The sequence below is a fragment of the Paraburkholderia sp. IW21 genome (assembly GCF_041321145.1).
Taxonomy (GTDB): Bacteria; Pseudomonadota; Gammaproteobacteria; order Burkholderiales; family Burkholderiaceae; genus Paraburkholderia.
On sequence record NZ_JBGGWA010000001.1, the window covers coordinates 746,541 to 804,211 of the forward strand.

Sequence of the window (57,671 nt, forward strand, 5' to 3'; positions counted from 1 at the left end):
GGAGTGCCTGCTGCCACACCCGCCGCAACCCGTGCCGCCGATCTATCAGCCAGAAGTCGCTGCACGTGCGGTCGTATGGGCCGCGACTCACCGGCGCCGCGAACTCTATGTCGGTTCGTCCACGATCAAGGCGATCTGGGCCAACAAATTCATCGCGGGGCTGCTTGACCGTTACCTTGCGCATGCCGGTTATAGCGCGCAAATGCAGGACCGCACCGTGGCCAGCGATCGGGCTTCGAATCTCTGGCATCCGGTGCCCGGCTTGCACGCGACCCACGGACCGTTCAGCGACCGCGCAAGCGCATCGAGTACCGCGTTGTGGCTCGACCAGAATCGCAACTGGTTGCTGGCCGGCGCGGCGACCGGTCTTATCGCGACGCTGCTGGCGATTCGCCGCAGATAGGCTGGCGTGTCTTCCTTATGCCGCCGGACCTGGTGGGCGCGCCGCAGCGCGCGCGACCGTGCTCCGCCGTTCACACACCATCAAGCGGGTCACATCTATGGCATCGAACATCGAGGACTATGCACTGCTCGGCGACGGTCACGCCGCAGCACTGGTAGCGCGCAACGGCTCTATCGACTGGATGTGCTGGCCGCGTTTTGATTCGGACACCTGCTTTGCCGCGCTGCTGGGCCATGCTGACAATGGCCGCTGGCAGATCGCGCCCGTGCAGGAGCCCACGGACGTCACGCGCCGCTATCGCGGTTCCACGCTGATTCTCGAAACCCGTTTCAGCACGGCCACCGGCATCGCCACCCTGGTCGACTTCATGCCAATGCGCGCTGAATGCCCGCAACTGATTCGCATGGTCTTCGGGGAATCCGGAAGCGTCGAGTTCGACATGCAGTTGGCGGCGCGCTTCGATTATGGGCGCGCGATTCCCGCGATCCGCCGGCTCGACGACGGAACCGGCCTCTCGATCATGTGCGGATCGAACACGCTGACGCTGCACACTTCCGCAGCGTTGCGCGACGAAGCCGGCAGCGTCATGGGTCGCTTTGGGGTGGCCGCGGGCGAGTGCGTGTCGTTCGTTCTGAACTACAGCGATACCCGCGACACGGCGCCCGTATGCAACGACGCACAGCGTCAGTTGTCGATCACGACAGCATTCTGGGAAACATGGTCAGCCCAGGCGGACACCCAAGGCCCCTACGAAGACGCGCTCAACCGCTCGCTCATCACCCTCAAGGCGCTGATCTATGAACCGGGCGGCGGGATTGTCGCGGCGCCGACCGCCTCGTTGCCGGAACATCTGGGTGGTTCGCGCAACTGGGATTACCGTTTTTGCTGGCTGCGCGACGCGAGCCTGACATTGCTTGCGCTGCTGCGAGGCGGCTATCCCGATGAGGCGCGGCGCTGGCGCGACTGGCTGGTGCGGTCGGTCGCCGGCGCGCCGTCGCAATTGCAGATTCTTTACACCATCGACGGAGCAAGGCATGTGAACGAGTGGGAGTGTCCGTGGCTCGATGGTTACCAAGGGGCGAAACCTGTCCGGTTCGGCAATGGCGCTGTCGGCCAGTTGCAGCTCGATGTCTTCGGTGAAGTGATGAATGCGCTGTACCTGTCGCGTCAAGCCGGTCTCGGCCCCGACGGCGCCGCCTGGACGCTCGAGGGCGAACTCGTGGAGCACCTCGCGGAGGTTTGGCAGCAACCCGATCAGGGCATCTGGGAGAGCCGCGGCAAACCGCAGCACTATACGGTTTCGAAAGTGATGGCGTGGGTCGCGGTGGACCGCGCCATCAAGTCGGCGGCGCAATTTCGTCAGGATGCGCCGGTACGCGAGTGGGAACAGTTGCGCGACCGGATTCACGCCGACATTTGCCGCCACGCCTTCAAGACCGATCTCAACTCGTTTACGCAGATGTATGGCGGCAGCGAACTCGATGCGAGTTTGTTGCTGCTGCCGCTCGTGGGCTTCATATCGCCGCACGATCCCCGCATGCAGGGCACAGTGGCCGCGATTGAACAGCATCTGATGACCGACGGCCTTGTTTTCCGCTATCGTACGGAGCACGCCGACGACGGACTCGGCGAAGGCGAGGGCGCCTTTCTCGCCTGCAGCTTCTGGCTCGCCGACAATCTGTTCCTGCAAGGCAGGCGGGACGAGGCCCGAGCGCTCTTTGAACGCTTGCTCAGCCTGAGGAACGACGTCGGTTTGCTATCCGAAGAATATGATGTCCGTTCGCGTCGACTCGTCGGCAACTTTCCGCAAGCGTTTTCCCATATTGCATTGGTGAACACAGGCCTGACGCTCACACGCGGTCACGCTCGAGCAGGCGCGAGCGGCAATATCACTAACGCAAATGGAGATGATTAGGTCTGGAAGATGGGGCCGCAAACCCCACTCCCCTGCGGCGGCAGAAGCAGATCGCCCCGCATTGCAAGCAGGACGCCGTCCTCCACGCCACCGCAGTCTTCGGACCTCAGGACATTACAAGAAAAAGATATCGCCGCCGGCACGGCCAGCGTCGACGTTCATGCCGCAGGCGCCACCGACGCGCCCAGGATGCCGTGCCGGGTCAGGGACTCGGCCACGAACCCGGAGGCCTTCATTTCCTCCACGAAGCCGCGCAGGTAGTTCCCTGCCGTCTCGCCACGGCTCCTCGGCATTCCCATGGCTTGCTGGATCACCATGAAGCATTCATCCAGCAAGCGAAGGCCCGGCGTCACCAGGCAGTCCGCTTCCAGTTGCTGTTTGACGCCTGCGGCGATTTCCAGTCCCTGCTCCATGAATGTCCGAACCACCGTCGGCGAGGTCGGGGCGCGAACGATCCGCGCGTGCTTGAGTTCGCGTGTGAGAAACAGGTCGTAGGCGCTCCCTTTGCCGACGGCTACGCGATTGATCTCATGATCGACGTCCGCGTTATTCCGAACCTGGGATTCGTTTCGCACCAGATAGAAACCCTCGATCAGGACATAAGGCGCGGTGAACGTGATGCCGGCACCCCGAAGCCGATCGACGGCAAAAAAGCCGATGTCGGCGCGCTCTTCGGTAACGGCCTCGACGGACTTCCCGGCGGCGTCGAACACGACCAATTCGATATCCACGCCCAGTCGCTTGGCGAATTCGCGCGCCAGATCGACTGAAACGCCGAAGGGTTGACCGGTTTGCGCATCCTTGTTGGCGAGGATCGGATTGCCCAGGTTGATCGACGCGCGCAGCGTGCCCGTGGGGGTGAAGGCCGTGACGACGGAAGGATCGAGGCTCATGTCGGTAGGTGCGGTAAGAGTTCGGAAGGAGGGACTTTAAGGATGCTGGCCGGGCGCCACGGCGCGCGGCATCGGGAAGGACTTCGTCCGAAGCTTACCGTGGGCACGGCGCGAAGGCCAGCAGGCGGACCGGGAGCGCACGGCGAGGGAAAGGCTAGCGCTCCGCGCCGGCGCGCACCCCGTTCCAGCGCGCTACCGTGCGCGCGTCGATATCGAACAGATCCAGCACGCGTCCGAGCGTATGGTCGATCATCGCTTCAAGACTTTCGGGCCGCGCGTAAAACGCGGGTACGGGCGGGTAAATGATCGCGCCGGTCTCCGTGACGGCCGTCATGCTGCGCAGGTGTCCGAGGTGGAGCGGCGTTTCACGCACCATCAGCACGAGCCGCCTGCGTTCCTTGAGCATCACGTCGGCCGCGCGCGAGAGCAGCGAACCCGTGCACCCGGTTGCGATCTCCGAAAGCGTCTTCATTGAGCAGGGCGCGACGATCATCCCATCGACCCGAAACGACCCGCTTGAAATCGCCGCGCCGATATCGGCATTCGGATACACCACGTCGGCCAACGCCTGCACGTCGCCGATGCGCAGATCGGTTTCGTGGGCCAATGTGACCTGTGCCGACCGGCTCATCACGAGATGGCTTTCGATCTTCAGCTCGCGCAGCAGTTCGAGGAGCCTCACGCCATACACCACGCCCGATGCGCCACTGATACCCACTACGAGCCGGCGCGGCCTGTTTTCATTTGTCATCGCATGTCCGGAAAAAAGCACCTTCCCCTCCTTTTAGCGGGGATGTGAGCGCAAGGGTGCAACGGTCCCGGTTCGGGCTACAAACGATATTTGCTCATGCCGTGCATGAACCGATTTCATCGGCGTCGGGTAAAGCTGCGCCGTTCCCTCGCGCGGCGTGCCTGATGAAATTCGTTCATGGCGCGTATGAAAAAACACCGTTTGCGATGCATTGCTTCCTCCGTCAGTCTCCGGTGAAAAGCACGCTAGCTGATGCAGGCGTCATCGAAATCCATAGGACGGAGACTGTGAAAACTCCCACCGGCGTTCCGTTTGTGGCGCCCGCGCCTCGCATTCCCTTGTTGCAATCGTGATTCTCAATCCCTGGTTCGCGCGAACGCACCGTTGGCGGCGTGCGGACCCCGGGCAGGCGGCACCCGCGGCGCTCAACGCGCGGGTCTCGTGGCTCACCGCGCGGGCGCTGGCAACGGCCGCCGAACACCCATGCCGACGGCGAAGCTGATCGGCTCGTCAGGCAATACGTCGATTCTTAAACCGGGCAACCATGAAAACCAATCCTTCTTTCCAGACGCACCTTCAGGCCTTGGACGAAAAAGGCTATGTCGTACACGTTCATCGCGAGATCAACAAGGACACGGAACTGCACCCGCTGGTGCGTTGGCAATTGCGCGGCGGTATTCCCGAGTCCGATCGCAAGGCGTTCGTGTTCCATAACGTGGTCGACAGCAAGGGACGCAAGTACGAGCTGCCCGTGGTGGTGGGCGCGTTGTCGATCAATCGCGAGGTCTACTCGATCGGCATGGGGGTGGCGGTCGACGAGATCGGCAAGAAGTGGCAGAAGGCGCGGCTGAACCCGATCGCGCCGGTGGTGGTCGAGGACGCGGCCTGCCAGGAAGTCACGTTCATTGGCGATGAACTGGACGTGGACGGCCAGGGCCTCGAGCACTTGCCGATCCCGATCTCTACGCCCGGCTTCGACAACGCGCCGTACACCACCTGCTCGCAGTACATTTCGGTCGACCCGGAAAGCGGCGTGCAGAACATGGGCACCTATCGCGGGCAGATCAAGGGATCGCGCCGCGTGGGGTGCAATCCGTCGATCGAAATGGGCCAGGGTATCTACCAACATTGGCTCAAGTACAAGGCCATGGGCAAGCCGATGCCGGCGGCGCTGGTGATCGGCGGCCATCCCGCCGTGTCGTTCTGCTCGGTGCAGAAGCTGCCGATCGACGTCGACGAACTCGGCGTGGCGGGTGCGATCCTGGGCGAACCGCTGCGTGTCGTGAAGTGCAAGACGGTCGATCTGATGGTGCCCGCCGACGCGGAAATCGTGATCGAAGGTTTCGTGCCGACCGATTCGCTGGAGCCGGAAGGCCCGTTTGGCGAATCCCACGGCCACGTCAACCTGCAGGAATTCAACCCGTACATGAACGTGACGGCCATCACGCGCCGCAAGAACGCGCATCTGGTGTCGATCATCAGCCAGGTCACGCCGAGCGAAAGCAGTCTGGTCAAGAAGGTCGCGTTCGAACCGCTGTTCCTCGACCATCTCAGGAACACGCTGCGTATTTCAAGCGTCGAGAAGGTGGTGATGCATGAGCCGCTGACGAATCTGCGCAAGCTCGTGATCGTCGTCTTCAACGAAAAGGCGACCGAAACCGAAATCTGGCGTGCGCTGATGGGTGCGGCTTCGCTGCAGCCGGCGGTCGGCAAGCTGGTGGTGGCCGTAAGCAATGACATCAATCCGGAAAACAGCGACGCGATCTTCTGGTCCATGAGCTACCGGATGAACGCGATCAAGGACGTGCAGATCCTGCACGGACGCGATACCGGCCACGGCCCGCGCACTTCCGGCGCCGAGCGTGGCGACGACGCCGTCGACGGCGTGATTCTGATGAACGCGACGCGCAAGGAAAAGCTGCCGCCGCTGTCGCTGCCGACCCGGGAGTACATGGAGAACGCGAAGGCGATCTGGGAGGAACTTGGTCTGCCGACGCTGCGCCCCGAGTGGCCGTGGTTCGGTGTTTCGATGGGCGACTGGGATGAGCGCAACGAGGCGATGGCGCAACGTGCGGTCAGGAGCGAGTACTTCATCACGGGTGACGAACAGCTTGAGCAGCGCGTAGGTCCGGAGTGGATCAACAAGGATTCGGACTGGTTCTTCAAGGACAAGTAACACTCGATCAGGGATTACCCGGCTTCGGCCGGGTAAGCCTATTCAAGGATGCGATGTTCGCAGTGCAGGAGGTGATCTACGGAAATCAGTTCAAACCCGGGCTTGACAGTTTTTTTGTTGTCGATTTGAAGATTAGTAATCCGTACAAAAAATCGATTCCGATTGAAAAAATGAAGTAAAACGGAGGAGACGTGAAGAAGAAGGTTAATGGAGATTTTCCGGCAACGGTCCGCAAGTTCCCGATAGGCAAGGTGTCCGTGCTGGCGGCGCTCGGTTTTTGCGCAGGTGTGGCGCATGCGCAAAGTGCCGTGACGCTGTACGGTTCACTGGACGGCGGCTTGCGGAATGTGGTGAACGGCACCAAGGAAGGCGGTGCCGCGCTGACGATGGCGTCGAACGGGGTGTACAACTCGAATCGATGGGGTTTGGAAGGCGTTGAAGACCTGGGTGGCGGCCTGAAGGTGGTCTTCAACCTGGAAGCCGGTTTCGTGCTTTCCACGGGGGCCAACAACAACGCCAACGGCATCGAATTCCAGCGGCGCTCCACGGTCGGCCTGAAAGGCGCATTTGGCCGGATCGACGTGGGTCATCAATTCACGCTGCAGCATTACGTGATCAAGGACTTTGAACCGTTCGATTTCAAATATCTGAGCATCACGGAAGCGACGGCGGTGACGGACGGGTACACCGGCCGGGACGACAACGATATCTATTACACGGGCGCTTTCGGTCCGATGATTTTCCGCGCGGAGTATGCGCTAGGCGGCGTTGCCGGCAGCGTCAACAGCGGGTCGACCCGTGCCGTCGGTTTCAACTATCACACGTCGACATTGAAATTCGGTTTCGGTTACACGCACAAGGCCAATCAGCTGATTGCGGGCACCGGCCCTTACTACGGTGACGACCAATACACCGCTGGCGGGGCTTATACGCTGGGGCCGGTGACCGGGCTTGCAGGTTGGGCGACCAACATGCAGAACACGACGACGGCCGCCGGCGGTTCGATCAAAAATCAATACCTGTGGGGCGGTTTGCGTTATCAGGTCGATCCGTTCGTCCAGGTCACCGCTGCCTATTACGACAATAAAAACAGTACGGCGGGGATCAGCGGCAGGAAGGACGTCGCCATTCTCGGTGTGACTTACGACCTCTCGAAGCGAACCAATCTGTACGCGGATGTCGACTATACGAAGTTCAAGGGCGGTCTGGTCACCAACAAGGTGCTGAACCCGTCCACCCATGCCAGCCAGACTGGCGTATCCGTCGGTATCAACCACTGGTTCTAGACCTCAAGACCCGGCGCCGCCTATCCGCGGCGCTGGCCTGATCCGATTCGCTTTGATACAAAAGGTGAAAGCAGTGGAGATAAAAAAAAAGCAAACTGGCGGCACCGGCCGGCGCGGTTTCCTCAAAGGCGCATTGGTCGCGGGTGCGGCCGGCGTAGCGGGCGTCGCTAACGCCGCTACCGTCAGCGGCGCGCCGGGCGAGGGCAAACCCACGGCCGCCGCGCCGATGGAACCGTCGTCGAGAACGATTGCCGCTGAAACCATGAGTACGCCTGCCGATGAAGTTCCGAAAGGGCACGTACGGAATCCCGGTTCGGACTTCATCGTCGATGTGATGCGCAGCGCGGGCATCGAGTATGTATCGATGATGACCTCGTCCGCACTGCGCGGCCTGCAGGAATCGATCGTCAACTATGGCGGTAACAAGGCGCCGGAAATAATCGTCTGCTGCCATGAGGAAGCGGCGGTAGGGATGGCGCACGGCTACGCCAAGATGACGGGCAAGCCAATGGCCAGCATGGTGCATGGCGTGGTCGGGCTGCAGCACGCGTCGATGGCGATCTACAACGCCTGGTGCGACCGCGTGCCGGTGATCGTGATGGCGGGCAACACGGCGGATGCGGCGAGGCGCTTGCCGGGCGTCGACTGGATCCACACCGCTGTCGATGAAGGCTCGATCGTGCGCGACTTCGTCAAATGGGACGATGCGCCCGCCTCGCTGCAGCACTATGCGGAAAGCTTCATGCGCGCCCGGATGGTGGCGACGACGGCGCCACGCGAGCCGGTGCTGATCGTCACCGATGGCGAATTGCAGGAGAACCCGATCGAAACGGCGCAACCGCTGCGCATCCCCAAACTGGTCGATGTAGCACCCCCGGTTGGGGATGCGGCCGCGCTGGCGCAGGCGGCCAAATGGCTGGTGGCCGCGCAGAATCCCGTCATCGTGGTCGACCGTGCCGTGCATTCGCAGGAAGGCGTGATACAGCTCACGCAGCTCGCCGAGTCGTTGAACGCACCGGTCATCGATCTCTACGGCCGGATGAATTTCCCGACCGCGCATTACCTGAATCACACGGCGCGGCGCAGGACCCTGATCGACGAGGCGGACGTCATCCTCGCGCTCGAAGTGGGCGACCTGTGGGGCCTCACGAACACGGTGTCCGATACGCCCGGGCGCCCGGCGAAACGGCTGATCAAGCCGGACGCCAAGGTGATCAGCATCAGCGACGCCTACATGTATTCCAAGTCGAGCTATGGCGACGTGCAGCGCTATCTCGCCGCTGACCTGCCGATCGGCGGTGACGCGCAGGCCACGGTGCCCCCCTTGATCGAAGCGATTCGCCGCGTGGGGCAGCCAAGCGGCTTCGACGCGCGCAAGCACGCCATGCAGGCGGCGCACCTGCGGATGCGCGAGACGGCGCGGAACGCCGCCGCCGTGGGCTGGGACGCTGCTCCCATCAGCACCGCGCGGCTGTGCCAGGAGATCTGGGCACGGATCCGCAACGAGAAGTGGTCGCTGGTTTCCCAGCCGCAATTTGAAAGCTATTGGCCGCAACGGCTCTGGGATTTCACCGAGTACGAGCAGTTCATGGGCGGCTCGGGAGGCTACGGCATCGGGTATGGCCTTCCGGCCGCGGCTGGTGCGGCGCTCGCGTGTAAAAGTACCGGCCGTCTCGCCGTCAACATTCAGCCGGACGGCGATCTGCTGATGGTGCCTTCGGTGTTATGGACCTTGGCGCATCACCAGATTCCGCTCTTGACGATCATGCATAACAACCGCGCATGGCATCAGGAAACCATGCACATCCAGCGGATGGCGACACGGCGCGATCGCAACCCGGAGACGTGGCGCTTGGGCACGCTGATCGAGAAGCCATACGTCGATTTCGCTACCGTCGCGAAGGGCATGGGCGTGTGGGCGGAAGGGCCGGTCACGGACCCCGCCGCGCTAGGTCCGGCAATCGACCGCGCGCTGGCGGTCGTCAAGAGCGGTCATCCGGCGCTGGTCGATGTCGTCACGCAACCGCGTTAGGGGAACCCGCCATGAACGTTTTGAAGAGAACTGTTTCGCTGGCGCTCACGCTTGCCGCCTCGTGCGCCCTGCTGACGCCGGCGCTTGCGCAAACGTCCGACGCCATTCAGCGCGGCCACGAGCATTTTCTGAAAGATGGCTGCTACCTGTGCCACGGTACGGTTGGACAGGGCGGAGTGGGGCCGGCGATCGCGGTCGACCTGCTGCCCTATCCGGCGCTCGCCAATTATGTGCGGGCGCCCTCCGGCGCCATGCCGCCGTTCTCGGAAAAGATCCTGAGCGACGCGGACCTGAGCGACATCCATGCTTATCTGGCGTCGCTGCCGAAGCCGCCGGCGGCAGATAGCATCAAGCTGTTGCCGAAGACGGGAAAGTAAAGCCGGAACCCGGCGGCCGGTTATCCGGCCGCCGGGCTTTGAGGAAATATCGGAACGCGCGCCGCTGCTTAAGCAGCCGCGCAAGCAGGCGTTCGAGGCACTCGCGGCCCCGATCCGCGGACTCAATGCGCGTCGAGTGAGCCCTGCGCATTGAAGTGGGCGCGTATCGTCTTCGTGTAGTGCAGGAAATCGGGCGTTGCCATCACTTCCAGAGGGCGTGGCCGCGGCAGGTCGATGTCGTAGATGGCGGCAATCGAACCGGGCCGCTCCGACATCACGATCACCCGGTCGGACAGGAACACCGCTTCTGAAATGCTGTGCGTGATCAGCAGGACGGTCTTCTTCGACTCCAGCCAGATCCGCTGCAATTCGAGGTTCATGCTTTCGCGGGTCATCGCGTCCAGCGCGCCAAACGGTTCGTCCATCAGCAGCACAGCCGGTTCATGCAACAGCGCGCGGCAGATCGATACGCGTTGCTGCATGCCGCCCGACAACTGCCACGGAAACTTCTTTTCGAAGCCTTTCAGCCCCGCCATTTCGATCAGATGCAGCGCATGCTTGCGCGCGGTCGCCATCGGCATGCCGCGCATTTCGGCTTGCAGCAGGATGTTGTCGAGCACGTTGCGCCATGCCAGCAGCACGGCGCTCTGGAACACGATGCCCACGTTCTTCTGCGGGCCGGCAATGCGGCTGCCTGAAAGCGTCATGGTGCCGGACGAGATCGGTTCGAGGCCGGCCACCAGTTTGAGCAGCGTGCTCTTGCCGCAACCCGACGGCCCGACGATCGAGACGAATTCTTCTTCGCGGATATTGAAGCTGAGCGGCTGCAGCGCCTGCATCTTGCCTTCGCGGCTCGAGTAGTGCTTGGTGACCTCGCGTAGCTCGATCAGCGCCGGCGCCTGGGCGCGCGAGGCCGAATGAGTCGCGGCTTGGGGGAATTTAAGAGCGGTTGTCATGTCGGAGGTCGGACTCGATGTCGGAATCAGAGGAATAGTCTTTAGAGATCGACGGGGCGTTCGCGCCGCTCAAGGTACGAATGCGCCCGTGTAGTACAGCGCCGGATTGTTGGCCGACTTGTCCAGGTCGCTGTATTGCACGATCGCGCTGACCGAGTCGGCCATGTTTTTTGCGCTGACATGGAAAATGGGATCCTTCTCCGTTTCCGGCGTGCGGTAGAACGGGATCGTCGCCTTCAGCACGCGGATCATGGTGTCGCGCGAGCCGGCGCCCGGCACGATCTTCAGCAGTGCATCGACCGCGGCGGCGGGATCCTTCTCGCTCTCCGTGATCGACTTCGCGGTCGCGCGCATGAAGCGCTTGAGCAGATCGGGGTTGTTCTTGATCGTGTCGTTCCGGGCAATGATGCTGAGCGTCGCCACGTTGACCTTGTAGTCGGCGAACAGGATTGCGCGAGCCGGCTTCTTCGTCGCGATTTCAACGGAGATCAGCGGAAGCGTCGCGAAGCCCACCAGCAGGTCGGCTTGCCCGGTGATGACCGCATTGATCGTGGTCCGCGGGTTACCGGTAATCGTCTTGAAGTCCGAATTCTTCAAGCCGACCTTGTTCATGAACATGGTCCACAACTGCGACGATGCATCGCCAGGCGCCACCGCGACGGTTTTGCCCTTGATGTCCTGCGGCGTTTTGATGTTCTTTTCCGCGAGGCCGACCACCGAGGTCGGATTTTCCTGCAGCACAACACCGATCGCCTTGACCGGCGCGCCCATGGCCGCGACCTTCACCATCGTACTGAAGTCGGCATAGCCGATGTCGGCGTTATGGGTCGCGACGGCCTGCACGGTCGGCCCGGAGCCGTGGCCTTCCACCAGTTTCAGGTCGATGCCTTCGGCATCGTAATAGCCTCGCGCCTTACCGAGGTAAAACGGCGCTACCGCACCGTTGACGGTGTAGTTCAGCAACATGGACATCGAGTCTTTCGCCATGGCCTGGCTGCCGCAACACAGTGCGGTCAATGCAAGCGCGGTGCCGAGAATCCGGGGGAGCAATCGCTGCGTCATGCTGTCTCCTGCGTAATTTTTGCGTGATGAGAATGAAAAAGCCGGAAGTGAAAGACCGGCAGTGGCCCCGGGCCGTTCAGGCGCGCGCCTGATGACGGGAGCGTTGCGAGGAGTGCCAGGGAATCGCGAAGCGTTCGAGCATGTCGATGACGACGAACAGCAGTGCCCCGATCACCGACAGCACCACGAGTGCCGAGAAGATCAGCGGCTGGTCGAAGTTGCCGTTGGCCCGCTGCAGTACATAGCCCAGTCCTGAACCGGCGCCGACGAATTCGCCGACCACCGCACCGACCACGGCCAGCGTGATCGAGACCTTCATGGCCGAAAAGATCGACGGCAGCGCATGCGGCAAGCTGATCTTGAAGAACAGCTTCAAGGGCGAACTGCCCATCGAGCGCGCCAGGTCGATCAGATCTTTTTCGACCGACTTGAAGCCCAGGACCGTCGAGACGACCACCGGAAAGAAGCCGAGCAGGAACGCCACCAGGATCCGCGGAAACAGGCCGAACCCGAACCACACCACGAACAGCGGCGCGATCGCCACCTTCGGGATACTCTGCGAGAACACCACCAGCGGATACAGATAGCTTTCGATCAGCGGCGAGTAGGCGACCAGCATCGCGATCGGCACGCCGATCAGTACCGACAGCGCGAAGCCGCCGAGCGTGGCGTAGAGGGTGGGTGCCGATTCCTGCAGCAGCATCGGCCATTGCCTGCCGATCTCCTCGAAGATCGCCACCGGCGTCGGGACCAGATAGGGCGGGATTTTGAAAATGCGGATGACCAGGTCCCACGCCACCAGCAGGATCACGATCAGCAGGACGGGCCGTAGCCACTGTGAGTTGAGGGTTTTCTTGAGGGTGCTCACGATATTCGATCTTCCAGGGAGTGCTGTTGAAAGAGGCTGCGCGCGAGGCGTCCGGTCGCGCCATGCGCGACTCGTGCCGCTCGCCGGCAAAGGGCGTTGGCACGCTTTGGTCGGAGACGGGCCAACAACGAAGCTGACAACGGGCTAACGCGTGGCGACGGCACGCCCCGGGTCGCGGGGCGCGCGGCCATGACGGCGCGTCGTGGCGCGGCGGCACGTGCTCACCTGCTCCCGACCTGCGTGTGGGTCAGGCGTGAGGCGGCACAACGCCTGGAAGTGCATCGGCAAGGTTGTCTCCTTCAGCAAGTGCGCATGCACGAGCCAGCAGGTGCTTCTCGTTTCGTTTGCCGCAGCCTCCGGGTTCGCCGCGCATCGATGCCTGCTTCCGATGCGCGGCGAACCCGGGGTGCGGTACACCTTTGCCGGCAAGATTGCAGCGGGACCGGGCAGGCCGCAAACGGCATTTCTTCATGCGCGTCATGAGAGAAATTCATTCGCGGGAACGCGGCCCGTATGGGCACCGGCCGATGAAAGTTTTTCATTCGATGCATGAACGATCGTCGTTTGCCGGGTTTCGGACAGCCTTGCAATATCACCCTGGGCGAGCAAGGGCTCGCGTTTTTAGGGATTTTGGCGGAACGCGATGAAAAACGAATCTGGCAGCGATATCGTCTCGACACATGTGGTAGTGCGCGACGGCACACGCATCGGCTATAGCCTCCATGGCGCTCAGGACAGCGCCGCGCGCGTCGTGCTGCTCCACTCGCTCGCCATGGACCGGGGCTTCTGGCAGCCGGTCATCGAGCAACTGGCGCCGCACGCGGCGGTCCTTGCAATCGATTGCCGCGGACACGGCGCGTCGGACAAACCGGCGGGGCCGTATACGGTCGCGCAATTCGCGCAGGACGTGCGTGACGTCACGGCCTCGCTGGCTTTCGACCACGTGCTGGTTGCTGGCGCGTCGATGGGCGGATGCGTCGCGCTGCAGTTCGCGGCGAGCTATCCGGAAACCACGCGCGCGCTCGGGTTGATCGACACGACTGCATGGTATGGCGAAACCGCGCCGCACGACTGGAACGTACGCGTGGAGAAGGCCGAGAAGGAAGGGCTGGCGCCGCTGGTCGGATTCCAGTCGACGCGCTGGTTCAGCGACGCCTTCCGCGCGGCGCGGACCGACGTCCTGCAGCGCTGCGTCGATACGTTCCTGCGCAACGAAGTGCCCGCGTTCGCCGCTACCGGGCGGATGCTCGGCGCCTTCGACGGACGCGCATTGCTTGCCGGCGTGCGCGTGCCGACCTGCGTGATCGTCGGCGAGGAGGACTATGCGGCACCGCCCGCCATGGCCCAGGCGCTGCACGACGGTATCGCCGGATCGACGCTGACGGTGATCCCCGCAGCGCGTCACCTGACGCCGCTCGAAACGCCCGATGTGGTCGCGGGCGAACTGCTCGACCTGCTGGACCGATCGGCGCGCGCCTGACGCCTGACGCCGGCGAAACCCTGCGCCGCCGCTTGTCGCGCGGCGCTCAAGCCAACAAGGAGTGCACTCGATGGCACCGTTTGAACTTGCCACGCCCCGTTCGCTGCATCAGGCGATCGGGCTGCTCGATGCCGAGGATCCGGATATCCGGCCGGTAGGCGGCGGCACGGCGGTGATGCTGATGATGAAGGCAGGCGTGCTGCGGCCGACACGGCTCGTCAGCCTGCGTGCGATCGAGCCTGCGTATTCGCAGGTGAGTATCGGCGCCAATGGCGAGTTGCACATCGGCGGAATGACGCGGCTCGCCACGCTCGAGCATTCGCCGCTGGTGCGCGAGGGCTGGCCGGTTCTGGCCCGGACGCTGCGCACGCTGTCGAATGTGCGGGTACGCAATGTGGCTACCATCGGCGGCAATCTCGGCCACGCGGATCCGCACATGGATCTGCCGCCGGTACTCACGGCGCTGGGCGCGCGCGTCACGGTGAGCGGTCCCGACGGCGAGCGCACGTTCCCGGTCGAGGACCTGTGCATCGGCTATTACGCGACCGTGCTCGCGCGCAACGAACTGATCTCCCGCGTGATCGTGCCGCCGCAGGCAGGGCGCCCCGCAGCCTACATGAAAGTGACCACGCGCGCGGCGCACGACTGGCCCGCGCTTGGCGTGGCGGTGATGCTCGACATGCAGCGCGGGAGCGGCCTGATCCAGTCGGCCAGCGTGATCGTCGGCGCGGCGACGGACAAGCCCACCCGCCTCACCGGCGCCGAGGCGATCCTGCGCGGCGCGTCCGCCGACGACGCGACGCTGCGTCGGGCGGGCGAAGCGGGCGCGGCGGAACTCGACATCGTCGGCGATCCGCATGGCTCGGCCAGCTACAAGAAGCAACTACTCAGGGTTTATCTCGGACGCGCGGTGCGTATCGCGCTCGACGCGTCCGCTAGAAGGGATCATCACGCATGACGACAACCGAAACTTCGGCTGGGGCGCCGGCCGGGCAAGTTGGCCGGTCGCTGAATCGGCTTGAGGCGCGCGCGAAAGTGACGGGCCGCGCCGAATACATCCACAACCTGGTCCTGCCGCGCATGCTGCATGGCAAGATCCTGCGCAGCCCCGTGGCGCACGGGCGCATTGTCAGCATCGACGTGAGCGCCGCGCGCGAGCTGCCCGGCGTTCACGCCGTCTACACCGCGCAGGATATTCTCCGCGTGATTCCCGAACCCTACTACGGGCCGGCGTTCCATGATCAGCCCATCCTGGCGATCGACAAGGTGCGTCACGTCGGCGAACCGGTTGCGGTCGTGCTGGCGGATGATCCGGACGTTGCGGAGGAAGCCACGCACCTGATCATGGTGGAGTACGAAGAATTGCCCGCCGTGTTCAATGAAGTCGAGGCAGCCAGCTCCAAGGTGCTGGTCCACGACGCGCTGAAGCCGGCCGGGACCTTCCCCGACCTCAAGCATCTCGCCGGCAGGAAGGGCACCAACGTGGCGCTCGATTTCCAGTTGCGGCGCGGCGACGTGGAGAGCGCGTTCGCGTCGGCCGCGCATGTGTTCGAGCATACGTTCAGGACACAGCAGGTGATGCATACGCCGCTCGAGCCGATGGTGTCGCTCGCCGAACCGGGCGATGAAGCGATCACGATCCATACGGCGTCGCAGAGCCCGTCGTTCGTGCGCATCGAGATCGCGCGCCTGCTCGGCTGGGCGGAGAACCGCGTGCGGGTGAGGACGTCGCTGCTCGGCGGCGGTTTCGGCGCGAAGCTGTATATCAAGCTCGAAGCGCTGGTGGCGGCGCTTGCGCTGCTCGCGCGCCGTCCGGTGAAGATCTCGCTGACGATGGAGGAGCAGTTCTTCACCATCACCAAGCATGCCACCACGTTCCGCATGAAGACGGCAGTGTCGGCCGACGGCCGGATCACCGCGCGCAAGTGCGACGTATGGTGGAACGGCGGCGCCTATGCCGACATCGGCCCGCGCGTGACCCAGAAGTCCGGCTTCACGGCCTCGGGCCCGTACGACATCGAGAACGTGTCGATCGATTCCTATGCGGTGTACACGAACCTGCCGCCGGCGGGCGCGTTTCGCGGCTTCGGCATTCCGCAGATGGTGTGGGCGTACGAGAGTCACGCCGACATGATCGCGCGGGCGCTGAAGCTCGATCCGGTCGAATTCCGCCGCAAGAACATCCTGCGCGAAGGGCGCCCGCACGCCACCGGCACGCCGATGCGCGATGCGGCCATCGACCTCGTGCTCGAGCGCGTGGCCGAGCGCATGAACTGGAGCGCGCCGTTCGAGCGCGGCGCAGGCACGCTGCGCCGTGGCCGCGGCATCGGCATCGGCTTCAAGGCGCTGGTCGCGCCCACCACCTCGGTCGCCATGGTGAGCCTTGCCGGCGACGGCAGTTGCACGATCTATTCGAGCACCGTCGACATGGGGCAGGCATCCGATACGGCGATGGCGCTGGTGGCCGGCGAAGTGCTGGGCATCGCGGCCGAAAAGATCAAGGTGATTCGTCCCGACACCGACGTGACGCCCTACGACATGGCGACGCTCGGCTCGCGCTCGACGTTTCACATGGGCCATGCGGTGCGTCTTGCCGCCGAGGACGCGCGCACGAAACTGCGCGAGCTGGCCACGGAGCTCGGCCTCGGCGCCGACGCGCCGCTGGCCGCCGGCGACTTGCTGCGCCGCAAGTACGGGATGTCGGCGGGCAATATCGTCGGCGTCGGCAGCTTTATTCCGAGCTACAAGTCGCCGGATCACGAGACCGGGCAGTCGGACAATATCACGCCGAACTGGATGGTGGGCGGTTGCGGCGTCGAGGTCGAGGTCGACACCGAAACCGGGCATTTCACGCTGATGCGCTTTGAGAACGTCGTCGATTGCGGCACGCCGCTCAACCCGAAAGTGGTCGCGACGCAGATAACGGGTGCGGCGATCATGCAGCTCGGCATCACGATGTTCGAGCGTATGGAGTTCGACGAAGTCGGGCAATTGCGCAATGCCTCGTTTGCCGAATACAAGATTCCGGGCATCCACGACATTCCGCACGAAATCGGCCATGAAACCGTCGATTCATATCAGAACAATGGCCCGTTCGGCGCGAAGGGCGTGGGCGAGAGCGCCACGTTCGGCGTGGCCTCGGCGATCGCCGAGGCGATCGAGGACGCCGTCGGCGTGCGGCTGACGTCGTTGCCATTGACCCCCGAAGCTGTTTACCGCGCGCTGTGCGCGGCAAGAAACGAGCCGATGCCCGAGGAATGAGACATGAGTGACACCTCCATGAAGATCAGCTTCGTGCTGAATGGCGAGCCGGTCGAGGCGGAAATCGAACCGCATCAGACCATCCTCGAGGTGCTGCGCCGGCGCTTTGCGCTGTACGGCGCGCGCGAGAGTTGCGGCCAGGGGCTGTGCGGTTGCTGCACGGTGCTGGTGAACGGCGAAAGCGTATCCGGCTGCCTGTACCTCGCCGGGATGGCGGACGGCGGCAACGTCGTCACGATCGAGCATCTCGATGCCGACGGCAAGCTCGACCCGGTGCAGCAGGCGTTCATCGAATGCGGCGCGTTCCAGTGCGGTTTCTGCACGTCCGGATTCATCCTGATGAGCCGTCAGCTGCTGGACAGCAATCCGGATCCGACCGACGCCGAGATCCGCCATTACCTCTCCGGCAACCTGTGCCGTTGCGCGGCGTATCCGGAGATCATCAAGGCGGTCAAGCTGGCCGCCCGCATGCGCCGGGAGGCTGTGGCGTAAGCTGCCGCAGCCGCCTGGCGGCGCTTCGCGGCGGTCCCGGCCGCCGGAAAAATATAACGACGGAGACAGTCGATGCAATCACCCCTGGACGGCCGTGTGGAGGCGGCCTCGACGCCGCGTGAGGCGGGCCCGCCCGTGGTCTGGTACCGCTCCATCAACCGGCAGCAGTGGAGCGCGCTGCTCGCTTCCAATCTCGGCTGGTTCTTCGACGGCTACGAAACCTATGCGCTAATCCTGACCATCGGCGTGGCGCTCGGGCAGTTGCTCGCGCCCGCGATGCATGCGCAGATCCCGTTCTACGCCGGACTGGTGATCGCGCTGACGCTGCTCGGCTGGGGCGTGGGCGGCCTGATCGGCGGTGTGCTTGCCGACTACATCGGCCGCAAACGGATGATGATGCTCGCGGTCCTCGCTTATTCGCTGACCACGGGCCTGAGCGCGTTCTCGTGGAACTGGGCTTCGTTCGCCGTGCTGCGTTTCGTGGTCGGGCTGGCAATGGGCTCGGAATGGGCGACAGGCACGGCGATGACGGCGGAGATATGGCCCGACCGGCATCGGGGCAAAGGCGCGGGGCTGATGCAGTGCGGGCTCGGCATGGGCTTCTTCGTGGCTTCGCTGACGTGGCTCTTCATGAGTCATGCGGGCGCGCACGCGTGGCGCTACATGTACCTGGTCGGCGTGCTGCCCGGGCTCGCCACGCTGTGGATGCGAAGGGGGATTCCCGAATCGGAGCAATGGGAACAGGTGGACCGGAATCGCCGCAAGCTGCAAGCCGCGAAGCGCGCGGGCGTCGAATTGCAGGCTCATGAACAGGCGCTCACGCGCTTTACGCTGGTGGATCTGTTCGCGGCGCCCGAGCTGCGCCGGCGTACGATCGTTGCCGTGCTGATGTCCTTGAGCACGACATTGGGATGGTGGGGCATCTCGACCTGGGTGCCGCCCTACATCGGCTCGGTGGCCGCCCACTCGGGCCTGAGCGCGCCGACGTGGGCGAGCCTCGCGGGCCTTGCCTACAACATCGGCGCGATCGCCGGCTATATTGGCCTGGGTTTTCTCGCCGACGCCTTTGGGCGCAAGCGCGTCACCATGCTGTTCTTCGCAATGGCCTTCGTGCTTACGCCGGTGCTGTTTCTCTGGACGCACAACGCGGTACTGCTGCTGGCCGTGGCGTGCGTGACAGGCTTCTTCAGCCTCGGGCAGTACACGTGGATGCCTACGTGGCTGCCTGAGCTTTATCCCACCCGCATCCGCGGCACGGCGATCGCCTTCTGTTTCAACGTGCCGCGCCTGCTTGCCTGGAGCGGCCCGCTCCTCGCCGGTACCTTGATCACGCGCTTTGGCGGCTATGGCGACGCCGCGGTGACCGTTGGTTTCATCTATCTCGTCGGCCTCGTGCTGGCGCCATTCCTGCCTGAAACGCAGGGCAAACCCTTGCCGGAGAGTACTTAAGCCATGAACTTCATTTTCACCCCGCACGTGCCGGCACCCGGTGGCCATTATTCACAGGCGGTGCAGGCGGGCGGCTTCACGTTCGTGTCCGGCATGCTGCCGGGCCCGGGCGTCGCGACCGACGGCGCGGACAACTTCGAGCGCCAGGTGCTTGCCACGCTGCAGCATTGCGAGCGCGTGCTGGCCGAGGCGGGCTGCAAGGCAACCGACGTCGTGCAATGTGTTGCGTATATCGTCGGCATCGACAACTGGGTGCCGTTCAATCGGATCTATGCGGCGCACTTCGGCGAGCATCGGCCGGCTCGCGCTGTCGTGCCGGTGCCCGAACTGCATCATGGGTTTCTGGTCGAGTTGCAGATGGTCGCTTACACGGAGCGCTAGTCTCTTCTGACCTTGCAAGCGGACCGGGGGCACGAACTTCCGGAACCGTCACTTCTCCGGCCTATGCGCCGCGATCCACCAGTCGCGGCGCAGCACGTCGCGCAGGAACTTGCCGCGTGCGCTTCTGGGCAGGGTGTCGACAATAAAAAACTGTTTGGGCAGTTTTTCGCGCGCCAGGTGCTGCCGGCAATGCGCGAGGAGTTGTCGAGCATCGAGCTTGCTGCCCGGGCGCGGCACGACGAAACACACCGGCTCCTGACCATAGATCGGGTCGGGCACGCCTACCGCCGCTGCATCCTGCACCTGCGGATGCACGAGCAGGACGTCCTCGATCTCCTGCGGCACGATCTTCACGCCGCCACGGATGATGAGGTCGTCCATGCGGCCGGAGATTCGCACGAATCCCTCCGTGTCCCGCGCGGCGATGTCGCGTGAATAGAACGGCGCGCCGCGAATAGGATCGATGCCGCCATCGCGGCGCATGAGCCCGAGCGCAAGCTTCGGACCGCTCACGACCACCTGGCCCGCTTCGTCCGGCCCGCAACTTTCGCCGTCCGCATCGACGATATCGAAACCGATATGCGCGGCGGGATAACCGATCGTGCCGAACTTGCGGCGATACACGCGGTTGCCGCACATCCAGCCCGCCTCGGACGACCCGTAGAGGTTGATCACATGAACGCCGTAACGCGCTTCGAAGCGGGCCCATTGCGGCGTCGAGAGCGGCGCGGTGCTGCATGTCATGGCGCGCAACGAGGCGAGGGCTGCCGTGTCCACGTCGAGCGGCCCTTCCAGCAGCATGTTCAGCACGGTAGGAACACCCGCGCAGACAGTGATGCGATGCCGCGCGACCCATTCGGCGAAGCGGCTGCGCGAGAAGCGCCGGGCAATGCACAGCGTGGAGCCTGTTTGCAGGAAAGGCGCGAGGCTCAGGATCTGCGCGGAGTACCAGTCGAACGAACGGTATTCGAGCATCCGGTCGTCGGGGCCGAAGCCCAGCAGGTCGATGCTGTCGAGTCCGTTGAGCCAGTAGCATGCGTGGTCGTAGACCACGACCTTCGGCATGCCGGTGGTGCCGGACGTGCAGCACATCGACGCCACGTCGCTGCTCGAACCGGTGTCCGGAAGCGGTGTCCGGTCGGCATCGGCTGCGAAGCGGATCGCGTCGTTCAGCGGTTCTGCGCCGCTCGCGGGCCACGCGCCGACGCGCACGAGCGGCGCGTTCGTGGCGGGAACAAGGTTTGCGTCGGCTTGCGTGGACAACAGGATCAGCGACGGATCGATCGCCTCGAAGATGTGGCTTGCCGCGACCGCCCCGACAAACGCGATATCGAGCGGACACACCACGGCGCCAATGCGCCAGACCGCCAGCCAGAGCAACAGCTTTTCCGGCCCTTCGCTGCCCACCAGCATGATGCGCGAGCCGGCGCGAGCGCCGTGTCGCAGCAGTTGCCTGGCGACGGAATCGACCACCGCGGCAAGTTCGCCAAAGCTGATCGTGGCATCGCGGTCGACATCGATGATGGCGGCTTTGTGCGGCGCGGCGCGACGATAGCCGTCGAGCAACGCACCAATGGTTCGGTAAGCCGGATCGGCTATCGCTCGACGGGTGTCAGGCATGTACTGGCGTGGGGGTCGGCGGCCGGCAGGGGCGGCATGTGAGGCGCGGCGACGCTGCCGAGGCCCGCGCTGTCGCTCAGGTTGGCGAGCGCCCATTCGCGGAAGGCTTCCACTTTCTTGAGCTTTGCCTTGTCGTTCGGCGAGGTCACGTAGTAGGCGGAATTCGACGGGACCCGCAGCGTGAACGGCTGGACCAGACGTCCGCTCGCGAGATCGGCGTCGATGAGCGGCGTGCGGCCGATCGCGAGACCCACGCCGTCGACCGCCGCGGCAAGCGAGGTCAGTTGCAGATGAAAGACGGCTTCACCGGCGAACTGCACCGGCTCCAGACCGGCCGCTTCGAGCCACGCGGGCCAGTCGTCCTGGAACATCGAATAGAAGTACGTACGGATTTGCCGGAAGCGCGCGAGCCCCTCGGCCGCCGAGCTGAACTCGCCGGCCTCGCGCAGCACCGAAGGCGCGCATACGGGGAAAAATTCCTCGCCGTGCAGGCGATCTGTCCGCACGGACGCCCAGCGCCCGGAGCCGTAGCGAATGGAGACGTCGGAGCTATTGCGTTCGAACTCGTCGAAGGTCGAACTCGTGGCGAGATGCACGGTGATCTCGGGGTGCGCGCGCTGGAAGGCAGGAAGCTGCGGAATGAGGCACTTCACCGCGTAGGTCGGCAGGCACGTCACCGTTAATACCGTGCTCGGCTTTTTCTTGCGCGCGTGGGCCGTGGCGATCGACAGCAGATTGATCGCTTCGTGGACCGAATTCAGGTATTCGCGGGCCGCGGGCGTGAGGGCCAACGCATTGCGCCGACGCACGAACAGCTTGATTTCGAGCCGTTCCTCGAGCGTCTTGATCTGGTGGCTGATAGCAGTTTGAGTCAGTTCGAGCTCTTGTGCCGCGCGCGTGAAGCTGAGGTGTCGCGACGCAGCCTCGAAAGCGAGCAGGCTCTGCAAGGAGGGAATGTACGGTCTCATGCGGCGTCCGGGCGAGGCAGGGCAGGGGCATCAAAAAATCGATTGTAGTCGCTTTTTTTGTGCTCCCTGCGTGGTTGGACCGGCTTCATGCAAACGAACAGTGACAGCCGGCGCGAAGGCGCAGCCGTATGATCGGGTGTAAAAGGCCGCCAAGAAAATGAAACTTTCTCATACAGGACATGAAAAAACGTAGTTTGCGCGCGCGTATGGCGCTCGGGCATGCTTCGCACCTCTTGCTCTTCCCGGCCGACGCGGCGGCTCGCGGCCCGAGAGCGCGGGTCGAGATGCGCGGTCGCCGTATGCCGGCGCGGAAAGAATGATACGACGTGTGGCGGCGGAGGGGCAGGCAGGCTGGTATGAGGCGCCGATTCCGGCACGAGCCGGCCCGGCCGCCATGGCCCCGGCGCGACATGGCCACTGCTCCCGTGGAGAATGAACTTGGATAGCGACGTGTCGGACAACCCCTTTCTTAAGACCCTCGGGATCACGCGCACCGCGTGGCGCGAAGGCTATGCGGAATTCCAGGTGCCGGTGCAGCCCGCCTTGCTCAACCGCCAGCAGATGCTGCAGGGCGGCGTGATCGCAACCCTGCTCGATGCCGCCTGCGGTTATTGCGGCCTGTATAGCTCCGATCCGGAGCGCCCCGTTCACGGGCTCACGTTATCCCTGACGCTCAATTTTCTCGACAAGGGTTTGGGCGATCGCGTGATCGCCAAGGGCTTTCTGGAGCGCAAGGGAAAGACCGTTTTCTTTGCGCGCGGCGAGGCGTGGCTCGACGACAGAGTCCTGATCGCGACCGCGCAAGGCACCTTCAGGTACACACGCCCGAAAACCTGAAACGGCGCCCGAAAGGCGAGCGCCGGCATGAAAGAAACTCATTCCACGCATGCAAGACGGTCGTTTGCGAACGGCTGGACGCTGCGTCAATGTTGGATATTCGATGCATGGCCACGGGCGGACGGCGTATCCGAACCGGTTCCCGCGTGAAGCCAATGCCAACCAGGAGACTGCAACGTGACAAATACTTTGCCTGCCCACTCACTCGATTTGCGCGCATGGCTCGAGGAAGTACGCGCTTTCGGTGAACTGAAGGAGGTGCCGGGCGCGCACTGGAATCTCGAACTCGGCGCGATCAGCGAGCTGAACGTCAAGAGAGCAAATGCGCCCGCATTGCTATTCGACGAGATCCCCGATTATCCCAAGGGTTTTCGTGTCTTGACGTGCAGCACCGCGAGTCCCGCGCGCTTGTCGTCGATCCTGCGCCTCGGTGCGCAGGAAAGTCATCGGGAGCTGGTGCAGACGCTGCGCGGCAAGCCTAAACAATGGCAGTCGCAGGCCGCGGAGTACGATCCCGTGACGGTCGAGACCGGGCCGGTGCTGGAGAACATCCAGTCGGGCAGCGACGTCGACCTGTTCTCGTTCCCCTCGCCGCTCTGGCATGAAAAGGACGGCGGCCGCTATATCGGCACCGGCTGCATGGTCGTCACGAAGGATCTCGATTCCGACTGGGTCAACGTCGGCACCTATCGCATGATGATCCACGACAAGACGCACGTCGGACTCGACATGATTCCGGGCAAGCATGGTGCGATTCAGTACGACAAGCACATGAAGGCGGGCAAGCCGTTTCCGGTGGCGATCGTGATCGGCTGCGATCCGCTCGGCTATCTCATCTCCGGCATCGAAGTGCCGTTCGGCATGTGCGAGCTGAATTACATCGGCGCGATCCTGAAGCAGCCGGTCTCGGTGGTGCGCGGGCAGTTGACCGGCCTGCCGTTTCCGAGTGCCTCGGAGATCGTGCTGGAAGGCTGGGCGCATCCGGGCGACGAGCGCATCGAAGGCCCGTTCGGCGAGTTCCACGGCTACTACCCGGGCAAGGCCGAAACGGCGCCTGTGGTGACGATCGAGCGCATCTACTACCGCAATCAGCCGATCATCATGGGCAGCCCGCCTGCCAAGCCGCCTAACGACTATTCGTATTCGAAGGCCGTGATGCGCTCCGCGTTGCTGGTGGACGCGTTGCAGGCCGCGGGCGTGCCCGACGTGGAAGGCGTGTGGGCGCACGAGATCGGCGGCGCGCGGATGTTCAACGTCGTGTCGATCAGGCAGCGTTACGCAGGACACGCGCGCCAGGCGGGACACATTCTCAGTCAATGCGGCGTGGGCGCTTACATGTCGCGCTATTCGGTCGTGGTGGACGAGGACATCGATCCGTCGAACCTGCAGGAAGTGATGTGGGCCGTCGCCACGCGCACCGACCCCGATCTCGACATCGACATCATCAAGCGCGGGATGGGGTCGAAGAACGATCCCATGTCGATTGCGAATCCGTACAAGGCGCCGTTCGCTTCGAAGGCGATCATCGATGCCTGCCGGCCCTACGATTTCATCCGCGAGTTTCCCGAGGTGGCGGAAGCCAGCAAGGAATTGCAGGAGAAGGTACGCGGCAAATGGCGCCACGTCCTGGGGTAGTGCGACGAAGAAACGCCCGATATGAAACCGGGCCTGCGCGGCATGCGCGAGCCATTGCGCCGCCACGCCTGCATCAAGAAAAGAAGGGGAAAACCGTATGGAACTGATTGGAGAACAAATCCTGGCGTTGCCGCGTGAGCGTGTCTGGGCGGCGTTGAACGATCCCGACGTGCTGCGCGCTTCGGTACCCGGATGCGAATCGTTCGAACGGGTCGAAGACAATCATTACAAAGTGGTGATGGCCGCATCGGTCGGGCCGATCAAGGCGCGCTTCAACGGCAAGATGACGCTCACGGACCTTCAGGCACCCGAATCATATTCGCTGACCTTCGAAGGCTCGGGCGGCGCGGCCGGCTTCGGCAAGGGCGGAGCGCATGTGGACCTGACGACCGAAGGCGAGGGCACGCGGCTTTCATACCGTGCGCACGCGCAGGTCGGCGGCCGCCTCGCGCAGGTGGGGGCCCGCCTTATCGACGGGGTGGCGAAGAAGATGGCTGAAGATTTCTTCGGTCGTTTCACCGCGGCCGTGACCGGTCCGCAGACGGCGGAAGCCATGCAGACGCCTGCGGCCCAGCAGGCGCCGCACACGCCGCCAGCGCCCCAGCCGCAGGCCGGCGGGCAAAACCCCAAGCGCTCATGGTGGTGGACGGCGGGGCTTGTCGTGGTGATCGTAGCCATCGTGACAGTGTTTCGTATGCATTCCTGATCGAGCGGCCGCGTTGCGCCGTGGATAAGTTGCGGGGGAGAAAACAGATGCAGGAAAGCAATGCGTGGCCGGTGCAGACCGGCCAGAACACAGCCGCGCCGGGCGACGGCACAGTCGAGCATGCAACACATGCCAACGCTATCGCCGCGGCCGCGTTGATTCGCAGGATCGAGAGCGTGCCGTTTTCCCGGTGGCATACGAAAGCGCGCCTGATCATAGGCAGCGCGACTTTCCTCGATGGCTTCGACGCGTTGTCGCTCGCCTTCGTGCTGCCGGTGTTGATCGGCATGTGGCACATCCGGCCATTGCAGATCGGCTTCCTGATCGGCGCGAGCTATGTCGGGCAACTCATCGGCGCGCTGTTCTTCGGCTGGCTCGCCGAGCGCCGCGGGCGTATCAAGAGCGCCGCGATCGCCATTACGATCATGTCCGTGATGAGCCTTGGCTGCGCACTCTGCGGCAACTTCTCCGCGCTGCTCGCATGCCGCTTCGTCCAGGGCGTCGGCGTGGGTGGCGAGATGCCGGTGGCGGCCACCTATATCAGCGAGCTGTCGAACGCGCATGGACGCGGCAAGTACTTCCTGCTCTACGAAATGATTTTCCCGGTCGGATTGATGGCGACCGGCCAACTCGGCGCGTGGCTCGTGCCGGCGGTCGGCTGGAAGATCATGTTCTGGATCGGCGCGGTTCCCGGTCTGATGGTGGCGCTGCTGGTGATGCGCCTGCCCGAATCGCCGCGCTGGCTGATCGGCAAGGGGCGTTTTGACGAAGCCGAGGCAGTCGTGCGTCAGATGGAAGCGAGCACCGCGCGGCGCATCCCGCCCAGTGTGCACCTCGGAGACCGCAACTTGAGCTCGGCGGTGACCGCGCGCCGGGGCTGGAGGGAGGTCCTGTCGCCGCTCTATCGCAGCCGCACGCTGATTGTGTGGATATTGTGGGCGAGCGCATTCTTCATCGCTAACAGCCTGAACAACTGGCTGCCGACACTCTATCGCACCGTTTATCACCTGCCGTTGCAATCGGCGTTGCGAGCCGCGTCGCTGACCAACATCGCGCAGGTCGCGCTGCTGCTCGTCTGCGCTTTTTGCATCGACCGGGTGGGGCGCCGGAACTGGACCGTTGCGGCGTTTTGCCTGGGCTGTGTCATGCTGACCGGCCTAAGCCTGTCCGGCGCTCATAACGTGTGGAGCGTGCTGGTACTCGGCACCGCCAGCTACGGGTTGATCGGTTCCATCGCGGCAGTGCTCTACCTGTACACCCCCGAGGTCTATCCGACCCGCATGCGTGCAACCAGCACGGGCCTCGCTACTTCGTGGCTGCGGCTGGCATCGGCGGTGGGTCCCTCCCTGGTGGGACTGCTGGTCCGCGAGGTGAGCACGGCTTCCGTATTCCTGATGTTCGCGGGAGTGGCCTTGGTGGGTGGGCTCGCGGCAACGCGAATGATCGAGACGCGCGAACGCAGTCTCGAGGAAATCGCGCCTTGACGGATGGCACTTCGCACTGAAACGACATCTGCTGCGCGCTTTTCTTTATCGCAAACACCTCGCGGCCCGGTTCGCCGCATGGCGCGAATTTACCAATGTCACCCAAACTTCGTCGAATGCTTTCCGAGCTTCAGTGCCTCATCCATCAGCACCGACGAAGTCCCGCACGTTGACAGTGCCTTGTCACGTCACTTTAGCCCTTAGCGGCAGGCGACGCGCCTTACCAATTCGGAATGGTTCACTCTCGTTACTCATTGTCTGCGCCATGTTGCGCGGCTGTGCCAGACAACACGCGCGAACGAATCACCTTCACCCGTTGCTGCATGATTTCGCGCGCCTTGACGCTCTCTCGCGCTTCGATCGCATTCAGCACCGACTTGTGGGAGCGGATCACGCGCGCGGCGATCGCGTGCGTGGTGTTCGGCGCGAGCAGCGGCTGCAATACAAAACGCAGCGCCCGGAATTGCGCGAGCAGAACGCGGTTGTGCGACGACTCGACGATCGCTTCATGAAAGCGCAGCGAAGCATCCGTGAACGCGAGCGGATCGTCACGCAGCTTGTCGAGTTCGGACAGGATCCCGCTCAGCTTCTTGAGGTCTTCTTCGGTGGCGTTTTGTGCGGCCAGTTCTGCTGACGTGACTTCGATCGCCATCTGCGCGTCGAAGATTTCCTCGCCGGTGACGCCGATCAGATGCAATTGAATCGCCAGCGCGTCCGCGAAGCGTTCTGGATTGCCTTGCGCAATCCATGCGCCGCCTTTCGCGCCCATGCGGATCTCCACGATGCCGACTGCTTCAAGCGTGCGCAAGGCATCGCGAGCGGCCATGCGGCTCACGTTGAATTGCGCGGACAGCGACGTTTCGCTGCCGAGGAAATCCCCCGTCTTGATCTGGCCGGAAAAGACGGCTGCGCGCACCTGCGAAACAATGCGCCAGGATAAGGTTTCCGTCTGCACCGGTTCCCACAGCGGCGTAGTTTCGACAGTACCTTTTTTCAATTCGGATCTCCGGACCTGAGCGTGGCGAGCTGTTGAATCGGGGTGCAGGCACGCAGGCGTGGTGCGACCCCGAAAGACTGATCGCGATGTTAGCATAGCCGACGAATAATCATACGGTTATACAGTTAGCAGATATTCTCGCGCATTCCGGGGTCACAAATCGAGCACCAGACACTCGCTTCTGCTGCCCGAGCAGCAGATCATCATCGATCGGTTCGCCTCCTGTTCACCCTTTGTCAGCACCATGTCGCGATGGTCCGGCACACCTTCGAGCACACGTGTTTCGCACGTGCCGCACACGCCTTGTGAGCAGGAGTAGCTGACCTCGATCCCTTCGTCGATCAATGCATCGAGAATCGTCTTGCCCGCACTGACTCGAATCACGCGGCCTAAGCGCGCGAGTTGCACGTTAAAGCCGCCGGACGTTGCCGGGGCCTCGCCGGCGGCAAAGTACTCGACATGAAAACGTGCGCCGCCGCCACAGTTCGCTGCGGTTGCTTCGAACGCATTCAACATGGCCGTCGGGCCGCAGCAATAGAAATGCGTACGGTCGTCGTGCCGCGGCAATACCGTGGCGAATTCGAGCCGCTTTCCATCCGGTTCGCCATCGTGATGAAACTGTACGCGCGATCCGTATTGGCGCAACGCATCGACGAATGCCGTGGTTTCGCGGGTGCGCGTGCAATAGTGCAGTTCCCACGACCGTCCTAGTGCCTCCAGGCGCTGAATCATGCCCATGAGCGGCGTGATGCCGATTCCTCCCGCGATAAGCACCGTATGCGTGGCGTCCTCGACCAGCGGGAAGTTGTTGGCTGGCGCGCCGATCGTCAGCACGGCGCCGACGCGCAGCGTCTCGTGCACCCAGGACGAGCCACCGCGGCTCGACGGATCGCGATTCACGCCGATCACGTAGCGGTGCGTGTCCTGCGGGGAATTGCAAAGCGAATAGCTGCGAATCAGCCCGTTGGGCAAGTGTAGATCGATGTGCGCGCCGGCTGTGAAGCCGGGCAGCGGCGAACCATCAGCCGCATGAAACTCATATGTGTTGATAGTGGGCGCCTCGTATCTGATCGCGCGAAGGTGCACCTGTAGCGTATCCATAGCCTTCTTCATGTTGACTCGTCCGGAGTTGTCTCGTCGCGCAGACGCAAATTCTGTTGCGCATATCTTGATGTGTAATATATATTATCGAAACAGCGTCGGCAAGCACAGGACGGAAGCTGGTCGAGCACGTCGATGGCTTCATAATGTCTAATGTGTATTATCATTAGATCGATTCTGGAGGCGGCGGGAATGACAGCCGGCCGAGGCAGCCGAAGCATTCGCGTGTGCGACGCATCGGCCGAGCGATAACAATGGAGACTTGAAGAATGCTGTCCCAAGCAAAGAACGAACTCTTGACGAAGGTCGGGCCGGGAGAGCCGATGGGCGACCTGTTGCGGCGATACTGGATGCCGATTGCCGGCGTGAGCGAGTTCGACGAAGTGGCCGTCAAGCCCGTGCGCCTGCTCGGCGAAGATCTCGTGCTGTACAAAGACCTGAGCGGCAATTTCGGCCTGATCGACCGCCAGTGTCCGCACCGCCGCGCCGATCTCGCGTATGGCTTCGTCGAAAAATGCGGACTGCGCTGCAATTACCACGGCTGGCTCTACGACCAGGGCGGCAAGTGCACGGAGCAGCCGTATGAAGACATGGCCAATCCGCAATTGAAGCTGAAAGAGCGGGTGAAGATCAAGGCATATCCGGTCGAGGAGAAGGCGGGTCTTCTGTGGGCGTACCTTGGGCCGCAACCCGCGCCGCTCGTGCCGAACTGGGAGCCGTTCTCCTGGAAGAACGGTTTCGTTCAAATCGTGATTTCCGAAGTGCCGTGCAACTGGCTGCAATGCCAGGAAAACTCGATCGATCCGATCCACTTCGAATGGATGCACAACAACTGGACCGCGCGCCTGAATGGTCAGACGGGCCCGTACTCGCCCGCTCACAAACAGCTCGATTTCGACGAATTCGACTACGGGTTCATCTACAAGCGCCTGCGCGGCGACGCGGACGAAAACGATCCGCTCTGGTCGATCGGCCGTGTGTGCCTGTGGCCGAACGCATTCTTTCTCGGCGAGCATTTCGAGTGGCGCGTGCCGGTCGACGACTCGCGCACGCTGAGCGTGACTTGGGCTTTCGCCCGCGTGCCCAAAGAAAGCGAGCCCTATGAGCAGAAGAGTGTGCCGACGTGGCACGGCCCGGTGACCGATCCGCAGACCGGCCGCTGGATTACGAGTCACGTGATGAACCAGGATTTCGTCGCGTGGGCGGGGCAGGGTGTGGTTGCCGATCGCACGAAAGAGAACCTGGGTAGCTGCGATCGCGGCATCGTCATGCTACGCCGGCGCTTCTTCGAGGAACTCGAAGTGATTGCGAACGGCGGCGAGCCTAAGGGCATCATCCGCGATCCGAAGCTCAATGAATGTGTGGAGTTGCCGATTGCCGCACGCGCCACGTTCGTCGAAGGCATGACCCGCGCGGAGATCGCGAATCATCCGTTGTGGAAGCATCATCTGCAGGATTTCCGCTTTCAGGCGGGTCAGCCGGAGCACGTCCGGCAAGCTTTTCTCGACGCGATGGGCATGGAGCCGTGACGTCCGCGCTACAGTAACGGTGCGAAAACAGCACACGGCGGCGCCTCGCGCCGACCGGACATCAGAGTATCGGAGAAGCAGATGCATACCAGAAGTTACGACATTCAACTCGGCTTGTTCATCAATGGCGAGTGGCGCACCGGGGGGCGCGATACCCAGCCGGTGATCAATCCCGCCGACGAAACGGTGCTCGCGCACTTGCCGCTTGCCACGCAATCCGACCTCGACGACGCGCTCGCCGCAGCCGCGGCCGGGTTTGCGACGTGGTCGCGCATGAGCACGGTCGAGCGAGCCGTCATCATCGATAAAGCCGCCGCGCTGATGCACGAACGCGCCGACGAAATCGGCACGCTGATGAGTTTCGAACACGGCAAGATGCTGGCCGACGGCCTGCAGGAGGCGCACAGCTCAGCCGATATCGTCAAATGGTTCGCGGAAGAGGGGCGTCGTGCTTATGGGCGCGTGGTGCCCGGCCCGCTGCCGAATTCGCGCCAGCTCGTGCTGAAAGTGCCGGTCGGACCGGTGGCGGCGTTCACGCCGTGGAATTTTCCCGTGCGGATTCCCGCGCGCACTGTGGCGGCCGCGCTTGCGGCAGGTTGCTCGGTGATTCTGAAGGCTGCCGAAGAAACGCCCGGGTCCACCACGGCGATGGTGCGCTGCTTCCAGGATGCGGGTTTGCCGCCTGGCGTGCTGAATCTGGTGTTCGGCGTGCCGGCAAAAGTATCGGAATATCTGATCGCGTCGGATGTCATCAAGGCGGTGGCATTCACCGGGTCGATTCCGGTCGGCAAGCATCTCGCGGGCCTCGCCGCAACGCACGGCCTCAAGAAACTGGTGATGGAACTGGGTGGGCATGCGCCGATGATCGTCTGCGACGACGTCGACGTGACGCGCATTGCCACGATGACCGCCAGCGCGAAATTTCGCCAGGCGGGGCAAGCCTGCATTTCGCCCACGCGCTTCTATATTCAGGAGGGCGTGTACGGCGCGTTTATCGACAAGTTCGTCGAAGTCGCCGCAAAGCTGAAGGTCGGCTCGGCCTTCGAGCCCGACACGCAGGCGAGCCCGGTTGCCAACGCACGCCGGCTCGCCGCGGCAGACGAGTTCGTCAAGGACGCCGTGGCGCACGGCGCGCGCTTGCTGCTCGGCGGCCAGCGCCTGAATCGCCCAGGTTTCTTCTACGCGCCTACCGTGCTGGCCGACGTGCCAGAACAGGCGCGGATCATGAACGAAGAACCGTTCGGCCCCGTGGTCCCCTTCAGTTCGTTCAGCACCGTCGAAGAAGTGCTGGAGCGTGCCAATCGCCTGAAATATGGACTGGCGGCCTATGCGTTCACCGGTTCGGATCGGCGCGCGTTGCAACTGTCGAACGGGCTCGAGGCCGGCATGATCGGCATCAATAGCATGCTGGTCTCCGGGCCGGAAGTACCGTTCGGCGGCGTCAAGGAGAGCGGCATCGGCTCCGAAAACGGCACTGAGGGTTTGCAGGCGTACCTGGTCACGAAGTTCGTTCAGCAAGCCGTGTCCTGAGCGCGTTGCGCAAGCGGTGATTGAAATCTCGATCGCCGCTGGCCAATCTCAAATAAGTTATATATATTATAGTTAGCACGATTTCCCTGAAGCGGCGAGCGCTTTGAGCGCCGTTCGAAGCCTGCTCGCGGATTAGCCAATAAGATTCGTACGACTAATGACAGATGACCGCATGCAGGCCGGTAAGCATGCTCAGACCTCGACAGTCTGGGAGTCCGTGCAAGTCGAGATCGGCATGGGCGCGAAGGGCGGCGCGTGGATTGCCGGTGCGAACCCGGAGCGCTTTGCCGATGCGCTGTCGATAGAGCTGAGCCTGATCGTCGCCTGATGCAGGAGCGAATCGAGATCGTTCGCACCAGCTTTATTCCGATGACGGCGACGGCAATCATCCAATTCGAGCCGGAATCGATCCGGGCCTGAACCTACAATACTTAACGGAGACACTCATGATCATCGATGCGCACGCGCACGTCACCGCGCCGGATTCGCTTTATGTCTGGAAGTCCGGTCTTGTTTCCCACCGCGGCGCGCATGGCCGTGGCACTGCGCAGATCAGCGACGATGAAATGCTTGCGGTGCTCAATGCGCCGACATTCGGTACCAAATCGCACGTGCAGCAGTTGCGTGATATCGGTACGGATCTGCAGCTGATCTCGCCGCGTCCGTACCAGATGATGCATAGCGAAAAGCCCGCGAAGATCGTTCACTGGTTCACTGAGGAAACCAACGACATGATCGCGCAACAGGCGCGGCTCATGCCGCAGACGTTTCGCGGCATCGGCGGCTTGCCGCAGGCGTGGGGCTCGCCGATCAGCGGATGTCTGCCGGAACTGGAGCGCTGCATCAAGGAACTCGGTCTCGTCGGCGTGCTGCTGAATACCGACCCGAGCGAGGGGCTCGCGACCAACGAAGTGCCCGACCTCGGCAGCGAATACTGGTATCCGCTATATGAGAAGCTCGTCGAACTCGATGTACCCGCGTATTTGCATTCGGCGGGATGCCGTTCCGAGCGGCACAACTACTCGCTGCACTTCATCAACGAAGAAACGATTGCGGTGATGGCGCTCGCCCGTTCGCGCGTGTTCAAGGATTTCCCGCAGTTGAAGATCGTCGTCTCGCACGGCGGCGGCGCGGTGCCGTATCAGTTCGGCCGCTTCCAGGCGCCGTCGCTGCGGCCGGGACGCGCAAGCGAACCGTTTCTCGACAGCTTGCGCCGTCTCTACTACGACACGGTGTTGTATTCGGAAGAGGCGCTGCGTTTGCTCATCAAGACGGTCGGTGCGGATCGCTGCATCTTCGGTGCGGAGCGGCCGGGCGTCGGCACGGTGAAGGATCCGCAGACGGGGCGCTGGCTGGACGACATTCGTCCGGTTATCGAAAGTTTCGAATGGCTCAGCGGCGATGAGAAACGGATGATTTTCGAAGGCAACGCGCGCAAGGTGTTCCGTCTCGACCAGCCGGCTGGCACGGCCGCAACTCGTTGAAGCCATCGGCCATGAAAAATACGTTCAACGGGAGCGCGGCATGGCAACGATGATCGGCGCGATCGCCACGTCGCACGGCCCATTGCTGTCGATGCCGCCCGAGCTCTGGCATTTGCGGGCCGGCGCCGACCTGAAAAATCCGTCGCACTGGTTTCAGGGGCGTTCGTACGACTACCCGGCACTGCTCGAAGCACGCGCGCCGGGCTTTGCGGCTGCGGTCACCGAAGCGGTAAAGCAGGAACGTTATGCCGCGTGCCAGCGCGCACTCGATACGCTCGCCGAACGCTTCCACGCGATGAAGCCCGATCTCGTCCTTGTGCTCGGCAATGATCAGCGCGAGGTGTTCAAGGACGACCTGACCCCTGCGATGACGATATTCAGCGGTGCGCAGATCGAAAACCTGCCGCTGTCGGACGAACAGCGCCAACGTCTGCCGCCGGGCGTCGCGGAGGCCGAGGACGGTCATTGTCCGCCGCAAGGGGCGGTTTATGCCGGTGCGCCGGATCACGCGTTGAAGCTGGTGCAGTCGCTTGTCGATGACGGTTTCGATATGGCCGTTTCGAATCGGCTGCCCGGGGGCGAGGACCGTCAGCACGGCATTCCGCACGCGTTCGGCTTCGTCTATCGCCGCGTAATGCGCGACGCGCCACCACCTTCGGTACCCGTGTTTCTGAACGTCGGCGTGGCGCCGAATCAACCTCGCGTGGCGCGCTGCCTAGCACTCGGTCACGCGCTTGGCGCGGCGATCCGGCGCTTGCCGGCCGAGCTTCGCGTCGTGGTGGTCGCCTCTGGCGGCATGAGTCACTTCGTGGTCGACGAGGCACTCGATCGTCGCGTGCTCGCTGCGCTCGCCGAACGCGACGAAGCCACGCTACGCGATATTCCGGAGCCGTATTTCAACGGCAATACGTCGGAAATCAAGAGCTGGCTGCCGCTCGTCGGTCTGGCCGGGAGTGCGTCGCTGAAGATGACGCTGATCGACTACATCGCATGTTATCGCTCGGAAGCCGGAACGGGCTCGGGGATGGCGTTTGCCTGCTGGGAGTGAGCGGCAATAGCGGCAATAGCGAATATGAGGAACGGAGCAGACACACATGAAAAAAGCAGATGACTACACCCGCCGCCTGCAGCGGCTCGACTGTTGCGCCGTATCGGATGCGCTCGACAAGCTCGGTCTTGCCGGCACGGTCACCGGCTTGCCGCAACGTTCGACCTCGCGCCGGATTGCCGGCAAGGTCGTGACCGTAAAGCTGGTGGACGCCGCGCAGGTGAAAACCACCGCTCACGCCGGTGCGCCGCGCCATCTCGGCACGACGGCGATCGAATCCGCAGGCGCTGGCGACGTGATCGTGGTCGAACAGCACACGGGGCTCGACGCCGGCAGTTGGGGCGGCATTCTCTCGCTCGGCGCGTCGTTGCGCGGCATCGAGGGCGTGATTGCCGACGGCCCGGTGCGCGATATCGATGAAGCGCGGCAATACGACTTTCCAGTTTTCGCGCGGGCATTGACGGCGTTCACCGCACGCAATCGCGTCGCCGAAGCCGGCACCAATGTGCCGATCACGGTTGCACAGGTTCACGTCAATCCGGGCGACTACGCGATCGCCGACAACAGCGCGGTGATCTTCATCGCCGCCGCGGACATCGAGCGCGTGCTGGCCACCGCCGAGCAGATTGCCGGCAAGGAAGCGGCGATGGCGAAAAGGCTGCTGAATGGTGCGCCCATTGCGCAGGTAATGGGCGCGGATTACGAATATATGCTGCAGGATAGGGGGTAACCATGAGCGACACGAACACGCAGCGCGCACAGCGCCTCGATACCGCGACACTGAGCGATGCGCTGGATCGCCTCGGCATCGTCGGTCAATGTACGGGAATCAAGCCGCGCGACGCGAGTTTCCGGCTGTGTGGCCGCGCGTTCACGATTCTTTATGGACCGCCGACAACGCCGCCGGGCACTGTCGGCGACTATATCGACGACGTTCCGGAAGGCAGCGTGATCGTGCTCGACAACGCGGGCCGCGAGGACTGCACGGTGTGGGGCGACATTCTCACGGAAATCGCGCATCGACGGAAAATCGGCGGCACCGTCATTGATGGTATCTGCCGCGATGTGAGCCTGTGCCTGTCGCTGGGTTACCCGCTCTTCAGCAAGGGACACTGGATGCGTACCGGTAAAGACCGTGTGCAAGTCGAAAGTACGCAGGTGCCGGTCAATATCGGCAACGCCCGTGTGTTGCCGGGCGACCTGCTGGTCGGCGACGCGGATGGCGTGATCGTGATTCCGCATGTCCACGAGGAGCGCGTGCTGGCCGCGGCCGAGGAGATTCATGCGGCGGAGCACGCGATTCGCGAGGCGGCGCGGCAAGGTATGCGGCTCGATGAAGCGCGCAGGCAACATCACTATCACGCGCTACAGAGCAAAGTGGTCGCCTGAGCCTCGTTGCTCAATCGTCCCAGCAGGATATCCATCAGGAGACACCATGTCGTACCCTTTCATCGATTCGCCGCTCGTCACCGCTTCGATCGAGCGGCCGGCCGCAGACGTGATCGAGGCCGCCCGCGCCTTTCCGTCCGCGACGCTGCTCGAGGCCGCCAATAAACTGGGCGCATTGCCGTCGGCGATCAAGCCGGTCAGTCCGGCATTCCGTGTGTGCGGTCCAGCGGTTACCGTGCATTCGCCACCGGGCGACAATCTCTGGTTGCATCGCGCGCTGGTCGTCGCGCAGCCGGGTGACGTGCTGGTGGTGTACACGAGCGATCACTATGAAGCCGGCTACTGGGGTGAAGTGATGTCGACAGCGGCCAAGGAGCGCGGTGTCGCCGGTCTGGTTATCGATGGCTGCGTGCGCGATGCCGAGCTGCTCGCGCGCATCGGCTTCCCGGTGTTTTCGCGCGGCCTGTGCATTCGCGGCACGAGCAAGGATTTCGCGGCACGCGGCTGGATCAATCATCCGCTGCGTCTCGGCGACGTCGCCGTGCGGCCGGGCGACCTGGTGGCGGGCGATGCGGACGGCGTCGTGGTGATCGCGCAAGATTCGATTGGCGCGACGTTGCGTGCGGCGCGTGAACGCGAAGACAAGGAAGCGGAAATACTCGCGCGCATCGCGGCCGGCGAGTTGACGCTCGATATTTACGGATGGAATCGCTAAACCCGCGGTTCGGTATCGAAGAGACAGAGGAACAATCGCAATGAGCAATCAAACCGCAAGCGGGCATGAGCCTACGCTTTCCGAGCGCGCCGACGCGCTTGAACACGAGATGATCGCGGAGCTGGACCGGCGCGTGGTGAAATCGGTGATCTATACATCAGGCGATCGTGATCCGACGCAGGCCATTCCACCGCCGCCCGGCACTGGCCCCTTCATGATGGGCGATGACCCGCGTCTGCAGAAAATGCCGGCGAAGCCCACGTTGATCGATTTCTTCAAGTACCGTTTCGGGCCGGCCAATCATGTACTGCAAAGCGCGACGCACGCGCTGAAGGCTGGGCAAAACGAGAAGATCGTGCTGGCTTGCCTGTTGCACGACATCAGCGTGGCCGGCTTCATTCGTGGCGATCACGGCTATTGGGGCGCGCAAATGATTGCGCCATATGTGGACGAAGAGGTCAGCTGGGCCATCCAGTATCACCAGGCGCTGCGCTTTTTCGCGGATGAATCGGTGGGCTACGGGTATCCGGATGCGTATCTGCGCTATTTCGGCAAGGATTACGAGCCCGAACCGTATATCAAACGCGACTACGAGTACGCGCGCAATCACAAGTGGTACATGTCGAGCCGCTCGATCACGCTGCACGACATCTATTCGTTTGATCCGAACGCGGTAGTGAGTCTCGACGATTTCGTCGACATCATCGGACGCAATTTCCGGCAGCCGAAGGAAGGACTCGGTTTCGACGGCAGTCCGTCGGCGCATATCTGGCGCACGATGATCTGGCCGACCAAATTCCTGTAACTTCCCTTTGGTTGCGAGCGGTGCGCCGCTCATTCTCATTCCTCTATCGAAGTCAGCAAAGGTAATCCCATGACAACCGAATTGCGTCCCGTTGCTCCCGCCTACATCGGATCGTTGAAGCCGTATCAGGCAGGCAAACCCATCGAAGAAACGGCGCGCGAGTACGGGCTGCCGGAAGCCAGCATCATCAAGCTCGCCTCGAATGAAAATCCGCTCGGCATGCCACCGAAGGCACGCGCGGCAATCGACGCGACCATCAACAGCGGGGCGCGTTACCCCGATCCTAACGGCCATGCGCTGAAGGTGGCGTTGAGCCAGAAGTACAATGTCGAACGCAACTGGATCACACTCGGCAACGGCTCGAGCGACATTCTCGAACTCGTCGCGCGTGCATTCCTGCAGGCCGCGCAACCGGACAGCGATTGCAATGCCGTATCGTCGCAATACGCATTCATGGCGTGGCAGAACGCGGTCAAGGCGACAGGTGCGCGGATGGTCGCCGTGCCCGCTAAAAACTACGGCCACGATCTCGACGCGATGGCGCAAGCGGTCAATGCCGCGACGCGCGTGGTGTACCTCGCGAACCCGAACAACCCGACCGGCACGTTCTTCAGCGTCGACGAACTGACATCGTTTCTCGACCGCATCCCGGCTAATGTCGTCGTACTGCTTGACGAGGCCTATAACGAGTATCTCGAACCGAACCATCGCTACGACAGCACCGAACTTGTCCGGCGCTATCCGAATCTGGTCGTGTCGCGAACCTTCTCGAAGGCGTTCGGGCTTGCCGGTCTGCGGGTCGGGTTTGCAATCGCCACGCCTTACGTCACCGATCTTCTGAATCGTGTGCGGCAGACATTCAATGTCAATTCGCTGGCGCAGGCCGCCGCCATCGCCGCACTGAACGACGACAACTATCTGAACGAATCGTATCGTCTGAATCGTGAAGGGATCGAGCGGTTCTACGAGGTCTGCGACGCGCTGCGGCTCGAGTATGTGAAAAGCCAGGGCAACTTCGTGGTCATCAAGGTGGGTAATTCGGTCGAGCTGTTCGATGCGCTGCTCAAGCGCGGCATCATCGTGCGCAAGGTCGTGGACTACGGGCTGGCCGAGTGGCTGCGCGTCACAGTCGGATTGCCGCAAGAAAACGAAAGGTTCTTTACGGCGCTGCGTGAACTCGTGGTGGTCAATGCCTGAGATGCGTGAGATAGAAACTCACCTAAATTAAACTATATTATACTTTTGAGATAGAGCCCGGCCACGGAATGCCCGCAGCATCCGTGGCCACAAACAGGCAAATACAAGTCCTGTCGCTTGAAGTCATTCCCCGTTGGAGCGAGACAATCCATGTTTGAGTTTATTCTGCGGAGACTGTTTCAGAGCGTCCTTGCGCTCTGGGCGATGTCGCTGCTCGTGTTTGCCGGCGTCTACGTGGTGGGCGATCCGATTGCGCTGATGGTCCCCGACAGCGCGACACCCGAGATGCGCACACGCATCATCGCCTCGCTCGGACTGGATCAGCCGTCGTGGCTTCAGTACTGGCATTTCCTCACTCACTCGTTGCGCGGCGACTTCGGCACCTCGTTCCTGACCGGCGCACCGGTCGCGCAGATGATCGTCTCGCGAATGCCCGCTACGCTCGAACTGTCGGTCATCGCAATGCTGATGGCGATCGTCATCGGCATTCCGCTCGGCATGTATGCGGGACTGCGCCCTGAAAAACTCAGCTCGCGCATCATTACTGCGTCGTCGACGATCGGTTTCAGTCTGCCGACATTCTGGGTCGGCCTGATTCTGATTCTCGTCTGTTCGGTGATCCTCGGCTGGTTGCCTTCGGGAGGCCGTGGCACCACGACTTCATGGCTCGGCATGCAAGTGAGCTTTCTGACGTTGGACGGCTGGAAGCATCTGTTGTTGCCGGCGCTGAATCTCGCGTTGTTCAACATCGCGCTGATTATCCGGCTCGCGTATTCGTCGACGCGCGAAACGGCGCTGACCGACTACGTGAAGTTCGCGCGCGCCAAAGGGTTGAGTTCGCCCCGCATCGTTGGCGTGCATATCCTGAAGAACATCATGATTCCGCTCGTGACGGTGATCGGTATCAACCTGGGCGGCTTGATTGCGTTTTCGATTGTCACGGAAACCGTGTTCGCTTGGCCGGGCATGGGCAAACTGCTGATCGATTCGATCAACGCGCTCGATCGCCCGGTGGTGATTGCCTATCTGCTGACCGTCGCGGCGATTTACATGCTGATCAATCTGGTTGTCGACATTCTGTATTCGCTGCTCGATCCGCGCATCTCAGTGACAGCGGAGGGGAATTGACATGGGACCCAGTACAGGAACGACCGTGGCTGAACCTCGCGCCCAATCCGCTGTATCCGCCGCATCCACCGCGAAAGCGGCGAAGCGCCCCCATCGGTTTGCGCGCATGGGCGGTCAACTGAGCGCGCTATGGAGCGAATTCCGCCAGAGCAAACTCGCCCTCACGGGGCTCGTGCTATTTGTCGCGATTGCTGCGCTGGCCGTGTTCGCGCCGTGGATTGCGCCGCAGAATCCGTATGATCTTGCACAACTCGACCTCAGCGATTCGCAGCTTCCGCCGCTCGCGCATGCGTCGATGGGCACGCACATCTACTGGCTGGGCACTGACGACCAGGGGCGCGACATGCTATCCGCGATTCTCTACGGCATGCGTACAAGCTTGTACGTGAGCCTCGCCTGTACCGTGCTGGCCTTGGTCATTGGTGTCGCGCTGGGTCTGGTCGGCGCATTCTATGGCCGGAAGGTCGACGCGCTGATCATGCGCCTTGCCGACATCCAGCTTTCGTTTCCTTCGATTCTGATTGCGCTGGTGTTTATCGCGGCATTCGGCAAAGGCGTGGACAAGATCATCTATGCACTCGTGCTGGTTCAATGGGCCGTGTATGCGCGTACCGCGCGAGGTTCCGCGCTCGTCGAGTTGCGCAAGGAGTATGTGGAGGCGGCGCGCTGCCTGAAACTGAGCGACACGCGGATCATTTTTCGGCATGTGCTGCCCAATTGCATACCGCCGCTGCTGGTCGTCGCGACCGTGCAGATGGCGACCACGATTTCGCTTGAAGCAACGCTGTCGTTTCTGGGTCTTGGGCTGCCGATCACGGAGCCGTCGCTCGGTCTGCTGATTTCGAATGGCTACAACTACCTGCTGTCCGGTTCTTACTGGATCAGCGTTTTCCCCGGCGTCGCGCTGCTGTTGCTGATGCTGTGCCTGAACCTGATGGCGGATCGCCTGCGCGATGTGCTCAACCCGAGGTTGAAGAAATGACGCAACCCGCATTGCAGGTGGACAATCTGTGCACTCATTTCACGACGCCGCGTGGCATTGTGAAAGCAGTGAACGGTGTGAGTTTCAGCGTCGCGCGCGGCGAAATTCTTGGCGTGGTCGGCGAGTCCGGTTCCGGCAAATCGCAAACCGGCTATTCAATCATGGGTTTGATCGATCCGCCGGGCAACGTGGTGAGCGGCAGCATCAAGCTGGCGGGCGAAGAACTGGCCGCGTGCACGGAAGCGCAATGGCGCAAGATTCGCGGCAACCGGATCTCGATGATCTTCCAGGATCCGATGATGACGCTCAATCCCGTGCTGCGCATCGATACGCAAATGGTCGAGGCGGTACTCGCGCACCGGCCGATGAGCCGCCGTGCAGCGCTCGACGAAGCGCGCGCGGCGCTTGCGCAGGTCGGCATTCCGGCGCCGGACGAGCGTCTGAAGTGTTATCCGCATCAGTTCTCCGGCGGCATGCGTCAGCGCGTCGCGATTGCGATTGCATTGATCAACCGGCCCGAGGTGGTCATCGCCGACGAACCGACTACCGCGCTCGACGTCACCATTCAGGCACAGATTCTCGGCGAGATCCAGCAACTTTGCCGCAACTCGGGCACTGCGCTGATCTGGATCACGCACGACCTCTCGGTGGTCGCGGGGCTCGCGGATCGGGTATGCGTGATGTACGGCGGCCGGATCGCCGAATATGGCAGCGTCGACCAGGTGCTCGACACGCCGCGTCATCCGTACACCCGCGGGTTGATGAACTCGATTCCGAGTCGTAATCCAAAAGGCGTGATGCTGCGGCAGATTCCCGGTGCGCCGCCGTCGCCGCTCGCGTTAGGCGGCGGCTGCGCGTTCCGCACGCGCTGTTCGTCCGCGGTGCCCGAATGCGCGCACGAGATTGCCGAATCGATTGACCACGACGGCCACATGGTTCGCTGCATCCGGCCCGTCGTCGATGAACACGAGGAGATCGCATGACCCCGCTGCTCGAATTGCGTAACGTTACGAAGACGTTCGCGCCCAGACAGGATGCGACCGGGCGGTTCGTCCGCGCGGTCACCGGACGACAGCCACCGAAAGGCGTGCAGGCGGTCACGGATCTGAGCCTGAGTGTGAGCGCCGGCGAGGTGGTCGGCCTGGTCGGCGAATCCGGCTGCGGCAAATCGACAGTCGGCCGTCTGGCGGCGGGCGTCTACTGGCCGACGAGCGGCAAGCGCTACTGGCAGGAAACGGATATGGCGGCGCTCGGGCGGCGCGAGCGCAATCGCGCTGAACTGGATATCCAGATGATCTTCCAGGACCCATATGCATCGTTGAATCCGCGCATGCGTGCCGCGGATATCGTCGCGGAAGGGGCGCACGTGCACGGTTTTATCCGCAAGGCGGATACCCGCGATTTTGTCGGTGCGCTGTTTGAACGCGTGGGTCTCGACCCGGATTCGATGGACCGTTTCGCCCATCAGTTCTCGGGCGGTCAGCGTGCGCGTATCGGTATTGCGCGAGCGCTTTCGGTGAATCCGAAGTTTCTGGTTTGCGATGAGTCGGTGGCGGCGCTCGACGTGTCGATCCAGGCTCAGGTGCTGAACCTGTTTATCAAGCTGCGCGAAGAGCTCGGTTTGACGTATCTGTTCATCAGCCACGATCTGGGCGTGGTACGCCATATCGCGGATCGCATTGTCGTCATGTATCTCGGCAAGATCGTCGAATCGGGACCCACCGAGCAGGTCTATCTGAATTCACAGCATCCGTACACACAGGCATTGCTGGCGGAAGTGCCGTCGCTCGACAAGCGCAAGAAGACCTTCTACGCAATCAAGGGCGAGATTCCGTCGCCGATGAATCCGCCTTCGGGCTGCCATTTTCATCCGCGCTGCCCACGCGCGTTGCCCCTTTGCAAGGAGACGGTGCCTGAATTGCGGGCCGCTGGCGATGGGCAATTCGCAGCGTGCCATCTGATCGACTGAATCTGATCGGCGTACTCGAAATCTGGTCCGGTGTGAACCGCATGGCAGCAATGCCGGCGGGCTCACACCGGGCCATTTTCATGGGCGCCGTGACAATGCGTCGATGAAATCGCATCGAGCGTGAGCCGAGGCACAAAAAAGCCGGCTTGCGCCGGCATAAAATTGTGCCGCTCGACTCTCGCAATCGAGCGGCACGTCTCGCGATCAATCGATTAGAACTTGTGGCGTATGCCGATGCCTGCGACGACCTGCTTGTTGGTGCTCGAAGTCGGCAGCGTCAGAATAACCGCATGCGCACCGTCACCGCTTGCCTGTTGATAGTTCACTTGAGCATACAGGTCGGTGCGTTTCGACAGGAAGTAGTCGAGCCCGAGTGACGTCTGGCCCCAGTGCGAATTCTCGAGCTTCGACCACGCGTATCCGGCGCCACCGACCAGTGCCGGTGTGAAGTGGTACAGCAAGCTGCCTTCGACGGTGGAGAGTGTCGACGCATTGCCCATATGCAGAATTCGCGTGCCGGTGTAGTTCGCCATGATGCCGAACTTGCCGATCGAATAGCTGCCGCCAAGACCCCATGTCTTCATGCTGTCCGCCACGATCGGGCCCGTCAGTGGCTGGCCGAACAGCGTGTTGACGCCCAGATCGTTGATTGGATCGATGCGGAAGTTATTGATATCCGTATAGGCCGCGCCGAGACTGAGTGGGCCATGATCGTAGGTCAGGCCGAAACTCATCGAGCTGTTCTGATGGAAGTTGCCCGCCGTATTGCCGAATCCGTACATCGCGCCAGCGGTGAAGCCACCGAAGTTATTACTGACGAACTTGACCGTGTTGTCCAGCCGGTCGCCCGATACGCGGTCGTAGTCGCCCTGATGGAACGCATACACGCCGGCGACATAGGCGATCGAATAGTTGCCGATGACGTCGCCCATGAAGTCGTACTGATGGCCCAGCGTCAGTGTACCGATCTGATTCGACAGGCCGACGTAAGCCTGGCGCCCGAACATGAGACCACCCTGACCCATGCTGCCGTTGTTCAGGTTGAAGCCGTTCTCGAGGCGAAACAGCGCTTTCATGCCGCCACCGAGATCTTCCGTGCCCTGGAAGCCGAGGCGGTTGCCCTGTGGGACGCCCGTGTCGAAGACCCACGCGGAATGACCGTTGCTATTGCTAACGTAGCTGATGCCCGAATCGACGATCCCGTAAATCGTCACACTGCTCTGCGCCTGTGCACCCGCCGCAAAAGTACAAAGTGACACGGCAGCAAGAGGTGCGGCGAGGGTCTTTCTCATTGTTTGTCTCCTTTTCATGAATAGTCTGCGCTAAGTTTGTTAAAGATGCCGCATGTTTTGCGAGGTTTCGTTCGCGGTTGTTCCTGCCTCGCAACGTGTTGCACGCGCAACCATTTCATTGGTTAAACGAAAGGCTGCACGATGGTCCTGCATCGCCCGTCATCAACTTGAGCAGTGCTTGACTTCGATAGAAGTGTATAACGATAATATAGTTATACAGAAAGCATTTTCGCGCGATGACGATGCTCGTAAACACGAAGTGACGCCGCCGCACACTTGCCGCTATTGCGCTTGTGTTCAGTTCGGTGCGCTGTTTTCAGGTGGGAGCCGCTTACGGTTCCCTCAATAAAGCGGGTACCCTTGCGGGTTCTGCACATATAGGAGACGGAGATGGGAACAACATTGCGGGGCTGGGGCCGGTTGGCAGTTATGGCCGGTGCGTTGGCCGCGAGCGTGTTCGTGCAGCAGAATGCAGGTGCAGCGGAATTCAGGTATGGGGTCAGCGCGGACGTCACGTCGCTCGATCCGCAGTTCGCCAACTTGCCGGGTAACCGCAACGTTGCGCGCAACGTGTTCGAGCCGTTGATCGACATGTCGCCGGACGGCCGCTTGCAACCCGGACTCGCCGAGTCGTGGAAGCCGCTCGACGACAAGACGTGGGAAATCAAGCTGCGTAAGAACGTCAAGTTCCAGGACGGCTCGTCGTTCACGGCAGACGATGTGGTCTATTCGCTCGCGCGTCCTGATACGCTGACCAATTCGCCGGCTACGTTCGGCGTATTCACGAAAGACATCACCAAGGTGGAGGTGGTCGATCCGTATACGGTCAAGCTGACCACGGCCCGGCCGCTGGCTGTGCTGCCAAACTATCTGTCGATGATTTTCATGCTGTCGAAGAAAGACACGCAGGGACTCAAGAGCGAAGACTTCGAAACGGGCAAGGGACTCGTCGGCACGGGGCCTTACAAGTTTTCTCGCTTCTTGCGGGGTGACCGCGTCGAACTCGTACGCAACGACGCTTATTGGGGCAACAAGCCGGCCTATGACAAGGTGATCGTGCGTATCCTGCCGAACGCAGCGGCGCGCGTGGCGGCCATCCTGTCGGGCGACGTCGATGCGGTGATCGATGTGCCAAGCGCGGATGTCGCGCGCATCAAGGCTGACAAGAAGCTCGCCGTTTACACGAAGCCAAGCACGCTGATGGTGTTCTGGGTGATGAATCAGATCAACGACAACGCGCCGTATGTGACGGACAACAACGGCAAGCCGTTGGGCAAGAATCCGTTCAAGGATGTGCGCGTGCGTCGTGCGTTCTCGCTCGCGATCAATCGTCAGGTGCTGGTCGACCGGGTTTTGCAAGGCTTGGGCGTTGCGACGCAGAACAGCGTGCCGAGCACGATGTTCGGTTATAACCCGGCGCTGCCGCCCGATCCGTACAAGCCTGACGAAGCGAAGAAGCTGCTGGCCGAAGCCGGCTATCCCGAGTGCTTCTCGTTGACACTCTTTGCACCGAACGATCGTTACGTCAACGACTCGCAACTGGCACAGGGTGTTGCGCAAATGCTGACGCGCATCGGTTGCAAGACCAAGGTCGAGACGCAGCCGATGGGCACCTTCATCTCGCGCGTGAACCAGTTGCAACTGGGTTTCTTCATGATCGGCTGGGGCGCGGACGCGGGCGACATGGGCGTGCAGCTCGAATCGCTGTTCTCGAATCCGACCAACAATCCGTTCCGCAAGATCAACATCCAGACGTACGATTCGCCGAACTTCTGGAAGCCGTTGAATGCGGGGCTGGCAACGGTCGACGCTGCGAAGCGTGAGACGCTTGACCGCGAAACGTCGAAGGTGTTGCACGATGAAGTGGGCATCATTCCGACGCATCTGCAGGTTTCGACCTTCGCCGCGCGCAACGGAATTCATGTCGTGCCGCGAGTCGATTCGCAGATGTACGGATTCGACGCCGCACCGGCGAAGTAATCGCCGGGCGCCCCCGCGTGCATTTAGCGGACGCGCCATCGGCGAACGGATCGGCGAGCATGGGCTCGCTGGTTCGTTTTATCCCAGCGTCACGCGTGTGTTGTCGTTGAAGTGCGAAACGAACTTGTCGAGCAACGCGAGAAATTGCGTGCGTTCGGCAGGCTCGAACGGCGCGAGCAGCGCTTCGACCGATTTCTGCGCGTAGCGCTCGCATTGGCGAAAGGACTGCCGCCCCGCTTCGGTCAGAGAGATTTCCACTTTGCGCTGGTCCGTTTCACTTTTTGCTTTTTCGAGCAGGCCGCGCTCGCTCAGAATCTTCACGACGAGCGCGGTCGTCGAGCGGTCGAGGCCGATCAGGCGTGCAATGCCGATCTGTTCGAGCGGGCCGCTGTGAAAGAGGATGTACAGCACGCCGTACTGGCTGGGCGTCATGTCGAGCGCAGCGCAGGCTTCGATGAAGAGGTCGGTCGAGATCTGATGGGCACGCCGGATCATGAAACCGGGGCGGGCGTACAGACGGTCGAGCGGAGTCTGGCGCGTATCGCGCGCCACGGGGTTCTTTGCCATGGAATCGTATCAGGAAGTGGGCCACCCGCGGTCGGGCGGCAAGCGTGACTGGCCGATATTATCGCGCAGTGTGACGGCGGGTTGCAGAGCGGGGCGGATGACGGGCGTCATCCGCGCAGGTTACTGTGCGTCAGGCTGCTGCTCGGGAGCAGCCGCAGCGAACGCAGGCAACTGCAGGCAGCGCTGCGCGATGCGGCTGAGTACCGGATAGGCGCTCAGATCGACGTTAAATCGTTGCGCGTTGAAAACCTGGGGCACGAGTGTGAGATCGGCTAGCGTTGGTTGATCGCCGTGGCAGAATTCACCCGTTGTGTGACCTTGCGCAAGCCTTGTTTCCAGCGCGGAAAAACCCGTGTGGATCCAGTGGTGATACCAGGCGTCTCGCGCTTCTTTTGTCAGCCCGGCCGTATCGCCAAGATATTTGAGCACGCGCAGGTTGTTGAGCGGATGGATATCGCACGCAATGTCCAAAGCCAGCGCACGCACGCTGGCGCGGCCGAGCGGGTCGCCCGGCAGTAACGGTGGATCGGGATGCAGTTCGTTCAGGTACTCGATGATCGCAAGCGACTGATGGAGCGACACCTCGCCGTTCCTGAGCACGGGGACGAGCGCCTCCGGGCTGAGCGAGCGATAGGCGGGCGCGAACTGCTCGCCGCCGTCGCGTGACAGATGCACGGGTAGGTAGTCGAACGGCAGGCCTTTCAGACCTAGTGCAATCCGTACCCGATACGATGCGGAGCTGCGGAAAAAATTGTGAAGCTGCACGGCATATCCTCGATGGACGGAGCATTACGAGCGTTATGCTCCGATGTGACGTGAGTCGTTCAGACCACTTTGACCTGGAATTCGCCGAGACCGTCGATGCCGCCATGCATCGTATCGCCCTTGACCACTGCGCCGACACCTTCGGGCGTGCCGGTATAGATCAGATCGCCTGGCGCCAGTTCGAAGAAGCGCGACAGATACGCGATCGTTTCCGCGACCGACCAGATCAGTTGCGAGACGTCCGCGCGTTGCTTCGACGTGCCATTGACGTTCAGCCAGATCGCACCGTCTTTCGGGTGCCCCGTCTGTTCAGCGCGATGCAGTGGGCCGATCGGCGCGGAGTGATCGAATGCCTTGCCGATATCCCATGGGCGACCCATTTTTCGCATCTCCATTTGCAGATCGCGGCGCGTCATATCGAGTCCGAGTGCATAGCCAAACACGTGATCGAGTGCGTCGTCGACGGAGATATTTTTACCCGCCTTGCCAATGGCGGCGACCAGTTCCATTTCGTAGTGGCAGTTGTCCGTTTCGGAGGGGTACGAAAATTCACCCGTGGTGCCCGGCGCGACATAGACAATGGCGTCGGTCGGCTTGCAGAAGAAAAACGGCGGCTCGCGGTCGGGATCGAAGCCCATCTCGCGCGCGTGGGCGGCGTAGTTGCGCCCGACACAGTAGATGCGACGGACAGGAAATGCCTCGTCCGAACCGGTAACCGGGACCGTTACCGTAGGCGCGGACTCAAAGACCAGATTCATTGAATATTCTCCATGTGTGATGGTGTTTTGTGCTGATCGCTGCGATCGCCAGTGCCGCGCTCACGCGTCCAGCTTTTCTTCGCGCAGAATGTTGAGCGCGGTTTGCACCGGCCGGTCTGAAAAGCTGAACAGCACCGCATCGTCGTTTGCGTGCAGCGTGAACGTTTTCCATGACGGCACGACGAAGTGATCCTTCGGGCCGAATTCGAAGCTTTGTCCGTCGATGACCGCGCGTCCGGTTCCCTCGACGACCGAATACACGGCGCCGTCGGTACTGCGGAACGGTTTGCCTGAGAACCCGGCCGGCAGATACTGCATGAAAGTGGCAAGCGTCGGCGTGGGCCAGCCGCCGGTTGCCGGGTTGACGTAGCGCAGCTTGACGCCATGCCATGCGTCGAGCTCACCATCGCGATAGAGACGCTCGAGCACTTCGCGCGTGCGGTCGTACGGGTAGCTGAAAATGGGCGAGGTCGGCGACGAAGGCTGGTAGTCGACAGGCAACAGGTTGTGTCCATAGCGCGCGAGCGCATTTCCTTCAGGACGGGTAACGCGTTGCGACATGGCCGTGCTCTTTTCCTCGAAGCCCGCGTCGAGGAAGCGAATCATCGGAATATCCAGGCCGTCGAGCCAGACGACCGGCTCGCTGCGGCCGTCAATGCCATCGTTGCCGTGATCGTGCCAGGTCCAGCTCGGGGTAATGATGAAGTCGCCCGGCATCATGGTCGTGCGTTCGCCGTCGACCGCCGTATAAGCGCCACGGCCATGGACGATGAAGCGCAACGCCGATTGCACGTGGCGGTGGGCCGGCGCTACCTCGCCCGGCAGAATCAGCTGCAATCCGGCATAGAGCGATTGCGTCACGCTGGCGTGGCCGGGCAGCGCGGGGTTCTCGAGCACGAGCACGCGGCGCACGGCTTCCTCTGCCGTGATCAATGTGCCGGCCTGCTCGATGTAGGGCAGCACGTCACGCCATTTCCACAGCGCGGGCACACAGGGTCCATTGGGCTGATGCGGCACCAGCGTACTAAGCGATTCCCACAGGGGAATCATGTTGAGTTCGCGGATCTGCTCGTAGAAAGCTTTCCTGTCTGACGTGGGAAGGCTGGTGTTCATTGCATGTCTCCTGTCCTTTTCTGGAACCGCCGTGTCTCGTCGAACGGCGTATGTCTATTCGGCGATACGTGAGGATGCGTAAGGGTTCTCTGACGAATAATCGGCAGACGTATGTCAAACGATATTGAATCTTGATCATCGTGTCAAATGAATTCCGTTGTCCGGATGAATCGCTTGACGAAGCAGGAATGGCTCACTATATTTAGGCAGACGTCTGCGTAAATGATGAATAGCCATGCAGCGTGAGAGACGGATTCAACGGCGCGCTGATCGGCGCTCATCGCGAAAGAGGAGACAGATGAAAAAGGATAGTGGGGTCGTTATCGTTGGTGCAGGGATTGGCGGGTTGACGCTGGCGTTGACGTTGCACAAGGCAGGCATCGCGAGCCGCATTTTCGAAGCGGCGCCTGAAATCAGGCCGCTCGGGGTTGGGATCAACCTGCTGCCCCATGCGACGCGTGAGTTGGCGGAACTTGATCTGCTCGCCGAGTTGGCGGCGGTCGGTGTGACGACGCAGGAGTCAGTGTTTTTCAATCGCCACGGACAACTGATCTACCGCGAGCCGGCTGGACGTTTTGCCGGTTACGATCATCCGCAGTTCTCGATCCATCGCGGCGACCTGCAGAGCGTATTGCTCAAGGCGGTGCTTGAACGCCTGGGGCCGGACAGCGTTGTGACAGACCGTCGCTGTATCAGCGCAACCCAGGACGAAAACGGCGCAATCGCGCGCTTTACCGATAGCGCCGGCAACGATCATCTCGCTAGCGGCGCGGCGATTGTGGCGTGTGACGGCATTCACTCGGCGATTCGCAAACAGTTCTATCCGAACGAAGGCGCGCCGCGCTATTCCGGTTTCAACATGTGGCGCGGAACGATCACAGCGTCACCGTTCCTTACGGGGGGCAGCATGGTGCGTGCGGGCTGGCTGACGCACGGCAAGATGGTCATTTACCCGATCCGCGATAACGTGGATGCCGCAGGCAATCAGTTGATGAACTGGGTCGCCGAGATCGAGTCGCCGCAACCCGCGCGCCGTGACTGGAATGGTAAGGGACGCCTTGCCGATTTCTTTCCTGCATTCGCGGACTGGCATTTCGACTGGCTCGACGTGGCCGCGATGATCGAAGCGACGGAGACGATTCTGGAGTACCCGATGGTCGATCAGGATCCACTGCGGCGCTGGACATTCGGTCGCATCACGCTGTTGGGGGACGCGGCGCATCCAATGGTGCCGCGCGGTTCGAACGGCGCCGGGCAGGCGATTCTGGACGCGCGCATTCTGGCGGATCGTTGTGCGGAACTGGGCGTGTGCGAAGAGGCATTGCTCGCTTATGATCGAGCGCGCGTCAAGGCGACGGGCGATGTCGTGCTGATGAATCGCAAAGCGCCGCCCGACCGGATTTTGCAGGTGGTCTATGAGCGCACGCAAGGGCAGCGCTTTGGGCGGATCGAAGATGTGGTCAGTGCGGAAGAGTTAAGTCAGATCGCGAACCAGTACAAGACGGTCGCTGGTTTTCATCTCGACGACCTGAGGGCGAAGCAGCGGGTGGGGTGATGTCTGAGGGTGGCACGTTGGAGTCACGTTGAAGCGTGGGCGGAACAATGGCGGACAGGACTCGCCATTGCCCGGAAAGTGGACCGGACATAGAGGGAATTTTACAGGCCGGCGCGCAGCAATGTGTCGCGCGACGATGGGCGCTTCACCAGCAAACATGCATGGTCAGCGAGCGCCCAAGTCTTCGGATCATGGCCCGAAGACTCGAAGGTTCTGGCGCAAATAGGCTCATTGGATTGTTAAAGTAGCGATCCAATCAATCTGGTGGCCGGTGATGAGCAAGGGGAAAGGTCTGGAGGGGGTGTTCAATGGTCGGCATTTTGATCAGGAGATCATTGTTCTGTGCGTGCGTTGGTACCTTCGCTACAAGCTAAGCTTGCGCGATCTGGTCGAAATAATGGCCGAGCAGGGATTCGGTCAAACTGCATTGACCTAGCTGCCGACGCGGTGACGGCTTGCCGCGATGGGATAGACGAACTCCCGGGATCACCGGATTCGATGAAGCGGGTGAACGCTTCGCGCATCTTTGCCGAAAGACTTCGAGCGATCCCCATGTCCAGACCATCCAGCATCGGCGCGTTGCCCCATTGTTCAACGTTTCCGAAAAGGAACGGTAGGTCGAAACAATGTCCTGCAAACATGTTCGGTTGGGTCGACTGAAAATTGAAGTCGTAGAGGTAGGCTTTTCCGCCGGCGTCAGCAACTTGCCCGGCCACCTAGGTGGTCGCGGCGATCTGGCAGGAAGGTGTCGAGCTGATCGAGCCTTCCGGGCGCTCTTCGGAAGCTTCTTCGGCCGACTGCGAGACGCAACAGCTGCCGCAGGTACCGCATCCTTCACCGCAGTTCGCGGCGGCCTGGCTCTGCCGCAGCCACCGGCCTAAAGCCTGCACCGCGCGCCCATGCTCAGATTGCAGCAGCGCGGCTGCGGCCATTGCCCGACAGCGCGTAGCCAGCTGTGGAGCGAGCTGGCGGAAGGTGTAAAGCACACTGAGCGACACCAGCAGTGCGATGACCCCATACTGTACGTCGAGACTCAGGCTCACGTGAACCACCTCGCTATCTGGTAGGTTAGAAACGACGCCGCGTAGGCGACCACGAACATGTAGCCAAACGATATCGCCACGTTACGCGACGAGCACGTTTCGCGGCGAATTACCGCCAGCGTCGACATGCATTGCGGTGCAAACGCAAACCACACCAGCAGCGACAGCGCGCTCGCGAGAGAGAAGTTGGTGGCGAGCGTGTGGCTAAGGCCGACTGCATCGGCGTCTGCGCCTACGGCGTAAACCGTGGCAAGCGCGGCGACTGCCGTTTCACGCGCAACGAAGGCGGGGATCAACGACAGACTGATCTGCCAGTTGAATCCCAGCGGCGCGAAGATGTACTTCAAGCCACAGCCGATATAACCGGCGAACGTGTAGTTGATCGTAGGACCGGTGGCACCGGCGGGCGGTGACGGGAAAGTCGAGATAAACCACATCAGCACTGTCAGCGCGAGGATCACGCCGGTCAGGCGCTTCAGAAAGATGCTGCCGCGTTCCCACAAACCGATACCAATATCGCGCGCTTCAGGCAGGCGATAGGAAGGCAGTTCCATCAGTAGCGCGTGCTCGCCCTGATCGTGGCGCAGGCGCTTTAGTACCCAGCCCACCGCCATTGCGCCGGCAATGCCCGCAGCGTACAGCGCGAACAGCACGAGTCCCTGGAGACTGAAAACACCCAGGATGCGGTAGGTCGGAATGAATGCACCGATCAATAGCGCGTAAACCGGCAGGCGTGCCGAACAGGTCATCAACGGCGCAACGAGAATGGTCGCCAGACGATCGCGCGGATTGGTGATGCTGCGCGTGCCCATGATGCCAGGAATCGCGCAGGCGAAGCTGGACAGGAGCGGGATGAATGAGCGCCCGGTCAGCCCCACTGAAACCATCATACGATCAAGCAGGAACGCTGCGCGCGGCAGATAGCCCGACTCTTCCAGAATCAGAATGAACAGGAACAGCACCAGAATTTCTGGAAGGAATCCGAGCACGGTACCCAGACCGCCAAGCAGACCATCGGTGGCAAGGCTGCGCAACGGACCATCCGGCAACCACGTTCCTGTTGTGACGCTGAGCCACGTAAAGCCGTCGCCGATCATATCGGTCATCGGCTTGCCTACCGAATAGACCGCCTGAAAGACAAAAAACATGACCAGTGCCAGGATGACGGGACCAAAAGCGGGATGCAGTGCCCAGCGATCAATCGCGTCGTCGCGAGCGTCGGTTGCACGTGGCATTGTCACTGTGGCATTGAGGAGGGCACGCACTTCGGCGTGCAGATCGTTGCAGCTCTGCTGGGTATCGGCTACTGAGGCGTGCGTGTACGATGTCTGGGCGTCGACGAGATCGATCAGTTCGATCAACGATCGCGCGCCGTTGCGCTGGACAGCAATCGTCTGCGCGACCTGCACGCCGAGCCTTCGCTGGAGCGCCGGAACATCAATCGTGATCCCACGTCGGGCGGCTGCATCTATCATATTCAGCGCCAGCACGACCGGACGTCCCAACCGTTTGACTTCAAGCACGAAGCGCAGATGCAAACGCAGATTGGTCGCGTCCGCGACGCACACGATGAGGTCTGGAACTGCTTCGCCCGGATAACGGCCCAGCAGTACATCTCGGGTAACACGCTCATCAGGGCTTGTGGATTCGAAGCTATACGCACCGGGTAGATCGAGCAATTGAACCTGGCGTCCCGATGACGTGGTGAAGCGGCCCTCCTTGCGCTCGACTGTGACGCCGGCATAGTTAGCGACTTTCTGACGACCACCAGTCAACCGGTTGAAGAGCGCGGTCTTGCCGCAGTTTGGATTGCCGACGAGGGCGACGCGTAAATTGCCCGAGCTCATGAACGGTTTGCCTCGCGCACACTGACCCGGTTGGCTTCAGCACGACGCAGCGCGAAGCGGGTCGACCCGATCTGAACGAGGATCGGGTCCGCGCCCCAGGGGCCGGAGGCCACTATACGTACTGGCTCGCCAGGCACGAAACCGAGATCGCGCAGACGCTGTGCGATCGCATCGGCGTCATGGATATCCTGGACGCTCTCAACGAGAGCGGAGGCGCCTTTGGGGAGTTCGGACAAGCGCATGTGGCCTCCACGTTTGGAAGTGAGAATGTTCTGGGTGTAGGAATTTGTTAGACCTGTTACGGCGGCTGTCGCGTTAAATTGTTCGCGACGCAATAGCGAAGAGGGCGCACGCTTGCTCAGAAAATGGACTTTGTTCGTAAGAGGGCGTTACTGATCGGGCGAGATTCGGATAGAACGCCACCATAAAAAGCGGCGCGTAGGCGTGCCATACAGGCCAGACGGTACTATCAGCCTGAGCAAATCGGCCTGACGCCGGTGCGGCTTTCACGGAAGCATTCTCACCGATTCCGTTAAGTCGACAGTATTCCGGCAGCAGGACCGGGTCGGCGACGAAGCGGTGCGCCAGCGGCGTCCCCCAAAGGACAGGGTCGGAATCCTGGCATGTCGATTCCGACGTTGTATCGCCAGGCGGCTGCGTCGGTGCATGCCTCGCATGGGTTCTTTTCCGGTCTTTGAGGCGATCGCTATTGCGTGATTGTTGCACCCTTCACCAGCTTGGCGGCAAACGCGGTCGTAGCCTTTTGCCGCGCGAGTGCCTGCAACTGCTGGCGAATCCTGTCTTTCGCCTGGTCGAACCCCAGCACGTTTGTTGGACGCTTTGAGTCGAGTTTTACAATCACGTGCACGGTGCTGTTAGCGTTGCTCACCGGAATTGACTCCGGCGTGATGCCGCCGACCGGCAACTGCGTGAGCGCTTGCGCGATCGGCAGCGCATGCTGGGCAACGGCGGCCAGGCGGAGCGCATCCGCTTCTATCGCCAGGTCGTACAGGAACGCGACGACGCCAACGCACATCGTGGCGCGGCTTTCATCGAACGGGCGCGACACGCATTCGTCGAAGCGCAATGGGAACTGGGCGAAGGGCGCCAGACGCATATCGGTGCGGCGCTGTCCGAAACCCGCTTTGCCGGCCGCGACGTGTTACTGCTCGGGCTCGTCGATATCAACGAGCGCAAGGCGAACGAATCGCTTCTGCATGAAGCGAAAGCGGCAGCCGACCGCGCCAACCAGGCCAAGTCGATGTTTCTCGCGGTGATGAGCCACGAAATCCGCACGCCGCTGCATGGCGCGCTGGGTAACCTGGAACTGCTGTCGCACACGCCGCTGAACGCGGAGCAGCACGGGCGTGTCGCTCTGATCAGGCGAGCGTTCGATAGTCTGATCGGTATCGTCAACGATATCCTCGACCTCACCAAGGTCGAAGCCCATGCGCTGAAAGTGAGCGCGGCGCCCGTCTGCCTGAACGATGTGCTTGAGCATTGCGCGCAAAATTTCGCGGCCACTATCCTGCAGCGAGGTCTGGCATTCTGGTGCAATACGGACCCGGCGCTCGATCTGCAAGTCGAGGCCGACGAGCAGCGGGTCACGCAGATCATTCAGAATCTGCTTAGCAACGCCGCGAAATTTACCGAATCCGGGCACATCGTGCTCTCGTCGAAACTGCTGCGCCTCCTGGACGGGCGCCTCTGGGTGCGGATCGAGGTCGCCGACTCGGGCATCGGCATTCCGGCCGCGCTGCAGTCATCGCTCTTCATGCCGCTCGCGCAGGCCGACGGCACGATCAGCCGCCGCTTCGGTGGCACCGGGCTCGGCTTGTTCCTGTGCCGCAAACTGGCCGGTCTGATGGACGGGCGCATGACGCTGACCAGCGAGCCTGGCACAGGCAGCGTGTTCGCTTTCGAGTTGCCGGTCGAGCTCGTGCAGGCGCCCTACGTGCCGACGGACAAACCGCTGTCCGGACTGACTGTCGAGGTGATCTGCGAAATGCCCGGATGGAAACATTCGCTGGCGACGCGGGTGGAAGGTTGGGGCGCAACGCTGTTGCCGCAGGCCGCTTCTAGCGGGTCTACGCGCGCCGCGCCTCACATACGCCTCGTTGCAGCTCCGGACGGCGGCGCCTCGTTCCCCGCTGTCGCGGCCGCGGCCACCCTCGGTGTGGTGGTCGCGAGTCCCGCAGGACCGCTGCTACCGGATTGCCAGGACGACCACGTCTACGTCACCTCGTTGTCGGCCAATTCTCTTCTGCGTGCCTTGCGGAGCTTCACAAGCGATAGCAGCAAGGCGGCCGATGCAGGCCACCCGAAAATCGAGGCTTCAAACGAGCCGATCTGGCAGCCGGATATCCTGGTGGCCGAAGACGAGCCGTTGAGCCGGATGTTGATCTCGGATCAACTGAATATATTGGGTTACAACCGCGTGCGTCATGCACAGAACGGCCAGGAAGCGCTGCAAATGTGGCTCGATACTCCCGCCGATGTGACGATCACTGACATCAGTATGCCGGAGCTGGACGGTATCGGCCTGATGGGAAAAATCCGCGAACACAACCCGTGTGCGCTTATCGTGGCCACTACGGCCTCGGGAAGTTCGGACACAGTTGCCATGGAGGCGGGTTTTTCTGACGTCCTGCATAAACCCGTATCGCTGGCTGATTTGCGGCGTGTGTTCACCGTGCTCACTCACAGTCGTACACCAGTGCCGGCGATGAGCGCGGACACGATCGACAACGGCAACGTGTCGCCGTTGTCGATCGATCCAGCGCTGCACGATGCATTTGCGCACAGTTGGAAGGATGACCGCACGGTGCTTCAGGAAGCGCTACGCGAACGGCTGCGGGAGAAACTGCGGCGCCGTCTGCATCGACTTCAGGGCGCGCTGCTGACCATCGGCGCCGACGCCGTCGCGGCTGATTGCAGTGCGCTGGAGTTGGCGTGTGCGACGGCGCAGTGGGATGACTTGCGGGGCCAATGCGGGCAGTTGATCGCGAAACTCGACCGGAGGGTCCAACAGCTGCGCCAGCAGGGTTACTGAACTTGCTAGCGCTCCTGTGAACATGGCTGGCATCAGTTGTGACGCCAATATATGCTGCAGCCGTGGCCGTCGTCATCGGCTTTCATCAAGGTTCCGCCAAAAGCCGCGCCGACAGGCGTGCTTGCGTCAAAAATCATGAGGCAGAAGATGCGAGTCAAGAGAATCGTCGCAAACATCGCGGCCGCCGATCTCGAGGCGGCAGATCGCTTTTACCGTGCGTTGCTTGACCTCAGGCTCTCGATGGATCACGGCTGGATCCGCACCTATACCTCTTCGGAGAAGATGACGGTGCAGGTTAGTGTCGCCACCCAAGGTGGTAGTGATACGCCAGTGCCGGATCTCTCCATAGAGGTTGATGACCTGGAAGAGGCATTGAGGAGAGCACAGCAACTGTGCGCGGCTATAGAGTATGGGCCGGCCAATGAGCCTTGGGGCGTACGCCGCTTCTATGTCAGAGATCCGTTGGGAAAGCTTATTAACATTCTGCAACACGCCCCGACCGGTGCGGCGTAGCGCAAGAGTCTGCTTTTACGTGCTGGCGCTGATTTATTACGGTGCTTCAGGAAGCGCTACGCGAGCAACTGCGGGAAAACTGCGGCGCGGTCTGCGACCCGCAGCGTCGCCGCGTTTTACGCAGGTTCAACGTCGGCGAGCGGGGCGGTTTCGACGGTGACCCGTTCGATTGCCAAAAACGGCGCGAGCTGCCTCGCGTCGGCAGCCGTTGTCGTAATGAGTCGCCAGTCGCGCTCGATCGGCGTCCAGTGCTGCTGGCGTGCGCGCCCGAGCTTGTCGG

Annotated in this window: 54 protein-coding genes and 2 pseudogenes (2 of these 56 cut by a window edge); 37 read left to right on the top strand and 19 right to left on the bottom strand. The window is 62.1% G+C overall.

Annotated features, from left to right (window positions below; genetic code table 11):
* Positions 1–403: the end of an SDR family oxidoreductase gene (locus ACAX43_RS03225; protein WP_370706958.1), read on the top strand. The gene continues 596 nt to the left of window position 1, outside the view; only the last 403 of its 999 coding nucleotides appear in the window; its start codon lies beyond the left edge, outside the window; the stop codon is at positions 401–403.
* A 97-nt stretch (positions 404–500) separates the two neighbouring features.
* Positions 501–2,318, top strand: coding sequence for a glycoside hydrolase family 15 protein (locus ACAX43_RS03230; protein WP_370706959.1), 1,818 nt, complete (start codon positions 501–503; stop codon positions 2,316–2,318).
* 158 nt (positions 2,319–2,476) lie between these two features.
* Here the strand turns inward: ACAX43_RS03230 and ACAX43_RS03235 are convergent, their stop codons facing one another.
* On the bottom strand, positions 2,477–3,211 hold the full coding sequence (locus ACAX43_RS03235) for an ABC transporter substrate-binding protein (RefSeq protein WP_370706960.1): 735 nt from the start codon (positions 3,209–3,211) through the stop codon (positions 2,477–2,479).
* Positions 3,212–3,365: 154 nt separating this feature from the next.
* Positions 3,366–3,962 carry a UbiX family flavin prenyltransferase gene (locus ACAX43_RS03240; protein ID WP_370706961.1) on the bottom strand — a complete coding sequence of 199 codons (597 nt, stop codon included), beginning with the start codon at positions 3,960–3,962 and terminating at the stop codon, positions 3,366–3,368.
* Between the two features lie 544 nt (positions 3,963–4,506).
* Between ACAX43_RS03240 and ACAX43_RS03245 the strand changes: the two genes are divergently transcribed.
* The 4 genes from ACAX43_RS03245 (at position 4,507) to ACAX43_RS03260 (ending at position 9,833) form a co-directional block, all read left to right on the top strand.
* The gene (locus ACAX43_RS03245; RefSeq protein ID WP_370706962.1) at positions 4,507–6,138 is read left to right on the top strand and encodes a UbiD family decarboxylase; all 1,632 of its coding nucleotides are present in this window, start codon (positions 4,507–4,509) and stop codon (positions 6,136–6,138) included.
* Between the two features lie 191 nt (positions 6,139–6,329).
* Positions 6,330–7,424, top strand: a complete 1,095-nt coding sequence (locus tag ACAX43_RS03250; RefSeq protein ID WP_370706963.1) for a porin — start codon at positions 6,330–6,332, stop codon at positions 7,422–7,424.
* Positions 7,425–7,497: 73 nt separating this feature from the next.
* Complete coding sequence (locus ACAX43_RS03255) at positions 7,498–9,456, top strand: thiamine pyrophosphate-binding protein (protein WP_370706964.1); 1,959 nt, start codon at positions 7,498–7,500, stop codon at positions 9,454–9,456.
* A gap of 11 nt (positions 9,457–9,467) precedes the next feature.
* Positions 9,468–9,833, top strand: coding sequence for a cytochrome c (locus ACAX43_RS03260; protein ID WP_370706965.1), 366 nt, complete (start codon positions 9,468–9,470; stop codon positions 9,831–9,833).
* Positions 9,834–9,955: 122 nt separating this feature from the next.
* Here the strand turns inward: ACAX43_RS03260 and ACAX43_RS03265 are convergent, their stop codons facing one another.
* The 3 genes from ACAX43_RS03265 to ACAX43_RS03275 all read right to left on the bottom strand — a co-directional run bounded on the left by ACAX43_RS03265 (position 9,956) and on the right by ACAX43_RS03275 (position 12,719).
* On the bottom strand, positions 9,956–10,789 hold the full coding sequence (locus ACAX43_RS03265) for an ABC transporter ATP-binding protein (protein WP_370706966.1): 834 nt from the start codon (positions 10,787–10,789) through the stop codon (positions 9,956–9,958).
* 69 nt (positions 10,790–10,858) lie between these two features.
* Complete coding sequence (locus ACAX43_RS03270; RefSeq protein ID WP_370706967.1) at positions 10,859–11,851, bottom strand: ABC transporter substrate-binding protein; 993 nt, start codon at positions 11,849–11,851, stop codon at positions 10,859–10,861.
* 76 nt (positions 11,852–11,927) lie between these two features.
* Positions 11,928–12,719, bottom strand: a complete 792-nt coding sequence (locus ACAX43_RS03275; RefSeq protein WP_370706968.1) for an ABC transporter permease — start codon at positions 12,717–12,719, stop codon at positions 11,928–11,930.
* A gap of 643 nt (positions 12,720–13,362) precedes the next feature.
* Between ACAX43_RS03275 and ACAX43_RS03280 the strand changes: the two genes are divergently transcribed.
* From ACAX43_RS03280 to ACAX43_RS03305, 6 genes are all read left to right on the top strand, one after another.
* Positions 13,363–14,199 (top strand): alpha/beta fold hydrolase, encoded by an 837-nt coding sequence (locus ACAX43_RS03280; RefSeq protein WP_370706969.1) that lies wholly within the window; start codon positions 13,363–13,365, stop codon positions 14,197–14,199.
* Between the two features lie 70 nt (positions 14,200–14,269).
* Positions 14,270–15,157 (top strand): xanthine dehydrogenase family protein subunit M, encoded by an 888-nt coding sequence (locus ACAX43_RS03285; RefSeq protein ID WP_370706970.1) that lies wholly within the window; start codon positions 14,270–14,272, stop codon positions 15,155–15,157.
* Positions 15,154–17,460, top strand: coding sequence for a xanthine dehydrogenase family protein molybdopterin-binding subunit (locus tag ACAX43_RS03290; protein ID WP_370706971.1), 2,307 nt, complete (start codon positions 15,154–15,156; stop codon positions 17,458–17,460). Before ACAX43_RS03285 ends, ACAX43_RS03290 begins: the two co-directional genes overlap by 4 nt.
* Positions 17,461–17,463: 3 nt before the next feature.
* Complete coding sequence (locus ACAX43_RS03295; protein ID WP_370706972.1) at positions 17,464–17,952, top strand: (2Fe-2S)-binding protein; 489 nt, start codon at positions 17,464–17,466, stop codon at positions 17,950–17,952.
* Positions 17,953–18,024: 72 nt separating this feature from the next.
* Entirely contained in the window at positions 18,025–19,401 is a 1,377-nt protein-coding gene (locus ACAX43_RS03300) for an MFS transporter (protein WP_370706973.1), read from the top strand.
* 3 nt (positions 19,402–19,404) lie between these two features.
* Entirely contained in the window at positions 19,405–19,782 is a 378-nt protein-coding gene (locus ACAX43_RS03305; RefSeq protein WP_370706974.1) for a RidA family protein, read from the top strand.
* A gap of 48 nt (positions 19,783–19,830) precedes the next feature.
* Here ACAX43_RS03305 and ACAX43_RS03310 read toward each other — a convergent pair whose 3' ends face one another.
* Together ACAX43_RS03310 and gcvA are read right to left on the bottom strand one after the other, a co-directional pair.
* A complete protein-coding gene (locus ACAX43_RS03310; protein WP_370706975.1) occupies positions 19,831–21,402 on the bottom strand; it encodes a class I adenylate-forming enzyme family protein in 1,572 nt (523 codons plus the stop codon).
* A complete protein-coding gene (gene gcvA, locus ACAX43_RS03315; RefSeq protein WP_370706976.1) occupies positions 21,378–22,370 on the bottom strand; it encodes a transcriptional regulator GcvA in 993 nt (330 codons plus the stop codon). The genes ACAX43_RS03310 and gcvA overlap by 25 nt, the downstream gene beginning before the upstream one ends.
* Positions 22,371–22,808: 438 nt before the next feature.
* Here gcvA and ACAX43_RS03320 point away from each other — a divergent pair, with 438 nt between their 5' ends.
* From ACAX43_RS03320 to ACAX43_RS03340, 5 genes and pseudogenes are all read left to right on the top strand, one after another.
* Positions 22,809–23,207 (top strand): PaaI family thioesterase, encoded by a 399-nt coding sequence (locus ACAX43_RS03320; RefSeq protein WP_370706977.1) that lies wholly within the window; start codon positions 22,809–22,811, stop codon positions 23,205–23,207.
* A 177-nt stretch (positions 23,208–23,384) separates the two neighbouring features.
* On the top strand, positions 23,385–24,842 hold the full coding sequence (locus ACAX43_RS03325) for a UbiD family decarboxylase (protein WP_370706978.1): 1,458 nt from the start codon (positions 23,385–23,387) through the stop codon (positions 24,840–24,842).
* 97 nt (positions 24,843–24,939) lie between these two features.
* Positions 24,940–25,548 (top strand): CoxG family protein, encoded by a 609-nt coding sequence (locus tag ACAX43_RS03330; RefSeq protein WP_370706979.1) that lies wholly within the window; start codon positions 24,940–24,942, stop codon positions 25,546–25,548.
* A gap of 47 nt (positions 25,549–25,595) precedes the next feature.
* A complete protein-coding gene (locus ACAX43_RS03335) occupies positions 25,596–27,032 on the top strand; it encodes an MFS transporter (RefSeq protein WP_370706980.1) in 1,437 nt (478 codons plus the stop codon).
* Between the two features lie 7 nt (positions 27,033–27,039).
* Positions 27,040–27,153: pseudogene (locus tag ACAX43_RS03340) on the top strand (IS6 family transposase); the annotation flags it as partial.
* Positions 27,154–27,279: 126 nt separating this feature from the next.
* Here the strand turns inward: ACAX43_RS03340 and ACAX43_RS03345 are convergent.
* Together ACAX43_RS03345 and ACAX43_RS03350 are read right to left on the bottom strand one after the other, a co-directional pair.
* On the bottom strand, positions 27,280–28,029 hold the full coding sequence (locus ACAX43_RS03345) for a FadR/GntR family transcriptional regulator (protein ID WP_370706981.1): 750 nt from the start codon (positions 28,027–28,029) through the stop codon (positions 27,280–27,282).
* A 153-nt stretch (positions 28,030–28,182) separates the two neighbouring features.
* Entirely contained in the window at positions 28,183–29,142 is a 960-nt protein-coding gene (locus ACAX43_RS03350; protein ID WP_370706982.1) for a 2Fe-2S iron-sulfur cluster-binding protein, read from the bottom strand.
* Between the two features lie 257 nt (positions 29,143–29,399).
* On the opposite strand from ACAX43_RS03350, the gene ACAX43_RS03355 reads away from it, so the two are divergent.
* The 14 genes from ACAX43_RS03355 (at position 29,400) to ACAX43_RS03420 (ending at position 42,906) form a co-directional block, all read left to right on the top strand.
* Positions 29,400–30,659 carry a Rieske 2Fe-2S domain-containing protein gene (locus ACAX43_RS03355; RefSeq protein ID WP_370706983.1) on the top strand — a complete coding sequence of 420 codons (1,260 nt, stop codon included), beginning with the start codon at positions 29,400–29,402 and terminating at the stop codon, positions 30,657–30,659.
* Between the two features lie 81 nt (positions 30,660–30,740).
* Positions 30,741–32,189: an NAD-dependent succinate-semialdehyde dehydrogenase gene (locus ACAX43_RS03360; protein WP_370706984.1), complete on the top strand. Its 1,449-nt coding sequence runs from the start codon at positions 30,741–30,743 to the stop codon at positions 32,187–32,189.
* Positions 32,190–32,346: 157 nt separating this feature from the next.
* Entirely contained in the window at positions 32,347–32,517 is a 171-nt protein-coding gene (locus ACAX43_RS03365; RefSeq protein ID WP_370706985.1) for a hypothetical protein, read from the top strand.
* A 118-nt stretch (positions 32,518–32,635) separates the two neighbouring features.
* Positions 32,636–33,673 carry an amidohydrolase family protein gene (locus ACAX43_RS03370; protein WP_370706986.1) on the top strand — a complete coding sequence of 346 codons (1,038 nt, stop codon included), beginning with the start codon at positions 32,636–32,638 and terminating at the stop codon, positions 33,671–33,673.
* A 40-nt stretch (positions 33,674–33,713) separates the two neighbouring features.
* Entirely contained in the window at positions 33,714–34,721 is a 1,008-nt protein-coding gene (locus ACAX43_RS03375; protein WP_370706987.1) for a protocatechuate 3,4-dioxygenase, read from the top strand.
* A 46-nt stretch (positions 34,722–34,767) separates the two neighbouring features.
* On the top strand, positions 34,768–35,451 hold the full coding sequence (locus ACAX43_RS03380) for an RraA family protein (RefSeq protein ID WP_370706988.1): 684 nt from the start codon (positions 34,768–34,770) through the stop codon (positions 35,449–35,451).
* Positions 35,452–35,453: 2 nt separating this feature from the next.
* Positions 35,454–36,110, top strand: coding sequence for an RraA family protein (locus ACAX43_RS03385; protein ID WP_370706989.1), 657 nt, complete (start codon positions 35,454–35,456; stop codon positions 36,108–36,110).
* A gap of 46 nt (positions 36,111–36,156) precedes the next feature.
* Positions 36,157–36,825: a 4-carboxy-4-hydroxy-2-oxoadipate aldolase/oxaloacetate decarboxylase gene (locus ACAX43_RS03390; RefSeq protein ID WP_370706990.1), complete on the top strand. Its 669-nt coding sequence runs from the start codon at positions 36,157–36,159 to the stop codon at positions 36,823–36,825.
* A gap of 40 nt (positions 36,826–36,865) precedes the next feature.
* Entirely contained in the window at positions 36,866–37,630 is a 765-nt protein-coding gene (locus ACAX43_RS03395; RefSeq protein ID WP_370706991.1) for an HD domain-containing protein, read from the top strand.
* Between the two features lie 69 nt (positions 37,631–37,699).
* Positions 37,700–38,827, top strand: coding sequence for a histidinol-phosphate transaminase (hisC, locus tag ACAX43_RS03400; protein WP_370706992.1), 1,128 nt, complete (start codon positions 37,700–37,702; stop codon positions 38,825–38,827).
* Positions 38,828–38,977: 150 nt separating this feature from the next.
* A complete protein-coding gene (locus tag ACAX43_RS03405) occupies positions 38,978–39,955 on the top strand; it encodes an ABC transporter permease (protein WP_370706993.1) in 978 nt (325 codons plus the stop codon).
* 106 nt (positions 39,956–40,061) lie between these two features.
* Complete coding sequence (locus tag ACAX43_RS03410) at positions 40,062–40,937, top strand: ABC transporter permease (protein WP_370707099.1); 876 nt, start codon at positions 40,062–40,064, stop codon at positions 40,935–40,937.
* Complete coding sequence (locus ACAX43_RS03415) at positions 40,934–41,920, top strand: ABC transporter ATP-binding protein (RefSeq protein ID WP_370706994.1); 987 nt, start codon at positions 40,934–40,936, stop codon at positions 41,918–41,920. The genes ACAX43_RS03410 and ACAX43_RS03415 overlap by 4 nt, the downstream gene beginning before the upstream one ends.
* A complete protein-coding gene (locus tag ACAX43_RS03420) occupies positions 41,917–42,906 on the top strand; it encodes an ABC transporter ATP-binding protein (protein WP_370706995.1) in 990 nt (329 codons plus the stop codon). The genes ACAX43_RS03415 and ACAX43_RS03420 overlap by 4 nt, the downstream gene beginning before the upstream one ends.
* Positions 42,907–43,118: 212 nt before the next feature.
* On the opposite strand, the gene ACAX43_RS03425 is transcribed toward ACAX43_RS03420, so the two are convergent.
* Positions 43,119–44,198, bottom strand: a complete 1,080-nt coding sequence (locus ACAX43_RS03425) for a porin (protein WP_370706996.1) — start codon at positions 44,196–44,198, stop codon at positions 43,119–43,121.
* 390 nt (positions 44,199–44,588) lie between these two features.
* On the opposite strand from ACAX43_RS03425, the gene ACAX43_RS03430 reads away from it, so the two are divergent.
* Positions 44,589–46,178, top strand: a complete 1,590-nt coding sequence (locus ACAX43_RS03430; RefSeq protein WP_370706997.1) for an ABC transporter substrate-binding protein — start codon at positions 44,589–44,591, stop codon at positions 46,176–46,178.
* Between the two features lie 78 nt (positions 46,179–46,256).
* Here the strand turns inward: ACAX43_RS03430 and ACAX43_RS03435 are convergent, their stop codons facing one another.
* From ACAX43_RS03435 to gtdA, 4 genes are all read right to left on the bottom strand, one after another.
* Positions 46,257–46,745 carry a MarR family winged helix-turn-helix transcriptional regulator gene (locus ACAX43_RS03435; protein WP_370706998.1) on the bottom strand — a complete coding sequence of 163 codons (489 nt, stop codon included), beginning with the start codon at positions 46,743–46,745 and terminating at the stop codon, positions 46,257–46,259.
* A 120-nt stretch (positions 46,746–46,865) separates the two neighbouring features.
* Entirely contained in the window at positions 46,866–47,510 is a 645-nt protein-coding gene (gene maiA / locus ACAX43_RS03440; RefSeq protein ID WP_370706999.1) for a maleylacetoacetate isomerase, read from the bottom strand.
* Between the two features lie 59 nt (positions 47,511–47,569).
* Positions 47,570–48,268, bottom strand: coding sequence for a fumarylacetoacetate hydrolase family protein (locus tag ACAX43_RS03445; protein ID WP_370707000.1), 699 nt, complete (start codon positions 48,266–48,268; stop codon positions 47,570–47,572).
* 60 nt (positions 48,269–48,328) lie between these two features.
* Positions 48,329–49,381, bottom strand: a complete 1,053-nt coding sequence (gene gtdA / locus ACAX43_RS03450; protein ID WP_370707001.1) for a gentisate 1,2-dioxygenase — start codon at positions 49,379–49,381, stop codon at positions 48,329–48,331.
* A gap of 298 nt (positions 49,382–49,679) precedes the next feature.
* Here gtdA and ACAX43_RS03455 point away from each other — a divergent pair, with 298 nt between their 5' ends.
* Both ACAX43_RS03455 and ACAX43_RS03460 read left to right on the top strand, forming a co-directional pair.
* Positions 49,680–50,936 carry a flavin-dependent oxidoreductase gene (locus ACAX43_RS03455; protein WP_370707002.1) on the top strand — a complete coding sequence of 419 codons (1,257 nt, stop codon included), beginning with the start codon at positions 49,680–49,682 and terminating at the stop codon, positions 50,934–50,936.
* 274 nt (positions 50,937–51,210) lie between these two features.
* Positions 51,211–51,372, top strand: coding sequence for a hypothetical protein (locus ACAX43_RS03460; RefSeq protein WP_370707107.1), 162 nt, complete (start codon positions 51,211–51,213; stop codon positions 51,370–51,372).
* A 280-nt stretch (positions 51,373–51,652) separates the two neighbouring features.
* Here the strand turns inward: ACAX43_RS03460 and ACAX43_RS03465 are convergent, their stop codons facing one another.
* From ACAX43_RS03465 to ACAX43_RS03475, 3 genes are read right to left on the bottom strand one after another with little or no spacing between them, the layout of a single operon-like run.
* A complete protein-coding gene (locus ACAX43_RS03465) occupies positions 51,653–51,979 on the bottom strand; it encodes a DUF6587 family protein (RefSeq protein ID WP_370707003.1) in 327 nt (108 codons plus the stop codon).
* The gene (locus ACAX43_RS03470; protein WP_370707004.1) at positions 51,976–53,826 is read right to left on the bottom strand and encodes a ferrous iron transporter B; all 1,851 of its coding nucleotides are present in this window, start codon (positions 53,824–53,826) and stop codon (positions 51,976–51,978) included. The genes ACAX43_RS03465 and ACAX43_RS03470 overlap by 4 nt, the downstream gene beginning before the upstream one ends.
* Complete coding sequence (locus ACAX43_RS03475; protein ID WP_370707005.1) at positions 53,823–54,068, bottom strand: ferrous iron transport protein A; 246 nt, start codon at positions 54,066–54,068, stop codon at positions 53,823–53,825. The genes ACAX43_RS03470 and ACAX43_RS03475 overlap by 4 nt, the downstream gene beginning before the upstream one ends.
* A gap of 26 nt (positions 54,069–54,094) precedes the next feature.
* Here ACAX43_RS03475 and ACAX43_RS03480 point away from each other — a divergent pair.
* Positions 54,095–54,145: pseudogene (locus ACAX43_RS03480) on the top strand (hypothetical protein); the annotation flags it as partial.
* A gap of 387 nt (positions 54,146–54,532) precedes the next feature.
* Here the strand turns inward: ACAX43_RS03480 and ACAX43_RS03485 are convergent.
* Entirely contained in the window at positions 54,533–54,715 is a 183-nt protein-coding gene (locus tag ACAX43_RS03485; RefSeq protein WP_370707006.1) for a hypothetical protein, read from the bottom strand.
* A gap of 48 nt (positions 54,716–54,763) precedes the next feature.
* On the opposite strand from ACAX43_RS03485, the gene ACAX43_RS03490 reads away from it, so the two are divergent.
* Both ACAX43_RS03490 and ACAX43_RS03495 read left to right on the top strand, forming a co-directional pair.
* The gene (locus ACAX43_RS03490) at positions 54,764–56,878 is read left to right on the top strand and encodes an ATP-binding protein (protein ID WP_370707007.1); all 2,115 of its coding nucleotides are present in this window, start codon (positions 54,764–54,766) and stop codon (positions 56,876–56,878) included.
* 147 nt (positions 56,879–57,025) lie between these two features.
* Positions 57,026–57,391: a VOC family protein gene (locus ACAX43_RS03495; protein ID WP_370707100.1), complete on the top strand. Its 366-nt coding sequence runs from the start codon at positions 57,026–57,028 to the stop codon at positions 57,389–57,391.
* 116 nt (positions 57,392–57,507) lie between these two features.
* On the opposite strand, the gene ACAX43_RS03500 is transcribed toward ACAX43_RS03495, so the two are convergent.
* Positions 57,508–57,671, bottom strand: the 3' end of a protein-coding gene (locus ACAX43_RS03500) for a DeoR/GlpR family DNA-binding transcription regulator (RefSeq protein WP_370707008.1). Its footprint extends 625 nt past the window's final position; only the last 164 of its 789 coding nucleotides appear in the window; its start codon lies off the right edge, out of view — the gene reads right to left on this strand; it ends in the stop codon at positions 57,508–57,510.

Coding starts and splice junctions, on each gene's coding strand:
- hisC (WP_370706992.1), top strand. CDS start 37,700: ATGACAACCGAATTGCGTCCCGTTGCTCCCGCCTACATCGGATCGTTG.
- ACAX43_RS03390 (WP_370706990.1), top strand. CDS start 36,157: ATGTCGTACCCTTTCATCGATTCGCCGCTCGTCACCGCTTCGATCGAG.
- ACAX43_RS03475 (WP_370707005.1), bottom strand. CDS start 54,068: ATGCGCTTGTCCGAACTCCCCAAAGGCGCCTCCGCTCTCGTTGAGAGC.
- ACAX43_RS03295 (WP_370706972.1), top strand. CDS start 17,464: ATGAGTGACACCTCCATGAAGATCAGCTTCGTGCTGAATGGCGAGCCG.
- ACAX43_RS03470 (WP_370707004.1), bottom strand. CDS start 53,826: ATGAGCTCGGGCAATTTACGCGTCGCCCTCGTCGGCAATCCAAACTGC.
- gcvA (WP_370706976.1), bottom strand. CDS start 22,370: ATGAGACCGTACATTCCCTCCTTGCAGAGCCTGCTCGCTTTCGAGGCT.
- ACAX43_RS03285 (WP_370706970.1), top strand. CDS start 14,270: ATGGCACCGTTTGAACTTGCCACGCCCCGTTCGCTGCATCAGGCGATC.
- ACAX43_RS03455 (WP_370707002.1), top strand. CDS start 49,680: ATGAAAAAGGATAGTGGGGTCGTTATCGTTGGTGCAGGGATTGGCGGG.
- ACAX43_RS03395 (WP_370706991.1), top strand. CDS start 36,866: ATGAGCAATCAAACCGCAAGCGGGCATGAGCCTACGCTTTCCGAGCGC.
- ACAX43_RS03385 (WP_370706989.1), top strand. CDS start 35,454: ATGAGCGACACGAACACGCAGCGCGCACAGCGCCTCGATACCGCGACA.
- ACAX43_RS03280 (WP_370706969.1), top strand. CDS start 13,363: ATGAAAAACGAATCTGGCAGCGATATCGTCTCGACACATGTGGTAGTG.
- ACAX43_RS03420 (WP_370706995.1), top strand. CDS start 41,917: ATGACCCCGCTGCTCGAATTGCGTAACGTTACGAAGACGTTCGCGCCC.
- ACAX43_RS03240 (WP_370706961.1), bottom strand. CDS start 3,962: ATGACAAATGAAAACAGGCCGCGCCGGCTCGTAGTGGGTATCAGTGGC.
- ACAX43_RS03375 (WP_370706987.1), top strand. CDS start 33,714: ATGGCAACGATGATCGGCGCGATCGCCACGTCGCACGGCCCATTGCTG.
- ACAX43_RS03350 (WP_370706982.1), bottom strand. CDS start 29,142: ATGAAGAAGGCTATGGATACGCTACAGGTGCACCTTCGCGCGATCAGA.
- ACAX43_RS03415 (WP_370706994.1), top strand. CDS start 40,934: ATGACGCAACCCGCATTGCAGGTGGACAATCTGTGCACTCATTTCACG.
- ACAX43_RS03410 (WP_370707099.1), top strand. CDS start 40,062: ATGGGCGGTCAACTGAGCGCGCTATGGAGCGAATTCCGCCAGAGCAAA.
- ACAX43_RS03435 (WP_370706998.1), bottom strand. CDS start 46,745: ATGGCAAAGAACCCCGTGGCGCGCGATACGCGCCAGACTCCGCTCGAC.
- ACAX43_RS03260 (WP_370706965.1), top strand. CDS start 9,468: ATGAACGTTTTGAAGAGAACTGTTTCGCTGGCGCTCACGCTTGCCGCC.
- ACAX43_RS03460 (WP_370707107.1), top strand. CDS start 51,211: ATGAGCAAGGGGAAAGGTCTGGAGGGGGTGTTCAATGGTCGGCATTTT.
- ACAX43_RS03370 (WP_370706986.1), top strand. CDS start 32,636: ATGATCATCGATGCGCACGCGCACGTCACCGCGCCGGATTCGCTTTAT.
- ACAX43_RS03380 (WP_370706988.1), top strand. CDS start 34,768: ATGAAAAAAGCAGATGACTACACCCGCCGCCTGCAGCGGCTCGACTGT.
- ACAX43_RS03430 (WP_370706997.1), top strand. CDS start 44,589: ATGGGAACAACATTGCGGGGCTGGGGCCGGTTGGCAGTTATGGCCGGT.
- ACAX43_RS03270 (WP_370706967.1), bottom strand. CDS start 11,851: ATGACGCAGCGATTGCTCCCCCGGATTCTCGGCACCGCGCTTGCATTG.
- ACAX43_RS03445 (WP_370707000.1), bottom strand. CDS start 48,268: ATGAATCTGGTCTTTGAGTCCGCGCCTACGGTAACGGTCCCGGTTACC.
- ACAX43_RS03425 (WP_370706996.1), bottom strand. CDS start 44,198: ATGAGAAAGACCCTCGCCGCACCTCTTGCTGCCGTGTCACTTTGTACT.
- ACAX43_RS03335 (WP_370706980.1), top strand. CDS start 25,596: ATGCAGGAAAGCAATGCGTGGCCGGTGCAGACCGGCCAGAACACAGCC.
- ACAX43_RS03245 (WP_370706962.1), top strand. CDS start 4,507: ATGAAAACCAATCCTTCTTTCCAGACGCACCTTCAGGCCTTGGACGAA.
- ACAX43_RS03360 (WP_370706984.1), top strand. CDS start 30,741: ATGCATACCAGAAGTTACGACATTCAACTCGGCTTGTTCATCAATGGC.
- ACAX43_RS03355 (WP_370706983.1), top strand. CDS start 29,400: ATGCTGTCCCAAGCAAAGAACGAACTCTTGACGAAGGTCGGGCCGGGA.
- ACAX43_RS03235 (WP_370706960.1), bottom strand. CDS start 3,211: ATGAGCCTCGATCCTTCCGTCGTCACGGCCTTCACCCCCACGGGCACG.
- ACAX43_RS03305 (WP_370706974.1), top strand. CDS start 19,405: ATGAACTTCATTTTCACCCCGCACGTGCCGGCACCCGGTGGCCATTAT.
- ACAX43_RS03330 (WP_370706979.1), top strand. CDS start 24,940: ATGGAACTGATTGGAGAACAAATCCTGGCGTTGCCGCGTGAGCGTGTC.
- ACAX43_RS03405 (WP_370706993.1), top strand. CDS start 38,978: ATGTTTGAGTTTATTCTGCGGAGACTGTTTCAGAGCGTCCTTGCGCTC.
- ACAX43_RS03495 (WP_370707100.1), top strand. CDS start 57,026: ATGCGAGTCAAGAGAATCGTCGCAAACATCGCGGCCGCCGATCTCGAG.
- ACAX43_RS03310 (WP_370706975.1), bottom strand. CDS start 21,402: ATGCCTGACACCCGTCGAGCGATAGCCGATCCGGCTTACCGAACCATT.
- ACAX43_RS03230 (WP_370706959.1), top strand. CDS start 501: ATGGCATCGAACATCGAGGACTATGCACTGCTCGGCGACGGTCACGCC.
- ACAX43_RS03300 (WP_370706973.1), top strand. CDS start 18,025: ATGCAATCACCCCTGGACGGCCGTGTGGAGGCGGCCTCGACGCCGCGT.
- gtdA (WP_370707001.1), bottom strand. CDS start 49,381: ATGAACACCAGCCTTCCCACGTCAGACAGGAAAGCTTTCTACGAGCAG.
- ACAX43_RS03265 (WP_370706966.1), bottom strand. CDS start 10,789: ATGACAACCGCTCTTAAATTCCCCCAAGCCGCGACTCATTCGGCCTCG.
- ACAX43_RS03290 (WP_370706971.1), top strand. CDS start 15,154: ATGACGACAACCGAAACTTCGGCTGGGGCGCCGGCCGGGCAAGTTGGC.
- ACAX43_RS03365 (WP_370706985.1), top strand. CDS start 32,347: ATGACAGATGACCGCATGCAGGCCGGTAAGCATGCTCAGACCTCGACA.